We start from the raw sequence: 57671 nt of genomic DNA on the forward strand, positions 1-57671 counted from the left end.
GTTCGGTTCAGCTCGGAAGAGATGAACCGGGTGAGGCGTGCGGCGCGAGCCCGTGGACTCCCGGTATCGGGATATGTGCGTGGTGCCGCCTGCGAAGTAGCCGACACCACGACCTCCCGGGAGTCCACCACGGGGACGGGGCTGGTCAAACCGGCCCTGTCCCCGGAGCAGGTCGCTGTGATCGATGCCGCCCGCGTCGATCACAAGCGACTGAGTGTGAACCTGAATCAGTTCATGCGCCTGGCGCACCGAGGGCAGGTGGACCTGGGGAAGCTGGCTCCGGTGGTGGTTGAGCTGAATCTGCGTACCGAGTGGCTGGTGGATGTGCTCTCGGGGCGGCGATCGTTATGACGGCGATTACGAACGTGAAGCCGGTCTACGAGCTGGGTGAGCGCAGCGATTACCTCACAGTCGGGGTCGGTGAGAAGAAGCACCAACACCGGGCAGCGGGAACAGACAGGGTGGCGTACTTCTATTGTGATGAGCCTGACGTGGAAGCATTCATTGCCCGGGGCAATAAGCTGGCGGCCCAGCACGGTCGTAGGGTAAAGGCGCATTCTTACGTAGTCTCGTTCTCTCCTGATGTGCTGGATGTGAACCGCCCGGAGGACGTGCAACGCGGCGGTGACCTCGCCTTCCTACTGGCCAAGAAGATGCGCCCTCGATCCTCGGCGCTGGTGATCGGGCATGTGGACGGGTCCTGCGTCCACGCCCATGTTGTGACGCTGAACCACGACGAGCAGACCGGCGCAGCACCTAAGGACTACCGGATGCACTGGCAAGTTCGGCAGGCCAATGATGAGTTGCTGCGGGAACAGGGCATGGAGGCCCTGCAACCTCAGCACACCAGTTCTCAGGCCGGATACTGGGCTCAACGACGCGGGGAGCTGGACGGGTTCGACCAGATGCTCGGTGATGCCGTGGCCGGTGCTCTTGCTGACCCTGATGCAGTGGACATGGTCTCCTTTCGTGCCGCTTGCGCTGACCGTGGCGTGCAAGTTGAGGAGAAGCGCCACCCGGTGAAGAAGGACGGCTACCGGGGGCTCAGAGCAGGCGATCAGGCTGTCGGCCTGGTGTACAAGATGCGCGACACCACTGGTTCCGGTGACGGACGAAAGCCTCGACTGCGGCGTCGTGCTGCCGGGAAACTCTCCCCGGAGTTCACCACTGATGGTCTGACCGAGGCGTTCACCGCAAAGACGAAATCCACGCAGAATTCGCAGCCAACGACCAAGCCCGACGCCGCCGAGCCTGACGTGCAGGTCGAGGAGGACTTCGACCTCATAGCTGCACGATTCCGTCGGTCGCTGGCCGCCCGGCAGCCGAAGTCTCCGGCTCGGCAACGACACCTGGACGCCAAGCTGGGACAGCCCACCCAGCAGCGTGATCGAACTTATGGCGATTGATATTTCCCAACAATGAAGGAGCCGTGATGGACACCAACGAAGCAGCGCGTGAACTGGTCTATGAGTATGTACAGGCGGTACTAGATGAGGCTCGCCTGGTACATGACCCGGTGAGCATTGCCCGTACTTTGGCCAGGCTCAAAGTGCAAGCGATGGAGCCCACGAGTACTCAGGGTGCCGGGTACGTGGTGCTGGATAACTCGGGGGCTCCGCTGGATATTTTTATCCATGAGGGTGACCTTGATGAGCAATACACCATGAAGGCGATTCGGCAGTGCGTGAAAGACAACAACAGCCCGTTCTTCAGTGCACACACTGATCTGCTGGACCTAGTAGAGGTGCCCGACGGCGGAGCCGACGTGGAGTTCACTCGGGCTTCGGCGGAACCAGCCTCGGCCCGCTACCAGGGAGGAGGCGAACCTGAACCAGAGATGAGCTACCGCGAAAAGATGAAACAGCTGCCTTCCCACGAGGAGATTAAGGCTGATACGGACAGACTCGTGGAGACATTATTCGGACCAGAGCGGGGAAACGACGCGCCTTCCCGCACCAAGCGCATGCCGGAGTCAGTTCGCCGCAAGTTCATCGAAGAGGAAGAGGACCAGCAGCGAGCCGATGAGCCTGAGCTGGATTAAGAGGTAATCATCCGGCGGAAGCCCCAAATGACGGACACAGACCATCCTCCCAGACTTTCCCTCGGCAGGGCCGAGCATCGCATTCACAGGTGAGCTCGTGCGCAAGGGTGGCGGGCCGATTGCGGTTTAACAGCTTCGCCTTGCAGTGACGTGAGTGACGCTTTGACCCCAAAGTCTCAGACTGGGTGCCCGGGCGACCTGGCTAGCAGATTGTCACAGACTTTCCCGTCAGGGCTGCACTCCACTCGTAGTCGGGCTCAGGGGAAAGACACCTAAGTGCGCAGCCGTGCCGCTGTGACGGTAGTGACGAATCTGTCCCAACTTTTCACAAATCGAGCCACTGTGGTCACAGTGAGAAATTTGGGACCTAAGCGTCACATCTGTCACTACACCACCGACGCTCACTTCCCCCTGAGCCCAGCCCTGGTGAACAGGCAAAGTCCCGGCCCAGAACGTCACTGGCGTCACCAGGAATTAGGGCAGCAGGCCCTCACACTCTGCCCCGCCCCACCCTGAGCCCCGAAGAGAAGAGTCCTGACCCGAGGGACTGGCCTACCTGCTAAGAGACAGAGCAAAAAAGAAAACCCCGCAGGTAGCAGCAAAAAGCTGCACCCACGGGGTTTCTAGGTGTTGCGATCAGCCCAAGGGCTCGGAGCCGGTACTCAGCCCTCCACTCTCACCTCAGCGATCAGCAGTCGGCACCAGCGTCGCCGACATCGTCACCAGCGCCGTCCTGCTCGTCGGGGTCCTCGATCCAGTTGCCCTGGGCATCGACCTGGTAGCCGTGGATGTTGTAGTCCACGACCTCCAGCTCACCGGAGGCGTTGACGTTGAATTCTGCGTAGGCGAACTCGCCGATCTCGGCACCGTCGACGTCGTAGGTCTGGCACTGGGCTTCACCGCCTCCGTCGCCGGCGGGCAGGTCCCGGCCGGTGTTCTCGCCGGCTTCGAACCACTCGATGGTGTTGAAGTACACCGTGCGAGTGGAGCTGTCGTCCCCCGGGGCTGCGGCGCAGTCGATGTCGTGGGTGACGTTGGAGACATCGCCGCCGTCGAAGAGGTTGCCGCTGTCACCGTTGAATACGCCAACGTTGCCTTCACCATCGCGAACCATGTCGAAGTATTCAGGATTGTCGACGGCGATGCTGAACTTGGTCTCTTCGGAGAGCTCCTCGGCGGAGCCCGAGCTGGCGCTGCCGTCCTCCTGCATCTCGCCGGCGCCCTCGAGACGGTTCCAGCTGTTCAGCGACAGCTGCTCTTCGGCCCCCTGGTTGTACTCGTAGGCGACGTCGATGGTGCAGTTGTCGCCGGCGGTCACAGTGGCCGAGCGCAGGATCTCGTTGGTCTCGGGGTCGTAGTCCTCGTCCATCTCCATGACCTCGTCAGGGATCTCGATGGTGAGCTCCTCGACCGGGCCGGGGTCTTCATCGAAGGTGAAGGTCGGGGCACCGGCGGTCTCTTCGCCGCCCTCCTCTTCACCATTGACCTCGTCGTTGGTCTGGTCCTCGCCGTTGGAGGTGTCGGCGTCGTCGCCGTCACCGCAGGCGGTCAGCGCCAGCAGCAGAGCTGCGCTGAGTGCGGTGGTCTTGGTCAGTGCGCTTTTGTTGGTCATGTCCGTCTCCATTCCGTTACGTGTTTGCTGAGAGGCAGGGCACAGCTTCCTGTACTTTCTAGCACAGCATCCTGTGCTGTTTTACGAGCGTTTCTCGGCTGGTCTTATATGTGTGCAGAATCCGCCCGAACCCGACCTTGACCAGTTGCGCCTTGCCATAGGCCAGGCCCGGGTGAATGCAGAGCTCACTCTGGAGGAGCTCGCTGAGCGGTCTGGGGTCTCCCGCCAGACGATCCTCAACTTGGGATCGGGGAAGTATTACGGAGACATGCGCACCTGGCTGAAGTTGTCGCGCGCCCTCGGCATCAGCCTGGACGAGCTCACAGCCCCGGTGTGGCGCGACAGTCACCGCGACGACTCATAGGTCGCCAGCATCGCAAGCGCCTGCCGGCCATTGACCAGTGCAGACTTGGCGGCAACCTCTGCCTCGTACCAGCACCGCCTCGCCTCCCTGAGCTTGGTGGGCACAGGGCCGATCAGCGGGGCAGTGGCATGGAGCTGCTGCAGCTGAGCCTGCACCGTGGTGAGCTCGCTCTTCAGCCGGCACATCGTGGCCTCGGCATCCTGAACGGTCGGCCTGGTCAGCGTCTGCATCACAGCCCGAGCCCCTCGGTGAAGTAGGTCAGCGCCCGGTGAGCAGCCTCATCGGATGCGATGGGTCGCTCGACCTTCTCTCCGCCCCAGTAGGCCACCCAGCGGGGCTGGGTAATGTCGCCGTCCTCGTCGATGGTGGCCTCGATCTCCACATGCGGCCCGCCGGTGGTGAGCACCACGGAGACCTGCCGGCGCATCACGACCTCCAGCGGCTCCTCATGCAGGGAGTCGATGGGGTCGTAGTCGTTGTGGGAGACGCCGGCGTCGAGGGCTTCGAAGATCTCGGAGAAGGTCCTCTCGTTCGCGGTGATCTGGTCAGCCAGCTTGTCGTGCATTCCGGGCATAGGGCAGCTCCTTCATTGGAAACAACAGATTCACGTCATTCCCGGTGCGCCGCCCTCGGCGCTCATGCCCTGCGGCTAGAAGAAGGGTTCAAGTGGAGTTACGCATACCCAGCGGTTCATCCTTCAGACACTTATGGCCCTAGAAACTTAAGAGAGTTGAGACTTTGGATTATCGGCTTGAGAGGGCACTTCTCGCGTCCTCAGCTCTCCTCGTGAAAATCAGCGAAGGGGACGTCGAGCTTGTCGGCAGCTTTGCGGCGAGCAGCGCGACCTCGACGGTCGTACCCAGCAGTCGTGGCGGGATTCTGGTGTCCCAAGATCTTCGACACCACGGACAGGTCGGCACCGGAGTCCAGCAGGTCACCGGTGAAGGTGCGCCGCAGGTCATGCGGGGTGACGTCTTCGCCGTAGCGGCGGGCAACGACCTGGGCCACGGTGTTGGTAGACATACGATTGCCGGTCAGGGCATATCGAGGCTTCATCTTGGACATCGGATTGAACAGCGGGCCGGCGTCGTCACCGCGGGCCTTCAGCCATGTACGCACGGCGCGGCGAACACCGGGAGCCAGTGGCACATCGCGGACGACGCCACCCTTTCCCGTGACCACCATGGACTCCAAGTCAGTGTCGAGGTGGTCGAGATCCACATCCACAGCTTCCTCCCGCCTGAGCCCGGCGCCCCCGAGTACGGCGATCAGGGCGGCGTCTCTGCGTGCGGTGATCGTACCGTCGGCAGCGAGGTCCTGGAAGACCTGCTCTGTGCGGGTGGCAGAGATATGTCCGCGAGATTGCTTCTCCTCGTCGCGGGGCAGCTTCTCGGGACGCACTGCGTTGAGCATCGGGGTGGCCTCATTGTAGGTGAGCACCCCCGCATTGAGTGACTCCCGAATCACAGCACGCACAGCATCACGCATGGCGTTGCGAGTGGATGCTGAGTTCCAGGTGGAGGTGATTCCGCGATCCAGAGCTTCAAGGGCCTCGGTTGGCAGCGCAGACCAATCTGCGCTCCAGACATCCTTGGGATTGGTGATCCGGGAATCGGTGGACATCACCACTCGGGCCAGACGTTCTAGACGGAGCTTAGCGGTGCTCGGGGTGCTATGAGCCACGGCCAGTGCCACAGTGCGGTGCACAGTGGCCGGCGTGAGCGCCCGGGCATCATCGAGAGCAGCTTCTACGGCATGTGCGGGCACACGCGGGGGTGTGGCCGGAGGGTCGTAGAGCTCGATGTCCATATTTATACTCTACGGCTAACGTATAGCGATAATCTATCTTATCGCTTATACATCAAGATGGGGAGAGTCGCTTGCCTTAGAAGTGAACCTCCTACTGAGACTGGAAGGTCTATCCGGCAGTTACATCTGACATCACCCGGATTCAGAGGTGGCTTTGGGGCTTATGTTTCCCTCTTCGGTGGGGATCAGGGGCGTGGCTTTATCCCATCTCTCCTTGATCCACAAGGACATATGCTCGGCAGCTAAGGCAGGCATCGGAGTGAGCACCGTGAGAGATTTCCGCCGACTCACGGAGTTTAGCGAGGTCCCCAGCGTCCATACGCGCCCGTCCTCGGCAAGGATCATACGATCGTGTATGCCTGGTGACATTCGAACTTGAACCCGAGGGGTATCGGCTTGCTCCAGGTATTTTGAGATCGAAGCACGCTTCTTAGGAGAAGAGCCGCGCTCACTATTGGTGACGAGCATGCGCCGCACGCTTGTGTGCTTTTCTAGATCCTTTAGCTCATTGACCTGAAGATGCGGGTCAACCAGTACCGCCTGCCCCATATCCGACAACTCGCCAAGAAGTGTGGGATATGCCACGGGGTCATCCGAATCCAGCACCACCACCTGCGATGAATCAGAATCGTCACTCTGGTCACCCCTAAGCAATGCTTTACCGAGTGGAGTCAGAGTAAGGCCGCCATCGCGGGTGCTTCTCAGCCATCGCATTCCCATCAACATGCGAGACATGGAATGTGCACTCCAATGAAACGCTTCGCTGTATGTCCAGGTGTCAGCGAACAGAGGGAAGTCTTCAAGTCTGACCAGGTGTGTCTGCCCTCCATGTTCTACCCAATCATCTAGCTCTGAGGGCTTGATTTGATAACCGCCTTGGGCTGCGGCGTTTACTAGTTCTAAGGATCCCCGCTGGAGATCCGTCAGGATTGCCATAGAAGAATCCTTCCACACAAGAAAGGTAGGTAAGCATCTTTTTCTTTTTCTAGCCAGCAGTTAGGGAAGATCACGAGTGCACCGGCCTCATGATCTTCAAGTGTGTTAACCCACCCTGATTGATGCAGTCTTCGGCTAGTTCGCGCACTCGGAGGTGAAACTCAGTGTCTGTCGACCTAGCGTCCACGCTGCTTTCCACGGGTGTGTACTGGTTCATCGGTGTCGAATTTCCCTCATAGGGCGTGTCCCCAAGATTCGAGGTCGTCACCATCACCATCGGCTCATTACCCTGCCACTCAACTCCAACTCGGAGTTCGTATTCACTAAGGTGGAGATGCTCTGCCGTAGCTCGCAGCAAAGCCATGAAGTCAGCGACAGCGGCTTCCATGGTGGTGCCCCAAAATTTATGGGGCGGAAAAATGTCTCGACTGGAGGACTCACCACCGAGCGCGGTGGCATATGCAACGCTACCGTCGTGCAAAATGCTGCCCCACGTCTCGTACGCATCCCCCCTGGCACGAGGATTAGCAGCGGCCACCCATCTTCTTAAACCTGGTCGAGGATGCAAGGCGTCGGCCTCATTGATTAGACGCAACACATGATAGGGAACGAACTTTTGGCCTATTGCAAATGCTCGCTGGGCAATGTCGTGGGCGTCCTGACGAGAGACTGAAGCCCCTAGGCGCGGGACTCTGGGGCGAGCGACTGCCACGAACCACGTTCGGTCTGAGGCGTTGCCATACGCTGACATTTCGCCGTAGAGGCGGTCCATGGCTTGAGATGCCTCCCGCCGCTGCTCAAATCGGCTTCGATACGCTGTTTCAATCTGGCGCTCACCCATCCACGCAGTGTCGGCGCCATTACGAAATGGGGCAGAAAACTGATGCTTCTGCATCACTAGATGGGGGTTATCCAAACTCTCTGGAACTTCAACGACCACCGCCTTTGGGTGATCGTCGATGTAATGGATCGTCGCTCCCATCACGGGCGGCTGGATAGCGGAGAGCATAAGTTGCATCATGGTGCGCTCGTAGTGTTCGTCGAAGTTGCGGATACTCACTCTCCCAGTGGCTTTCTTCTGTGTCTCATCGACCCCATAGATGATGACGCCACCTCCGCTGTTGGCCATCGCAGCAACATCTTTAGGAAAGTCACTATTCTTGAGTTCACGAGCTTCGGGAAGTTGCTTCTTCCAATCGAGATCAGAGGATTCCTCAACGCCTTCGGAAACAGCCTGGTCGATGAGCTCTGTCGTTAGAGGAGCAGGTGGTTCGCCCAAAGCACGGTGCAAGGCTGTAAATGTCATGATGGATCAAATCCTCCCTATTTGCCCACGGCGTTGGTCAGTGTTTGGTAGGCCGGGAAGAGAAGCTCAAGGCGCTGCTTGTCGCCAGCAAGACGGCGACTTGCTCCGAATAGCTTGTCCACCTCCGCGTCGAGCGCGTCGTGAGCCTTCTGCAGCGACTTATGCCCACCCATGAGGTAAGGGTCGTACAAGTCCGCCAGAGATTGGTCAGGGCGTTCAGCCCGGGCTTCCAAGATCTTCTTCCCCGCGGCGATGAGCCGGCTCCGCGTCTGCTCGTCGAGCTCGGGCACCGGGAAAGTGTTCCAGGTCAGCTTGTTGGAGAAGCGAACGTCAGATTTGATACGTCCACCGATAGCTCTTTGCCAGGTGATGAACATCGAAGAGGAAACGAGAGCAAAGAGTAGTCCCTCTTTATCCGGAGCTAGGAAATTTGCATTACCGCAGATTACCTCGGGTCCGTATCGAGCGGTGAGCCAATATCGGTATTTGACACTGACGTGACTAGGAATACAGAGGTAGGGGACATCGGGTTGCCGATTTTCGGTGAATAGATGTGGAGTATTTGCCGCTTCTTGGGTCGGAATTTTTGGGCTCTTCAGACGCTCAGTACGTACTGCTTCTAGGCGCTCTTTGATTTCGGGAGAAGCTCTGAGGTCAGCGGGTGTGAGATCTTCAAGCCAGAGACACCAGCGATCAATATTGTGAAGCATCTCTTGAGCTCCGACGAATCGTCGAAGATATTTCGAAGCAATCGGGTCCTGCTCAAGTCCGTTTGTTCCATTTTTCGACTTGAAGACGAGATTTCCATCATCCGTGGGTTGTGAACCTTTGGTGACACTTGGCACAACTGGCGAGAGCGGCTGATTAGCCTTTCGTACCAGGATCCGAGGTCCGTCGATCAAGTATGCGTTGATGCCTTGGGTAACTTTTTGCAACTCTGGCTCGGAGTTTGGTTTTACGTAATTCCACATGCGTGGTTGGAATTCACTTTCCCGCGTGAACCCAACAATGACGCAATGAACACCTGCAGGTTGTCCCGGGGCCTCCGAATCCCACGTGAAGGAACGGTGTGCAAACTTAATGTCCCACCCTGTGTTGTACAAGGGCTGGAAGAGTGAAGGAACCGGGACCCCCTGCGTGATCGAGTTAGTAGCGACGAACGCGAATTCCCCGGGCCTCTCCTGAAGGAGCTGTTTTGATTTGGCGAACCATCCGGTCACGTAGTCGAAATACCCGTCATAGTCTGTTCCCCAGACTCGGCGCAGGTCCTCAATCTGGCTTTCGCTTCTGTCGTTCTGTGGCACGAAGGGCGGATTCCCGAACACGTATGTGTTGCCCTCCGGTATCGGAAGCTCGGCTTTCCAGTTCAACTCTAGGGCGTTTCCGTGGATGATCTTAGCTGTGATGTTGATAGGAAGTCGGTCAGGAGCTTGCCCGGTTCTTTTGGCCAATAGTCGATTGGCCTGGTGGTCCACCAGGAACATCGCAGTCTCGGCGATCTTTGCCGGCCACCAGTTCAGCTCGAAGCCGTAGAACTTATCGATGGTCAGCATCTGGTCCAGCGTCGCATCCAGGGCCCCTGTGGTGGTGCCCTCACGCTTGCGGCGCTCATCGATCAGGTCCGTCTCGACAGCCCGGAGATGGGCGTAGGCGACGTTGAGGAAGTTGCCTGCACCGCAAGCAGGGTCAATGTAGATATTGGAGGCGATCTCCTGTTGGAGTCTGCGTAGATCTGCCACGGAGGTGGACTTGTTCCGGATCAGCCGTGCAGCCCTGTCACGATAGTCGTCCAGAAAGAGCGGGTTGAGCGTTTTAAGGATGTTCTTCTCGCTGGTGTAATGCTCTCCATCTCCCCGGCGAGCTTCTCTCGACTTCACGAGCTGGAACATCGCGCCGAAGATCGCTGGGCTAATGTTTGTCCACCTGAATCTGGCAGCATCCAGCAGCGCCTCTTTGAACTCAGGCGGGACGCTGTACCCAACCTTGAAGGTACCGTCGAACACTCCACCGTTGACGTAGCGGAATCGGGATTCTAGATCCGGGAGATTGCGCCAGAACTTGTGATTCTTCTCCGGATCGGTGTTGAGTAGGTCAAATAGCGCATCCAGGGAGGGGCCGAGATTCTTGGAGTTGATGGTCTCCAGCCACCGGTAGAACAGGTCCTGCTCCCACAGACCAGCGTCATCACCATAGAGCAGGAAGAGCAGCCGCGTCATCAGCACCGAAGCCAGCTCGGTATCATCGTCCTCATCCTCGGGAGTCGTAGGCGCGTCGTCGCCGACCTCCTCGTCGGCGTCCTCTCCGGCGAGGGTGTTGAAGAGGTTGGCCATGAGCTTGGCAGCCTCGATGGAGGCGTTCTCCTGCTCACGCTTGGTGAGGGTCTCGACCCCGGCGAAGAAGAGCAGCTGCTCCAGGTGATCGGGCACCTCATCGACGGTGAACCGCAGGGTCCAGGACTCATCACCGAGGCGGTCGAGACGGAAGTTTTCGAAGTCGGTGGCGATGATGAACCGGGGCCACTCATGGGTGCCGACACTGCCACCGTTGAGGTAGTCGATGGCCTGGTCGTAGGCCGCGTCGAGGTCTTTGCCGAGACTCTTGGCCTCTCCGATGACCACGCCGGACCAGAAGAAGTCGATGAACCCAGCACCGCCGGTGGAGGCACGGTCAGCGTTGCGCTCGAAGACGTCAATGCGTTCGGGGTTGATGTCGAAGCAGCGCATGAGGGCAGACCAGAACTGCTGAGCATGGCGTTTCTCCGTGCCGGACTCGCTGCCATCCTCACGCCATGTGGCAATGCGCTCCTGCCAGTGTGCGGAAAAGTCGATCAGCCGGCGATGAATAGCCTCGCGGTCTACTACCTCATTCATATGTGTCCCTCAGCAGTCAGTCAGAGTCTTAGATTCACCCTATGCGAGAGGAGGGACATACCGGCGGAACCGTTTCCCTCCGCTGTGCCCCTGGAAAGGAAAACCCCCGCACCGAATGGGTGCGGGGGTTTCTCGACGCGGTGCTCAGCTCTGCAGGATCTGACACGCCTCGTAGAAGGCGAAGGATGTCTGCGGGTCCAGCCCAGGAAGCAACTTGCCCAGGGCGCTGTCGAAGTCGTCGACGAAGCCCAGCAGGTGGAACACCAGCATCGCCACACGACGGCCATCAGCCGACATACCCTCGGGCGGCGCGATACGCAGCTCTCCCTCCGCGAGATTGCCTGGGATGGCGAAGTCGGTGTGGTCTGGGTCATCGAGGTCGGTGTGGACCAGCACTCGTGCGACCTCCGGATAGTACGGAGAGTGCATGAGTAGGTGCGCTGCGGCATGGTGCCGCCGGGCCCGGTCCTTGTCTCCCCACCGGGGCTGCAGCAGTCGCTCAGCCTCGGTCTTCTCAGCCACCAACGGTGCTACCCGGGCACGGCGGAAGTTCTCTGCCTCCTCGGTCCCGAGAATCAGTTCCAGCAGGTCGGAGTTCATCGTCAGCAGGAACTCCAGGTGGAGCTTGACCTCCTGTAGGCGCTGGACGACAAAGTCGTGGTTGACCGGGGCAGGGTAGATGCCTTCGAGCCGGTTGATCTCAGTGCGGATGTACTGCTCAGCAGCACGGGACAGAACGATGGTCCTGGTGGTCATAGCTACCTCCATTAGTCGGAATATCCAGCGATGCCCCGCGCCGCCGGTGGCGGCTGCATCTGGGCACAGCAGGACACGCCCCATGTAGGGGGTGTCAGCGGAGGTAGTGCTTAGCAACGTATCAGAATCAGATGCAGATCGGTGGTGCTGTTGATGAGCCGCCTCCCAACAGATTCCCAACAAACGCCCCACATTTCGGCTGAATCTCACCAGATCTCACATCACCAAAAACCCCGGAATCACAGGCCAAACTGGATGCCCCCTTACCCGGCTATACCCTGATACGGCTTCGAGCTGTACTTCTCCGTGTGACCTCTGTGGTCTGATTCAGGCCCGGAATAACGCGGCGGTGGGTTCCACGAGCTAGAAATCTCCCACGGGATTCCCACCACGTGGATCCTCTGTGAACGAGGCCCTGCGAGCGGTAAGCAGTTTTTCTGCCTTGCCGCCCGCAGGGCCTCGTGTCGTCATTGTCGGTTCAATCGTCGGCTCAGGCGGCACGTTCTAACGAGGCGCCCTCGACATCGACATCGGGCAGGATTTTGTCCAGCCACTTCGGCAGCCACCAGGCAGCAGGCCCACAGAGGTGCAGCACTGCCGGGACCAGCAGGATGCGCACGACGAAGGCATCCAGCAGAACCCCCACCGCCAGGGCCAGACCTAAGGGCGCGATCATCGGGTCCGGCTGGAAGGCGAAGGCTCCGAAAACGGAGCTCATGATGAGGGCTGCCGCGGTGACCACTGCGCGTCCGGCGTGGAGGCCTTGCCGCACCGCCAGTTGAGGCGGTGAGCCATGGGCATAGGCTTCCCGCATCCCCGTGGCAGTGAACAGTTGGTAGTCCATGCCCAGGCCGAACAGGACTCCCACCATCAGGATCGGCAGAAAGGTGATGACCGGCCCCGGGTCGCCGGGGACGAAGAGACCGCCCAGCCAGCCCCACTGGAAGATCGCCACCACCACACCGATGGCAGCGGTGAAGGAGCCCACAAACCCGAGAGTGGCTATCACTGGCAGAAGGATGGAACGGAACACCATGACCATCAATACCAGGGACAGCAGCACCACCAGGGTGAGATAAAGAGGCAGGGCATCGGAGATGATCTCGGAGATCTCGATGTTTGCTGCCGTGGCGCCGGCCACCGAGAGTTCGACGTCGTCCATGTCGGTGCCTTCCAGCAAGGTGCCGGCGGCAAATTCCTCACTGAGGTGTTCAGTGGATTCCGCAGAGGGGCCCTCAACAGGGATGACCTGGAAGATGGCGGTGGTGTTGTCGTCATTGATGGCAGCCGGCACCACGGAGTCCACGTCCTGGTGGGCTCCGAGTTCTTCAGCGATGGTGATCTGATAGGTCTCTGCGGCCGCATCGTCCAGTTCGGTAGGTAGATCGGCCACAGCCAAGATGGGACCGTTCCACCCCTCACCGAAGTGTTCTGCGGTGGAGTGGAATGCCTCGTAAGCGGGGCTTCCCGTCTCCTCTGCGCTGGCATCTGGCATGCCCAGCCGCAGATCGGCAGTGGGGATAGAGAGCACACCCAGGCCGATCACGCTGACTACTGCGATCGCCACAGCCTTGGCGGTGGGCATAGGCGTGGTGATCGTACTGGTGGGCACAGGGGTGGGGGAGTGCTCTTTCTCCTTCTGGGAGCTTTGATTCCCGCGGGCCTGCAGAGCAGCTCGTTCCTTCTTGCTGAGGATGCGCTGGCCTACCAGGGAGAGCATTGCCGGGGTGAGGGACACTGCCATCATCACCGCAATGGTGACGAACATGGCTGCGACGGTGCCCATCAGTCCCAGGAACGGTAAGCCAGTCACATTCAATGCCAGCAAGGCGATCACCACGGTAGCTCCAGCGAAAACTACTGCGTTACCTGCAGTGCCATTGGCTAAGGCAATGGAATCCCTGACCCGCATTCCGGCCTTCAGCTGAGTGCGATGCCGGTGCAAGATGAACAACGCGTAGTCGATCCCCACAGCCAGCCCCAGCATGAGGCCCAGGGTCGGGGTGATGGTCATGACATCCAGGAACCCTGAGAGGGAGAGTGCAATGAACATGCTGATTCCCACACCCACCAGGGCATTGACCAGAGGTAGGCCTGCGCCGATCAGGGTCCCGAGCATGACCAGCAGCACTACTGCTGCGACCATGAGGCCCACGGCCTCCGCCGCGCTCACCAGATGAGCATCTTAGAACTCGAAGCCGCTGCCGGGAAGAACTTCGACACCTTCAATGTCAGCCTCGGCGAGAATTTGGTTGATCTCTGCGAAGTCCTCCGGACTGATGGTGGTGATCTCGTCTTCGAAGTCCGCCATGAGGATGGCAGCGCTGCCGTCCTCCGATACCGGTACCGCCCCAGTAGTCAGCTCAAAGAGCTGCTCCGAGCGTTCAAGTTCCTCGAAACCTTCTGAGATCTCTTCTTCAGCTTCATCGAGCTCATCTTCGGCCGCGGCAAGCTCGGAATATGCTGCATCGAGTTCAGCCTGCTGGGCCTCGAACTCCTCAGCAGCCAGCTCATAGACGCCCTGAGCCTCGGCTTCTTCCGTGGCGGCATCGAGCTCTTCCTGCCCGGCGTCGAGTTCCTCACGAGCTTCGGAGAGGTCAGCACGGTTCTGATGAACCTCTTCTTCGGCGGAGTTCAGCTCATCGCGGGCCTGTGCCAACTCCTCTTCACCGTCGAGGAGGTCATCGCGGGTTGTGAAAGGGTTATGTGCGGCAGCGATCTGGGGGTGTTCTTCCATGTCCTCGACCAGATCGCCGACAGCATCGCGTTGTTCAGTCGTGAACGATTCCCCATCCTCGGTCTGGAGAAGAGCCTGGCCGCCGTCTCCGCTGCCTTCGGAGGCGTCTGGAATCTCTTCTTCAATTCGGTCCTGAACCTGAAGAGTTTCCATGTCCGGAAGCGTGATGTCAGTGCTGAGCTCTTCGCTGAACAACGCGAAAGCACCTATGGAGGCCAGTAGTAGGGCGAACCAGAAGGCGATGACAGTTTTGATACGGGTGGCGGCAAAGCGTCCCAGACGAAAAAGGAGTGTGGCCATGCCCACGACACTAGAACGCTACGTAGCGTAGCGCAACGATCTGTTAGGCCTTTGCGCCCGCTATCACCAGATCCACCAGCTCTTCGCACCATGACCAATCCGGTCGCGTGCCCACCAGAATGCGGATGGCGAGTGTATGGCTCAGTGCAGAAGCCAGAACATCCACACTGTGGTTGTGAGAAATCTCACCATCCTGGATGGCTTTCTCGAGACGCCTCTCCAGGTGGTCGTTCGTCCAGATATTGGCTCGAGAACCGCCGCCTTCCTCGCTGTGAGCGATGGCCTCCATGCTGTAGGTCAGCAGGCCGCGGACCAGGTTGATGTTCTCGGGACGGAATGCCTGCTCGCGGACTTCCTGCATCCATCCGAGGAGGTCGGCCCGCAAGTCCTCAGTGAAGTCAACGTCCCGGTGTGGCAGTTCCAGGTGTCCCTCGATGATGGCATCGAGAGCAATCTCAGCCTTGGAGCGCCATCGGCGGTAGATGGTGGTTTTGGCTACACCAGATGCGGCAGCGATGCCTTCTACGGTGAGTTCGTCATACGGTCGGGTTCGAACGAGCTCCGCCGCCGCGGCCAAGACGGCTTGCCGTGTTTTAGTGCTCCTCGGGCTGTCCTGTGGCACGGGTACCCCATTCATGAATTGACGTTTGGCCTTCTATTCTGCCTGGCGGCAGAGGTCATGCCCTTCATTGTCGCCTGAGGTGATCTGCCGAAATCCTCTGTGGGGATGAAGGGTGCTCAAGAGAAATACGCTACGCTACGTATCGTTCTACTATTAATGTCCTTCGCCCTCGTCTCTAGGAGCCCCCATGTCTCTGCGTACTTACCTCATCACCGGTTCAGCCAGTGGTATCGGTCGAGCAACGGCCGAACTGCTGAAGGCGCAGGGCCACCGCGTCATTGGTGTTGATATCCACGACGCCGACATTACGGTGGATCTCGCCACGCATCAGGGGCGTGAGACATTGGTGGAGCAGGCCCGTGCACTCTCTGGTGGCACCGTGGATGCCGTCATAGCCAATGCAGGAGTCACGATGCCGCCACACGTGAGCGTCTCGGTCAATTACTTCGGAGCTCTTGCCACAGTTAACGGGCTGCGCCCTTTGCTGAACCAGTCAGATTCACCCCGTGCGGTGACGACACTATCCGGTGCACTGCTCTCCCCACCGGATCCTGAACTTCTGGAGCATCTCGCCGCCGAAGATGAGGAATCCGCTTCTGTGCGGATCGATGAGATGTGCGAAGAGATGGATCAGATGGCTGCCATTTCGGCTGTTTATGCCACGAGTAAACGGGCTCTAGCACAGTGGCTGCGCAGGGTGGCGCCGACGGCGGAATGGGCGGGAGAGGGGATCGCGCTCAATGCCGTCGCCCCTGGCTGGGTGGATACGCCCTTGGTCAAGGACGCACTCACCGAGGATGTGCAGGACTCCCTGAAGACGCTGGCGCCACTGAACGGTCTCGCTCAGCCAAAGAATCTGGCCCATACCTTCGCCTGGCTGACCAGCCCTGAGTGTACTCACGTCTGCGGGCAGATCCTCTACGTGGACGGCGGGGCTGAAGTGGTCACCCGCGGTGACCGCGCCTGGTGAGGGTGGAAACGCTCCTTCTAGTGAGCTAATGAGCTCGTGAGGCCCGAGGCGACCAGGCCGGGAGCCTACGCAGGGACTGCAGGAGGTGTCGACGTCGTCGGCTGCTCCGCTGGGGTGCCCAAGCCCCGGGTGCGGTAGGTGGCCCGGTGCCGGTCATAGACCATCGTGGCGGCCACCACTGTCAGTGCTGAGCCGAGCATGTGCACCCACACCAGGCCGATCGGTAGGCCTGTCCAGTGCTGCCAGTAGCCGATGATCCCCTGCGCCACGATGACCGCCACCAGGAACCACGCGGCCCGCTGCTGTGCCGGTGAGGAGCCGATCATCCGCTGTCGGGCGATGATCGCGATCGTCGCTGCGCAGAGGATGTACACCGGAATCACGTGGAGTCGGGTGACGAACTCGGCGTCGAACTCGTGCCGCGGTGACCCGGGATCCCCGGCGTGAGGACCGGTGCCGGTGACCACTGTTCCCACCACCACCGCGGCCCAGGCGGAGACGATGACCACTGAGGCCATGGTCCGGGCAAACCCGTCGGAGGGGCCATCCACCAGGGGCCGGCCGGTTTCTCCGTTGTGCTTGAGCTCCACCTTCACCCGCAACAGCAGCATGGTCGCGGCCATGACCAGTGCCGCTGAGGCGAGGAAGTGCAGGGCCACCACCCACGGGTTGAGGTTGGTCCACACGGTGATCCCGCCGATCACCGCTTGCAGTGGAATCCCGCACAGGATGAAGATGCTCAGACCCACCAGGCTGCGGTGGGTTTCCCACAGCCGCACTAGCGCTAAGAACATGGCCGCGCAGATCGCCACGAGCACGTAGGTCAGCATGCGGTTGCCGAACTCGATGGCGCCGTGCATCCCCATCTCCGGGGTGGAGATCCAGGAGTCGGCAGTACAGCGCGGCCACTCCGGACAGCCCAGCCCAGAGGCGGTCAGCCGCACGGCCCCACCAGTGAGGATGATACCCACGTTGCTGATGAGCGTCGCCCAGGCGAGCCACTTGGTGCCTCGGCTGATCTGAGTGGGAAGCCGACGTCGAATGGGGTCCACCGCAGGGCTTAACACCCGGGCCAGGAACCGCAGGGGCATGGTCAGGATCTCCATTGGAACCACCTTCGTGCAGCGAGAACGGCGAGCACACTCCAGCCCGCCAGGACAAGACAAGGGATGACGGCGAGGTTTCCCTCCCCGGCAGCGCGCATTCCTTCACCCAGGGCAGCAGACGGCAACAGCAGCAACAAGGCGCCAGTGCCCTCGTGGTTCAGAGGCAGTACCGTGCCGCCGGCTGCACCCATCAGGACCCAGGCCACATTGGTCACCGCCAGCGTTGCCTCAGCACGCACGGTTCCTGCAATGAGCAGTCCCAGGGCCGTGAACGCCGCCGCGCCCAGGACCACCACCACAGCCAGCCAGATCAGTCCGGAGGCATGGGGGGACCAGCCCAGGGCCAGTCCCGCAGCGCCGAGTGCCAGGATCTGGATCACCACCACGCAGAGCACCGCGCAGGCTTTGCCCAGAATGAGTCCGCCAGGACCGAGGGGAGTGGTGGCTAAGTAGGCCAGGGCTCCGTACTGGCGTTCGAACCCAGTGGCGATGCCCTGCCCGGTAAAGGCTGAAGCCATGACCGCTAGGGCGAGCACTCCGGGGACCACCACGTCGATTCCCGGCACCACATCGGTGACGGTGTGCACTCGGTGCAAACCAATCAGCACCAGGAGCGGAAGAATCAGGGAGACCAACAACTGCTCACCGTTGCGCAGCACATTGGCGGTTTCATACAACCCGTGGGCTAGGACGCGGCGCAGTGCGGGGGCCGGCCGAGAAGGGGAGATGGAAGTCACGGGGTGGACACCTCCCAGAACACGTCTTCCAGGGTACGGGCCTCGAAGCTCACCTCGGCGGGCATGACATCGATCTGCTCCCACCAGCGGCTCAGCCGTGTCAGGTCCTCGGGGGAGGTGATCCCGTAGACCGCCCAGTGGGCACCTGCTTTATTGGCGGCGTCGCCGTCCAGCTCCACAGGCAAGGGAGCGGCGCTGAGTTCTTCAGCGGTCAGAATGCGGGGGGAGGCGAAGACCAGTCGACGGGCAGGCAGGTGGCCGTTGCGTTCCCCGGTGGTCAGTTCCGCGACGGTTCCATGGCGCACGACGACGCCGTCTTTGAGGATAAAGACAGAGTCGGCTTGCTTCTGAGCTTCCTCCAGCAAGTGGGTGGTGAGGATGATGCCCAGGCCGAGCTCCTTTAAGTCCGCGATGAGGTCGACGACGAGGTGCCGGGATTGCGGGTCGAGGCCGGCGGTGGGTTCGTCGAGGAAGACGACTTCCGGCCGTCCGATGAGCGCAGCGGCCAGAGCAACCCGCTGTTTTTGCCCTCCCGAGAGGCGGCGGATCGAGGTGGTGAGGAAATCGGCCATATCAAGACGTTCGACCAGATCCTCTAAGGGCCAGGGGGATTCGTGCAGGCGCGCTACGTGCTGAAGCAGGGCGCGGGGGCGCACCGACTGGGGGAGTCCGCCGTCTTGGAGCATGACCCCAACCCGGGCGCGCAGGGCCGCCCCAGCGCCATAGGGGTTGTGACCGAGCAGTTGCACGGTGCCGGCCGAGGGGCGGATGAGACCTTGGGCGCACGCCAGGGTGGTGGTTTTGCCGGCCCCGTTGGGGCCGATGATGACGGTGACTTCGCCGCGCCGAGCGGTGACGTCCACCCCGGAAAGGATTTCCTTGACCCCAGAAGCTGATCGGGCTGAGCCGACGGCATACCGCACCTGGGACAGCGTCAGGCACGGTGCGGGCGTGGTCGGAGGCATCACTGCATTCTACGTCCTCACCACCATTTTTCTACAGTGCGTAGAAGAATGGGTGGGGTGCCCCTTGATTTTCAAGGCACATGGGACGCCGCAGCCGGGTGACGGGCTACAGGCAGAGTTAGGTGCGCCTTGCTGGATACCTTCTTCTGAGTAGGTCAGAATAGGGGCATGGCTTCAGACGTTGAGACCCGCCTTGCTGCTGACCTCAGCGGTGCGCGCGAGTCTGACGGATCAACCCGCGAGCGGGTGCTGCAGCTGGTGGTGGAAGAAGGGCCGATCTCCGCAGCAGCCCTGGGTAAGAAGCTCGGGCTGACCGCGGCCGCTGTGCGCCGTCACCTTGACGCGATGACCGAACAGGGCATCGTGGAGGTCCACAATGTCACCGGCAAGCGCAAGACCGCCGGGCGCCCCTCGCGGCGGTATGTCATCTCCTCCCGCGGGCAGGAAGTCCTCGGCGACGACTACCTCAACCTGGTGCGTTCCGCCCTGGAAATCCTTGAGAGCCACGCCAGCGAACACAACGAACCCGATACCGTCGACGACGCCGGCGTCGCCTCCGATGATGAAGGCTCCACAGACTCCAGTGGCGCCCGCCTCTTGGCCAAGGAATACTTCGGGCGCTTCGAGACCCGTTATCAAGACGAACTGAAGAAGATTGAGGACCTCGACGAGCGCACCGAACGCCTCGCCGAACTGTTCAACTCCGACGGGTTCGCCGGCTTCACCCGCCTGGTGGGCCGGGACAGCCCGCTGCTGGCCATGCAGTCCACCCAGCTGTGCCAAGGGCACTGCCCCATCCGGGAAATAGCAGAGGCTCATCCGGTGTTCTGCGAGGAAGAGACCGCTATGATCTCCCGCTTATTGGAGGTCGATGTGCGGCGGCTCTCCACGCAGGCCGCGGGAGCCCACGTGTGTACCACACACGTCCCGGTCGGGCGGGAGAAACTGGCAGCCGAACGGCGAGCCAGTGCCCAGGCCGGCACCAAGACCACCGCCGGACGGTCCACGCCGCGGCGGAAGCGAATCGTCATCTCCCCGCGTCAACAAGAGAGGTTGTCATGACCGAGATTCAGAAGGCCGAAGAGGCCCTGAAGAACACCGAGGACCCGGGTACCATCGCCGAGATCCTCGAAGCGAACCCCGAGCTTAAAGACCTCGGCACCGGTTACGAGTACGGCTGGTCCGACCCGGACACCGCCGGAGCCACCGCCAAGCGCGGACTCGACGAAGCCGTCGTCGAGGACATCTCCTCCAAGAAGTCCGAACCGGAGTGGATGCTTAAACTCCGCAAGAAGGGTCTGAAGTACTTCGAGCGCAAGCCGCTGCCCACCTGGGGTGCGGACCTCTCGGAAATCGACTTCGACAACATCAAGTACTTCGTGCGTTCCACCGAGAAGCAGGCCCAGACCTGGGAAGACCTGCCGGAGGACATCCGCAACACCTACGAAAAACTTGGCATCCCCGAGGCTGAGCGTGAGCGGCTGGTGGCCGGTGTCGCCGCCCAGTACGAATCCGAGGTCGTTTACCACCAGATCCGTGAGGACCTAGAGGCCCAGGGTGTCATCTTTATGGACACCGACACCGCACTGAAAGAGCACCCCGAGTTCTTCGAAGAGTACTTCGGCTCAGTGATCCCTGTCGGTGACAACAAGTTCGCCGCACTGAACACCGCGGTGTGGTCCGGTGGATCCTTCGTCTACGTCCCCAAGGGCGTGCACGTCGAGATCCCGCTTCAGGCCTACTTCCGGATCAACACCGAGAACATGGGCCAGTTCGAGCGGACCCTCATCATTGCGGACGAGGACTCCTACGTCCACTACATCGAAGGCTGCACCGCCCCGATCTACAACACCGACTCCCTGCACTCTGCGGTGGTGGAGATCGTGGTGAAGAAGAACGCCCGGGTGCGGTACACCACCATCCAAAACTGGTCCAACAATGTGTACAACCTGGTCACCAAGCGTGCTGTGGTCGACGCCGGCGGAACCATGGAGTGGATCGACGGCAACATCGGCTCCAAGGTCACCATGAAGTACCCCGCGGTCTACCTCACCGGTGAGCACGCCAAGGGCGAGACCCTCTCGGTGGCCTTCGCCGGAGAGGGGCAGCACCAGGACACCGGTTCGAAGATGGTGCACATGGCGCCGAACACCTCCAGTTCCATCGTTTCCAAGTCAGTGGCACGTTCCGGAGGTCGGGCCTCCTACCGCGGGTTGGTGCAGGTCAACCCGGAGGCGAAGAACTCCGCCAACTCGGTGGTGTGTGATGCCCTGCTGGTCGACACCATCTCCAAGACCGACACCTACCCCTACATCGATATCCGGGAAGACGATGTGACCCTCGGTCACGAGGCCACCGTCTCCAAGGTGTCTGAGGACCAGCTCTTCTACCTCATGGCACGCGGGCTCGCCGAGGACGAGGCCATGGCCATGATTGTGCGCGGGTTCATTGAGCCCATCGCCCGCGAGCTGCCCATGGAATACGCCCTGGAGCTCAACCGCCTCATTGAACTGCAGATGGAAGGCTCGGTCGGCTAAGACACCTCCGACGACGCCGCGTACCGGTACTGGTCCAGGTGGTGGGCTCTTCTCCCGCCGCCTGGACCGCTGCCTGCAGCGGCGCCGGCCTCCACGCCTGAAGACCATGTCACCTTGTGTCCAGCACGGCCCTTGACGGAAGAGAACTACACATGACGAATACCCCTGCAGAGCAGGTCGCCGGAGTCGAGGTCGGCGAACGCCGGATCTCCATCCCCGGCTTCACCGAAGAAGGCGAGAACCTCGCCGAACAGACCAATGCCGCCGCCGATCACAGCCACGGAGGCCTCGGCGAGTCCAAGCCCGTGACCTCTGGTGCGGGCTCCCGAGCCAAGCGGCAGACCGGCTTTGACGTTGCCGACTTCCCCGAACCCACCGGACGGGAAGAGGAATGGCGCTTCACCCCGCTGAAGAAACTGGCACCGGTCCTCAGCGACACGCCCTCCGACCCGGAAGCTGTCGACTACCAGATCAGTGCCACTGAAGACGTCACCGTCTCCTCGCTCTCCCACGGCACAGCCCCACGGAACAGCGTGCTGCAGCCGGCCGACCGCGCCGCCGTCGTCGCGTCGAAGAACGCCGCCGAAGCGCTCTACATCCAAGTGCCCGCTGACACCGAAGTCGCCGAACCTATTCGTGTGGACATCACCGGACTCAAGCCCGGCGGCCGCGCCAATAGTCACATCGTGCTGGAAGCGGGCACCCATGCCAAGGCGGTCTTCGTCCTGGAGCACCGCGGAAGCGCAGCCTTCAACGGCAACGTGGAGGTCAAAGTTGGCGACGGCGCCAGCGTCACCGTCATCTCCCTCCAGCGGTGGAACAAAGACGCCATCCACGCCGGGCAGCACGACGCTGAAGTCGGCAAGGACGCCACCTACAAGCATGTGGCTGTCTCCCTCGGTGGCGACGTCGTGCGGCTGAACACCAACTTCCGCTACGCCGCAGAAGGCGCCGAAGCGGAGATGTACGGACTCTACTTCTCCGACTCCGGTCAGCACATCGAACACCGGACCTTCGTGGACCACAACAGCCCCCGGAACACCTCCAACGTGCTCTACAAGGGCGCCTTGCAGGGAGAGACTGCCCGGACCGTCTGGGTGGGCGATGTGCTCATCCGCAAAGAGGCCGAAGGCACCGACTCCTACGAAAAGAACCAGAACCTCATCCTCACCGACGGGGCTCGCGCCGACTCGGTGCCGAACCTGGAGATCGAAACCGGAGTCATCGAAGGAGCCGGGCACGCCTCCTCCACGGGCCGGTTTGATGAGAACCACCTGTTCTATCTCATGGCACGCGGTATCCCGGAAAAGGAAGCCCGCCAGCTGGTGGTCCGCGGCTTCCTCAACGAGATCATCCAGAAGATCGAAGTCCCCGCCATCGAGGAATCCCTCCAGGAAGACCTGGAGAACGAGCTGGAGATCCACAGGAACTGACGCCCGGCGCCGGCAGCAACGAACCACACGTCTTCACGAACAGAAAAGGACCAGCACACCATGTCAACTCTCGAGATCAAGGACCTGCACGTCTCCATCGAGACCGAGCAGGGCAGCAAAGAGATCCTCAAGGGCGTGTCCCTGACCATCAATTCCGGTGAGATCCACGCCATTATGGGGCCCAACGGCTCCGGTAAATCCACCCTGGCGGCCACCATCGCCGGTCACCCGCGTTACGAGGTGACCTCCGGGTCCATCACCCTGGATGGCGAAGACGTCCTGGAGATGGAAGTCGACGAACGCGCCCAGGCGGGCCTGTTCCTGGCCATGCAATACCCGGTGGAGGTCCCCGGGGTGACCATGACCAACTTCCTGCGCACCGCCAAAACCGCGCTCGACGGCGAAGCCCCCAAGATCCGCACCTGGACCAAAGAAGTCAAGGACGCCATGGAGAAGCTGCGCATCGACGCCGACTTCGCCAACCGTAACGTCAACGAAGGCTTCTCCGGCGGTGAGAAGAAGCGCGTGGAGATCCTGCAGCTAGAACTGTTCAAACCCAAGTTCGCTGTGCTCGATGAAACCGACTCAGGTCTGGACATCGACGCGCTGCGCGTGGTCTCCGAAGGCGTGAACCGTGCTCACCAGGAGAACAACATGGGCACCCTGCTCATCACCCACTACACCCGAATCCTGAACTACATCAAGCCCGACTACGTTCACGTGTTCGTCGACGGCAAGGTCGCCGAACAGGGCGGACCCGAGTTGGCCGACGAACTGGAAGCCAACGGTTACGACCGGTTCCTGGCTCAGGTTTCCGCCTGAATCGATCCAGCGGGAATCATGCCTTCCCAATGGGCGTTGTGATCGTCCAGACTGGGAGCAGGAGAGGAGCACTACATGACTGAAACCACACAGCAAACTCCGCTTGAGGACATCGAAGAGGCCCTCAAGGAGGTCATCGACCCCGAGCTGGGCATCAACGTAGTCGACCTCGGCCTGCTCTACGGACTGCGCTACGAGGACGATGGCGCCCTGGTCATCGATATGACCTTGACCACCGCGGCCTGCCCGCTCACCGATGTGCTCGAAGAGCAGGTCGGACAGCACGTGGGCACCATGGTCGACGAATGGCGGCTCAACTGGGTCTGGATGCCACCGTGGGGTCCGGAGAAGATCACCGACGATGGCCGCGAGCAGATGCGTGCCCTCGGGTTCAACATCTAAGAACCTGCCTCACGCAGCGCCAGCCGGCGGTAGTGAGCGATCGCTGCCGCCGGCTCGTCATCTGCTACGACCTGCCCATTATCGAAGACCAGGACCCGTTCCGCACCGGCGGCGAAGTCCAGGTCATGGGTAGCGATCAGCAGGGGCACCTCCAGGCGCATCAGCCGCTGCTGGAACTCGGTGGCGGCGCGCAGATCCAGCAGTGTGGTGGGCTCATCGGCCAGTACGAGTTCCGGCTCAGCCGCCAGCACCCCCGCCAAGGCGACTTTCTGCCGCTCCCCAGAAGAAAGCTGATAGACCGAGGAATCCCTCCGGTCACCGAGCCCCACAGACTCCAGGATTACAGCAGCACGACGACGCCGCTCCGCGCGGTCTGTGACGGAATCCTTCAGCGAGAACTCAATATCCTCACCCACCACCGGCATGATGAGCTGGGCCTGAGGGTTGGCGAAAATGAAGCCTGTCCGCGGCACCTGTGGACTGAAGGTGACCTCCCCGGAGGTCGGTTCAACGAGTCCGGCGATCAGTCGCAGCAGAGTCGACTTGCCGGAACCGTTGGCGCCCACCACAGCGATAACACGCTCGGTGAGCTCTAAGGACACCGGCCCTAGAATTCGCCGTGGTGAGCCGGCGTCGTCGACCTGCACGCTGACCGCTTCGAGCCCGATCGTTACACTGGACCGGTTGCCCACCTGCACCCCCTGAACTGACCTGTACTGACGAAGGACGAATCAAGCATTGATCAGCGTATCCAACCTTGAGCTGCGCGCCGGCGCACGCCTGCTGATGGATGGGGTTTCCTTCCGCGTCGACGCTGGCGACAAGATCGGGCTGGTGGGGCGCAACGGGGCCGGTAAGACCACCATGACCAAAGTGCTGGCTGGCCAGGCCCAACCCGCCGCCGGTCACGTGGAGCGCCGGGGGTCCATTGGGTATCTGCCTCAGGACCCGCGAGTGGAGAACATGGAGCAGACCGCCCGGGATCGGATCCTTTCTGCACGCGAACTCGATGTGGTGACCACCAAGCTGCGTACCGCCGAAGAGGACATGGCCTCCAGTAATGACGCCGTCCGGGACAAGGCGATGCGCACCTATGACCGGCTCCAGGCGCGTTTCGACGCAGCCGGGGGGTACTCCGCCGAGGCCGAGGCCGCTACGATCTGCGCAAACCTGGACCTGCCCGAACGTATCCTCAGTCAGCCGCTGAAAACCCTCTCCGGTGGTCAGCGGCGCCGTGTGGAACTGGCCCGCATCTTATTCTCCGACGCCGACACGCTGCTGCTCGATGAACCGACCAACCACCTCGATGCTGACTCGATCGTCTGGCTGCGGGACTACCTCCAACACTTCTCCGGCGGGTTCATCGTCATCTCCCACGACGTGGAGCTCATCGAACGCACGGTCAATAAGGTGCTCTATCTGGACGCCAACCGCATGACCGTGGATGTGTACAACATGGGATGGAAGAACTACCTGGCTCAGCGGGAGCAGGACGAGGCCCGCCGTAAACGCGAGTTCGCTAACGCGGAGAAAAAAGCCACTGCCCTGCGCGCTCAGGCGGAGAAGATGCGGGCCAAGGCCACTAAGGCCGTGGCCGCGCAGAACATGCTCAAACGCGCCGACCGGATGATGGCCGGATTGGAAGGGGAACGGCAGACCGACCGGGTGGCCAATATTCGTTTTCCGCGACCGGCTCCTTGCGGCAAGACCCCCTTGATGGCCCGCGGGCTGAGTAAATCCTACGGGTCCTTAGAGATCTTCACCGGGTTGGATCTGGCGATCGATCGGGGATCTCGCGTGGTGATCCTCGGGTACAACGGGGCGGGGAAGACCACCTTGCTGCGGTTATTGGCTGGGGTCGACCAGCCGGATTCAGGGGAGATCCTCCCCGGTCACGGACTGAAACTGGGGTACTTCGCCCAAGAGCACGACACCCTCGACACCCAGCGCAGCGTCCTGGAGAACATGAAATCCGCTGCGCCGCAGCTGACCGATACCGATCAACGCAAGATCCTGGGGTCCTTCTTGTTCTCCGGGGACGACGTCGCCAAACCGGCTTCCGTCCTTTCCGGGGGTGAGAAGACGCGGCTGGCTCTGGCCACACTGGTGGCCTCCAGCGCCAATGTGCTGCTGCTCGACGAGCCCACGAACAACCTGGATCCGGCATCTCGTGAAGAGATCCTTGCGGCTCTGCGCACCTACGAAGGTGCGGTGGTGTTGGTGACTCATGATGAGGGAGCGGTCGAGGCGCTTAACCCCGAACGGGTCGTGCTGCTGCCCGACGGGGTCGAAGATCTCTACACCGCCGAATACGAAGATCTCATCACCCTCGCCTGAGATAGGTTCTTTCTCCAGGACACACGAGGTACATCACCGGGACTCGGTGAGGTGTTCATCCACCCAGGCGTCTTCGGCGTCCTCATCTGAGTAACGGCCACGCTGCTGCCGGTAGCGACGCTTGGCCTCCCGGATCCGTTCCTGCTTGGAAATCGTGGAGATCCCGGCCGGGGCGGGAGCCTCATCTGCGGCCTCATCCGCGGCATCGAGATCCCGGTTGCGGGCATGCAGCCGTGCTGCATACCCCCATCCGACAAACCCCAGCAGACCAAAGGCGATCCACTGCATCGAATACGACAGGTGCGGTCCCTCATCCAAGCTCGGGCGGGGGAGTGCCCGAGGGGCCTCCGCGGGTGCCGGATCCTCTGAAGCGAGTACTCCATAGCCGCCGTTGAGTAGGTCATACTCTAATTCGGCGTCGTACTCATTCAGATCGATCGAGGCGAGTTGCCCCTCCGGGGCGCCGCGGTCAATCGCCGGCTCCGCTGGTCGCAGCCGCACCACGACATCCACCTCACCACCAGGTGGCTCCGGATTATATGCCGGACGCGATCCATCAGTGCTGTCCAGTGGCAACCAGCCCCGGGAAATCGCGATGACATCACCGGTCTCACTGACCCGGAACGGCACCAACTGTTCATACCCCACATCCCCGGTGTGTGGGCGGTTCCGGACGAACCGGTGATCCTCACCCAGGTAACGACCGGTCACCTCCACCACGGTCCACTCATCAGCCTCATCTGGGTCAACGAACAGCTCCCGGGCCTCCGAGTAGCCAATGGGATCCTCGTCATAGTTCGCCACGACCGTGTTGATCTCATCCAGGGTCTGCTCACGCCGATCCCACTGCCACTGGCCCAAGAAGTAGCAGGCCACCGCGAACGCCGCACAGACCGCCAACCAGCCCAACCAGGTGGGGGTGAGTAAGAACGCATACCGCCGGCTCACCGCTGTACCTCCTGAGACTGCACATCCTGAGGCTCCAGAGGCTCCGTGGTCCGCCAGAACAGTCGCTGCTTGAGGAAATGCTCCAGCCAGTCCCGATGCTCATCACAGGCCAGCCACACCTTGCGGCGGTCCGGGGTGTGGATCTTCGGATTGTTCCACTTGATCTGCCACACCGCATCGGTTCGGCAGCCCTTACGGGAACACTGCGGCGACTCCGGACCGGGCTCAGCCGAGCCGAGCGATCCGAGTAGGTCCATCAGCGGTGACTCCTGTACCTGGGGTTGTCTTCGTTCTCCTGGTCGGTGAGCGCCTCTTCGGCCAGTTCGCCGGGGATGACCGAATCAGTATCCGACTGAGGTGGCTCAGCGGCGGCGTCGTCATCCTCATCTTCCCACCACTGGCGCGACTCTGCGGCCTGTTCATGCCCGGTACTCAACTGGCGCGGATCCACAGCGGCCGCCCGGCGATCATAGCGATCCGCCCCGGCATTGGCGCTGACCACCGCGGTATACGGCAACACCACCGCCCCGAGGACGAACACCCATGCCCACCAGCTCTCCCAGACCATGGCCACCACGCCGGCGAGGACAAAGCACACCATGCGCAGGCCCATCGACACCGAGTAGCTAATCATGCGTGAACGCTGCTCGACGCTGTGCCGAACAGGCGCATCAGTGATCGACTGGACCGACTCGGTCATCCATCTATTCTACGCGCGAGTACCGAGTTGTCTCACGTAGGGTGATTCAGGACAAAAAGGCCCGCCACGGGCAGCAGAACCCGCATACAGGAGGAACATGAGCCGCAGCGTTCTCATCACCGGAGGCAATCGAGGCATCGGCCGCGCCATCGCCGAAGAGTTCCTCGCCCAGGGTGACAAAGTTGCCGTGACCACCCGCAGTGGAGAGGCCCCCGAGGGTGCCCTCGGTGTCGCCGCTGACGTTACCGATGCCGCCTCCATTGACGAAGCGTTCAAGACCGTGGAAGAAGCCCACGGGCCGGTGGAGATCCTGGTGGCCAACGCCGGCATCACCCGAGACACGCTGCTACTGCGGATGAGTGAAGAGGACTTCTCCGACGTCGTCGACACGAACCTCACCGGAGCCTTCCGCGTCCTCAAACGCGCGTCCAAAGGGATGCTGCGGCTCAAGCGCGGCCGCGTGGTGCTGATCGGATCGGTGGTGGGTCTCTACGGCTCCCCGGGTCAGATCAACTACGCCTCATCCAAAGCGGCCCTGGTGGGCATGGCCCGTTCTCTGACCCGGGAACTGGGCGGGCGTGGCATCACCGCCAATGTGGTGGCGCCGGGCTTTGTGCGCTCGGATATGACCGACCAGCTCGACGAAGACACCCAGAAGAAGTACTTGGAGAACATCCCCGTCGGCCGGTTCGCCGAAGCCGAGGAAGTAGCCCGGGTGGTGCGCTGGGTCGCCAGCGCCGACGCCGGCTATATTTCCGGTGCGGTGATCCCCGTCGACGGAGGCCTCGGCATGGGGCACTGAACCCCACCAGCCATGTCCCAGCCATATTGCGATATCCCAGCGGAAGTCCGCTGTGAAGAGGGAATATCGCTGTGAACTTTGAAGGAGACACTATGACAACACAGGATCTGGCCGGCACAGGCGCGGTCATCACCGGCTCATCGCGTGGCATTGGCGCGGCCACAGCACAGCTGGTGGCCGCCCGGGGAGCCGGAGTGGTGGTGAACTATCGGGCCAAAGCCCCGCGGGCGAAGAAAGTCGTCGCAGGCATCGAAGAGGCCGGAGGACGCGCGGTAGCCGTCCAAGCCGATATCACCAGCGACGAGGGCGCACAGACCCTCGTTGACACCGCCGTGGAGAACTTCGGTTCCCTGAACCTGCTGATTCTCAACGCCTCCGGCGGCATGGAAGCAGATAAAGGCGAGGACTACGCTCTGAAACTCAACCGAGATGCGCAGGTCAACCTGGTCAAAACCGCACTGCAGGTGATGCCCTCAGGCTCTCAGATCGTCTTCGTGACCAGCCACCAGGCCCACTTCATCAACCAGGTCGCCACGATGGACGCCTATGAGCCGGTGGCCCGATCCAAACGCGCCGGTGAAGACGCCCTGCGCGAGCTCATCCCCGACCTCGATGCCAAGGGCGTAAAACTCACAGTGGTCTCCGGGGACATGATCGAAGGCACCATCACCGCTACACTGCTCGACCGAGCCCAGCCTGGCGCCATTGAGGCCCGTCGAGAAGCCGCCGGCAAGCTGTACACGGTCGAAGAGTTCGCGGAGGAAATCAACGCTCTGGTCGGACGCAGCGACCTCGAACAGGGGCACACAGAACTCGTCGGTGGGGCCGAAGATTTCCTCGCCGCTCATAGCTGATCAGCTGAACAGCAACAGCCCCGTCGGCACGGCCAGCAGCGCAGCGGAAAGCCCGAGCACCGCGGCCCGGGCCACGGGCCCTAGTGGTTCCGGCGGGGCGATGAGACGCTGCAGCCGGGCACCGGTGATGATCCCACCCTGGCCGGTGCTCAGCTGCTGCTCAGGATCCTCCCCGCCTGGCGTCGTCGTCGCAATCGACCGCAGCAGGTCGGTGCGGGAATGCTCCCCGAGAGCGCCGTCGTCGGCCAGCATCTCGGTGAGTTCCAGGACAGCTTCACGGCCATACCGGGTGGTGGGTAGCCACGGCAACGCCCGGTACCAGGCCTCGAACGCCAGAGTGAGGAAATGATGGCGCTGCCGCAGATGAGTCTTCTCATGGGCGATGACGGCACCGAGCTCCTCCGGACTCAGCTGGTCGAGCAAACCACGGGAGAGCACGGTGAGCGCCCCGGCGTTTGTCCGGCCAGGCAGGCAGTAGGCCAAGGGCGCTTCGTGCTCGATGACATGGGTATCCGTCAGCCGATCCGGTAGTGCCTGCGTGCCATCATCAGTCAGGGGAGTGGAGAGCAGATTCACCATCTCCCGGTGCCGCCGCCGCGCCGAACGCACACGGTAGAACGTGCGGGCCAAAGTCAACAGCAAGTGCGCGGCGAGCAGAGCCCCCAGACACAGGGCAAAGATGTGGCTGGGATGGACATCACGTTCCTCGAGTCCCGCGTAGTCCTCGTAACGGACCGCCTCAGCCAGGGTGACAAACGCTGAAGGCAGCGAGTTCCCGAAAGGGGAAAGACCATAAACGATCGGGGCACCGATGATCGCCAGACCACCGGCTAGCGCGATGGCCTGCCATAACACCATCGCCACCCAGGGGGAGCGCACACGGAAACGCGCAGTGTGTAACCACTTAGGGACAGGAATCGCCAGCACCACGGCGAGGGCTGCAAGCAGAAAGGCGAGGGTCTCCACTGCGGGCCGACGCGGGTGCTAGGGACTTACTCGGAGAGAATCCGGCGCAGCGTGGCAGCTTCCTCTTCGGAGACACTGCCGATGAAGCGGGCGAGCACCGCCTCCCGGTCGCCGGCGTTGCCGAGCACTTCGTTGAGCATTTCCACGGTGTGATCCTCGCGTAAGGCAGAGGCGGCGTACCGGTGAGGCCGAGAGCCGCGGTCCCGAGTGACCATGCCCTTTTTCTCCAGACGAGAGAGCACTGTGAGCACAGTGGTGACGGCCAGGGACTCATCGAGTTCGTCACGGACGTCGTTGGCCGAAAGCTTTTGCCCGCTGTCCCACAGCAGGGTCATAACCGACCGTTCGAGGTCTCCGAGACTTGCCATCGTGGTGATGCTCCTTTCGCGCGTTAGCACCAGGATACGCCGAAATCCGCGTTTCTTCTACATCATGTAGAAGCCTGCCGGTGCGTGTCGGCTCAGGACTCGGTTCAGGAGTGTTCCAACACCTTGCGGCTGAGTGCCTCGGGGCTGGAGGCCACCGCCTCCACCGGCTGTTCGGCCGGGACGCCGGAGGCATCCCGCCTGGCCATCTCAGCGGGCAGCACCCGGGCCGAACCGTTGCGAGCAGCAGCCAGCGGGGGAGCCAGTACTGCAGCGCCCAGACTCAAATGGTCCTCGCCCCGGAGGAAACGGTGGGCACGCACCCCACCGGTCGCTCGGCCTTTAGCCGGGAACTCCGCCAGCTCCGAGACCTTCACACTGCGCACATCAAGACCCTCCAGCTGACCGTCCCCGGCGGCGCAGGTGACCACGACGGCGGCACCGGGCTCCTCAGCCGAGGCAGCCGGCACCACAGAGAACCCAATGACCTCGTCTCCCTCGGTCAGCTTCATACCTGCCACACCGGAGCCGGTGCGGCCCTGCGGACGCACCAGCGAGGCCTCATAGCGCAGCAATTGCCCGCCGCGAGAGATGAAGACGAGCTGGTCGGCATCCTCAGCCACCGCCACGGCCACGGCACGGTCGCCGTCTTTGAGGCTGATGACCTCCCACTCGTGGCGGTTCAACGGATACTCCGGAGTCACCCGTTTGACCCGACCACCGGCGGTCCCCAGGGCGATCACCGCATCAAGCGGTACGAAGCCCAGCAGCTGCTCCTTCTTCTCCAGGGAGAGGAACTCAGAGACTTTGACCCCCTGGTTGAGGTTGAGACTGCCACCGGCAATCTCCACCGCCGGCATATCGACTACCGGGACCCGCAGCATTCGACCCGAGGAGGTCACTGCACCGATCTCCCCCCGGGCGGTGGCCGGCAGTAGTGATGCCAGGGCGTCGTGCCGCCTGCGGCGAGAGGGGTGGACGAGAGCGGAACGGTCCGTGGTCCGGGCGAGCATGCCGGAGGTCGACAGCGCCACCCAGCATGGGGAGTCCGGAATCTGTAGTGCGGAGCCGGCGTCGTCGGCTGCAGAAGCCTTCCCAGCCGGCACGGGAGCTGGTTCGGACTCAGCCTCCAGCAGTTGGGTGCGCCGATCATCCCCGTACTTCTCAGCCACTTCGTCGAGTTCCTCCGCGACCGTCCGGCGTAGCAGCTCGTCGGAGTCCAGAATCGCACTGAGTTGCTCGATCTCCTCTTCGAGCCGGCGTTTCTCCTGTTCCAACTCGATGGTCGAATACCGGGTCAGCTGGCGCAGCCGCAGCTCCAGAATATGCTCAGCCTGCGGTTCGGTGAGATCGAAGATGGTCATCAGCCGCTGCCGAGCAGCGGCGGTGTCCTCAGCGGCGCGGATGATCTGGATGACCTCGTCGATGTCGACAATGGCAATGAGCAGACCCTCCACCAGGTGGAGACGGTCTTTGCGCTTGCCCAGCCGGTGGGCAGTGCGCCGCCGCACTACCGTCAGCCGGTGGTCAACATAGACCTGTAGAAGCTCGAGTAACCCCATCGTCCGGGGCTGACCGTCCACCAAAGCCACGTTGTTGATCCCGAAGGAGTCCTCCAGCGGAGTGAGCTTGTACAGCTGAGCCAGTACCGCCTGCGGATTGAACCCGGCCTTCAGTTCGATGACCATCCGCAGCCCGTGCTTGCGGTCGGTGAGATCGAGCACATCGGAGACCCCGGTGAGCTTCTTCGACTGGGCGGCTTCTTTGGTCTTCTCGATGACCTTCTCCGGACCGACCATGTAGGGCAGTTCAGTCACCACAATGCCGGTTTTGCGGGCCGAGACCTGCTCGATGCTCACTTTGGCTCGGGTTTTGAAGCTGCCACGTCCGGTCCGGTAGGCCTCACGTATTCCTTCCAGGCCCACGATCCGTCCGCCCGAGGGCAGGTCCGGGCCAGGAATGTGCTCCATGATGTCTTCGAGAGTCGCCTCCGGGTTGAGAATGAGGTGTTTGGCCCCGGAGACCACCTCCCTCAGGTTGTGCGGGGCCATATTGGTGGCCATGCCCACGGCGATCCCGCTAGCCCCGTTGACCAGCAGGTTCGGCAGAGCGCTGGGCAGGACCGAAGGCTGGGTGAGCTGGTTGTCATAGTTCGGCTCAAAGTCGACGACGTCCTCATCGAGGTCAGCAGTCATCGCCATCGCAGCAGCGGTCATCCGCGCCTCGGTGTAGCGGGCGGCCGCGGGACCATCGTCGAGCGAGCCGAAGTTGCCGTGGCCATCAACCAGCGGTAGACGCAGCGCAAAGGACTGGCTCATCCGCACCAGAGCGTCATAAATGGCGGCATCCCCATGCGGGTGCAGCTTCCCCATCACCTCGCCGACCACACGGGCGGACTTCACATGACCCTTATCCGGACGGAGGCCCATCTGCGCCATCATGTACAGGATCCGGCGCTGCACCGGTTTGAGCCCGTCGCGGGCATCGGGCAAGGCCCGGGAGTAGATCACCGAGTAGGCGTACTCCAGGAAGGAGGTCTCCATCTCCGAGGCGACGTCGATATCGGTGATATTGCTCTCAGGGGTGGCCGGGGCAGCGGCGGTCTGGCGGCGGGCCATAGTTGGCGAGTACGGTCCTTGTCTCACGAGGCGGGCAGATGGTCGTTACCCTTGATCCTATGGGCCAGACACCACGCGGGCGTGGATATCCGGAACACTGGGAAGCCGATGTCGTGCTGCGTGACGGTGCGGCGGCGCATTTGCGGCCCATCACTCCCGACGACGCCGAGCGGCTCCAACGCATGCACGCCGGCCAGTCCGAATCCTCCATCTACCTGCGCTACTTCACCTATAAGGCCACCCTCAGTGACGAGGATCTCGAACGTTTTACCAACATCGACTACGTCAACCGGGTCTCCTTTGTGGTGCTGCTCGATGAAGAGATCATCGCCGTTGGCGGCTATGACCGGATCGAGGGAACCACCGAGGCTGAAGTCTCCTTCAACGTGTCCGATGACCACCAGGGGCGCGGTCTGGGGTCCATTCTGTTGGAGCACCTGGCCGCCGCCGGCCGGGAACGCGGCATTGAACTGTTTTCGGCTGAGGTGCTGCCCCAGAACCGCAAAATGATCGGGGTCTTCACCGAAGCCGGCTATGAAGTCAGCCGCAGTTTTGAAGATGACGTCATTCTGGTGAGGTTCCCCATCGACCCCACGGAGAAATCCCGGGCCGTTATGGAAGCCCGTGAACACCGGGCCGAGGCCCGCAGTGTTCGCGGGCTGCTCTCACCTGCGCAGGTGGCGATCATCGGTGCCTCTCGGGAATACGGGTCCGTGGGCTACCACCTGTTGGAGAACATCGTTGAAGGCCGTTTCACCGGCGGTGTGCACTCCGTGAATCCGGAGGCCTATGAACCCGAGTCGGCGGCGTCGGGCTCCACACTGGCCCATATCCGCCACAACGTAGATCTCGCAGTGGTGGCGGTCCCTCCAGAGCACCTCGACCGGGTGGTCAGCGACTGTGGTCGTGCCGGTGTGAAGGGCATCCTGGTGGTCACCGAATCCACCGGCCGCATCGACCAAGGTGAGCTCGTCCGCCAGGCACGGCGCTGGGGGATGCGGGTTATTGGTCCTGCTTCGGTCGGACTCATCAATACCGACCCGGAGGTGCGGCTCAACGCGTCGTTGACGCCGGTGATGCCGGTACGCGGAGGTATTGGGCTGTTCAGTCAGTCCGCCTCTGTGGGGGTGTCACTGACCGCCCAGGCGCACCGGCGCAGTGTGGGAATCACCGCCTCCATCTCCGCGGGTAACCGGGCCGATGTCTCCGGTAATGACGCTATGCAGTATTTCGAGGACGACGCCGCCACCCGGGCTCTGGGGGTCTACCTTGAGTCTTTCGGCAACCCTCGGAAGTTCTCCCGTATTGCCCGCCGGGTCTCCCGCAGTAAACCCGTGGTGGTGGCGAAATCCGATGTCATGGGACGCCGACTGCCCCCCGGCCACGAAGTGCGGACCACCCGGGCCCCGGCCGGCGCAGTCGATGCCATGCTGGAGAACTCCGGGGTCATCCAAACCGGTAACCACGACTCTCTGATGGATGTGCTCCAGGTGCTGGCTACCCAGCCGCTGCCCACGGGCAATCGGCTCGGTATTCTGACCAATTCCCCCTCGATTGGACGAATCCTCGCCGACGCTGCGGAAGGTCACGGACTGCGGCCGGTGCGGATCGACGCTGAACTTGACCTGGAGGTCCCGGAAGACCAGGCCCGAACCCGTCTGTCCCAGGCCCTGACGGACCAGTTCTACGATGACGAGATCGACGCCGTCGCCCTGTGTCTACAACCACGGATCACCGGGGAGCAGTACGACTTCTTCCGGTCGATCTCAGAGGTGGCTCGGCAGCAGACCAAACCGATGGTGATGTCGCTGATCGGAGTGCTCTCAGCCGAGGTGCCGCTAAATTTCATCGGCAATGCCGGTCCGGTCATGGAAGACGGTGCCCTGCAGCAGGGCGTGCCGGTGTTCAACTCCCCGGCGCGGTCGGTCACCGCACTGGGGAAGATCACCCGGTACGTCCAATGGCGGGCCGAAGGCATCGGGGAGAGCTTCGTGCCCGCTGGGCTTGAGGGCCCCAGGACCGCCAAACAGGGGGACGAGCTGCTCGATACCTGGCTGGAAGACCTCGACGGTGCCGAGCTGCACCGCCTGAGCCAGGAGCAGACCGCCGAACTACTGGAACTCTACGGATTGCACCTGTTGGAATCGGTCCGGTTCGACACCGCAGATGAAGCCGCTGAGGCGGCTCAGCGGATGGGCTATCCGGTGGCGGTGAAGTCCACGAACCCGTACCTGCGCCACCGCCTGGACCTCGGTGGAGTGCAGCTGAACATCGACGACGAGCATATGCTCCGCCGGGCGGTCACCGATATGCGCCGCCAGCTGGCACGGTACGGAAGTCCCGGCTTAGAGGTCCAGCCGATGGCTCCGACCGGACAGGGATGCATTGTGCGGGCCATCGAGGACCCCATGATGGGACCGGTAGTATCTTTCGGTGTCTCCGGGGATGCGGTAGATCTGCTGGGAGACTGGGCTCATGCTGTTCCGCCGATGACTGACCAGGACGTGCGTCGATTGGTTCGTGGGCCCAAGGCCGCCCGGAAGCTCTTCGGCTACCAAGGGTTGCCGGGGGTGGACGCCGCGGCCCTGGAGGACGCCGTACAGCGGGTCGCCATCCTGAAGGACAACCACCCCCAGGTGGCGGTGCTGCAACTGTCCCCGCTGCTGGCCTCATCCGAAGGGATCAGCCTGCTGCATGCCACCGTGGACATCGCCAACCCCCAGGAGCGCACTGACTCCGCCCGCCGAGCGATCTCGCGGTACTGAAGAGAGGAAGTATCACACCATGGAGACGATCCGCTGTGTCCTGCTGAAGCAGGGGGAGATCTTCCTCAAAGGGGAAAACCGCTCAGTCTTCCAGAAGAAACTGCGGCAGAACTTCGAACGCACCTTCCCCAGCGAATGCGGACAGATCCGTGTCCAACCCCGCGGGGGCGTCGTCGTGCTCTATCCACAGCGCAACGCCGACCACCTGGCGGCCCGGATGACTGAAGTCCCCGGAATCAATGTGGTCGATATCGCCGTGCACGTGCCCAAGGAAACCGGGGCCATCGTGGCCGCGGCCCTGGGGGAGCTGCGCCGGCGGTTCGGCGAAGACCTCAGCGCTGAGCAGCGAGCCTTCGCCGTGATCTCTCATCGGCGAGACAAGCAGTATCCACTGACCTCCGAGCAGCTCAACCGCGGTATTGGCGCGGAGATCCAAAAGGCCACTGGCTGGCCAGTGAACCTCAGCCGCCCCGAGGTCAGCATCCGGGTGGAGATCAACTTCGGGGAGGCGTTCGTCTCCGTGGAACGTCTACGGGGACTCGGCGGACTACCGGTGGGCAGTTCAGGCCGGGCCATGGTGCTGCTCTCCGGCGGGTTTGACTCCCCGGTGGCGGGCTTCCGGATGATGAAGCGGGGACTGGCCTGCGACTTCATCCACTTCTCCGGAGCTCCTTACACTGACCCCTCATCGACCTACAAGGCCTATGCCCTGGTCAAACAGCTCAGCCGATTCCAGCCTGCCTCCCGGTTGTGGGTGGCGCAGCTGGGCACAGCTCAGCGCACGCTGGCCTCATCGTCCGACCCGGCCCTGCGGACCGTGGCGCAGCGCCGGCTCATGCTACGCATCGCCGAGGAACTCGCCCACCGTCAGCGTGCAGCCGCCCTGGTCACCGGGGACAGTCTGGGGCAGGTGGCCAGCCAAACCCTGAGCAACATCGCCACAGTGGACCAGGCGACCACACTGCCGGTCCTGCGGCCGTTAGTCGGCTGGGACAAGGAAGAGATCATCGCGGAGGCGCGGCGTATCGGCACTGAGGAGATCTCCGTGCTGCCCGACCAAGACTGCTGCACTCTCCTGGCGCCGCCACGGCCTGCCACACATTCCGATGCTGAGACTCTGCTCAAGGTTGAAAAGCGTGCCGGGATTGACGACCTCGTTGCCGGGACCGTGGCCAATCTGCAGGAATTCCGGTTCGCTGGGGGGCACGACACCTCCCAGCGAACCGAGGAGCCGGTGGCCGCTGGCTGAGGTTACAGCACCCGCCCGGTGCGGCGGATGTGCTGTGCCAGTCGGCGGAGGCCTTCATCAATACTGACCGCTGGCTGCCAGTTCAGCGCCTGCCGGGTGGTGCGTTGGTCGAACCAGTGTGCGGTTGAGAGCTGTTCGGCGAGGAACTTGGTCATCGGCGGTTCGTCCTCGTGCGGACCGGTCAGCTCCCAGAGCTTTTCGATCGCCAGGCCTGCCCCCTTGGCCAGGCTGGGGGGTACTCGCAGCCGCGGTGGCTTGGCTCCACCTGCTTGCGCGATCCCGGCGAGCAGTTCACCAATGGGACGCGGTTCCCCATTAGTGAGCACCAGCCGCTGCCCAGCAATCATCGGCAAGCGGCGCAGTCCCGCGGCGAAAGCGTCGACGGCGTTGTCGATGTAGAGAGTATCCACCAGGGCCGCGCCGGTACCTAACAGTGGAAGCCGCCCGGAGCGGGCCCGCTGGACGATCCGGGCTGTCAACTGCCCGTCCCCGGGGCCCCACACCAGGTGCGGGCGAATAATGAGCACCTTCGTGCCGGCTGAAGCCCGGGCCTGGGCGATCTGCTCGGCCTCGGCTTTGGTCTGGGCGTAGTGGCCTTCGGCGTGGAGTGGGTCGGCCGGCCCTGCTTCCGCTGCGATGAGTGACTCACCGGCGTGAGCCACCGAAGGGGAGGAGACATGAAGAACGTGCTCGACGTCGGCGAGCCACGCCTCATCGAACAGCAGCTCCGTGCCCCCGATATTGACCCGTTCGAACTCGTCCCGACGCCCACTGACGGAGACCTTCGCCGCGAAGTGGACAATAGCGTCCTGCCCCTTCACCGCCCGAGCCACATCAGCGGGGTCGGTGAGCGAGCCGCGAACATCCCGAGCGCCGCTCACCCCGCTGGGTCGACGCTGGAAGGTCGTCACCTCATAGCCGGTGTCGACCAGGCGTTGGGCGACACTGCGTCCCAACAGCCCGGAGGCCCCTGTCACCAGCACCTTGGAGCCGGGGAGGATCTCAGTGCTCACGGAGCACCTGACCTCTCTCCGGCGAGCACTGTCTGGGCCCACTGGGCCAGCCGGGTCCGGTCAATCTTCGAGTTATGCCGAATATCGGTGGGCAGCTCATCGACCACCAATACCGCGGCGACGGGGATCTCTGTGGCGGCCCGCACCCGGGCCGCGAAGTCGGGGCTAGCCAGGGGGGAGGAGCCGTAACGCAGCCTCAGGCCCGGCTCCGGCTCGATGATCGAGACCACCGCCTGAGTACCTACCGGCCCCACTCCGACCGCCGCACTGCGGGCCACCTCGGGTAGAGCATCCACAGGTGTTTCAATGACACCGGGGCCAAGCGGACCTTCAGGGGAGGTGATGACATGCTGCAGGCGCCCCTGGATCCACAGCCTGCCGGCGTCGTCGATATGTCCCACATCACCGGTGCGATGCCACAGCAGCCCCTGGTCGGTATCGCGTGCGGCCAGTCGGTCGGTGAACCATAGCCGGTCGTAGCCGGCCTTCAGATGTGCTGCTGAGACCACCAGTTCCCCGAGGACACCGGGAACATCGGTCGGCTCGGCCAGTTCCTCGGCCGGACGGCCGGTTTCATCCAACGGCGCGACAGCGAAACGCACCCCCGGGACTGGCTGCCCCACACACACCCCGGGTTGACCGGTACGCATCGCCTGGTGGATGCCTTCCCGGTCGATATCGGCCTGCAGCAGACCCTCGGTCATGCCGTAGGGAGTGTGCAGCTCAGCGGCGGGGAAGATCTCCTGGACCTCATCGAGTAACCGGGGATGTACCGGTGCCCCGGCAGAGAGCACCAACCGGATCTTTCGCAGCGCTTTGGTCTGTTCAGCGGAGAGGTCTGCAGCGGTGGCGACCACATTGCGTAGCGCGGCCGGAGAGCCGAAGAACATGGTGGCACCTCCGGCCAGGGCAGCCTCGGCCACCGCAGCGGCGGTGAGCGTGGAAGGTTTCGTCACTGACATATCCGGGGTGACCGAGGTGGCTCCGATCGCCGGCCCCAGCAGCGCGAAGGGTGCGAAACCAGCAATGAGCGAGGCCCCCGGTTTGACGTCGAATGTCTCTTTCAGCAGGGCCACGAGAGCGCCGAGCCGAGCGTGGGTGTAGACCACGCCCTTGGCGGGCCCGGTGGAGCCGGAGGTGAAGAGGATCGCGGCGGCGTCGTCGGGCTCTGGAGCGGGGACTTGCTGCAACAGGGCCCCGGCGTGACGTCGCAGCAGCCGGGTCACCGAAGCTTCCACGTGCAATGCACGAGCCTGACGGGTGCTCAGCGCATCGACACTGATGCGACGCCCCGGCCAGCCAAAGGTCCGGGCTACGGTCAACCCCGGAACCGCACCAATGATCCAGTCTGGCCACGCTGAGCGCACCGCACGGGTCATCCCACGTAGTCCCAGGCCGGCGTCGGCGACGACAACTACCGCCCCCAGCCGCAGGCAGGCGTAGAGAATGACTGTGAGCGTATTCCCCGGCTGGACGAGCAAGGAGACCCGGTCGCCGCGGCGTACCCCTAGCTCGTGGAGCCCTACGGCCAAGGCATCGACCTGTTCACGCAGTTGCCCCCATGTCAGCGTGCGGTCACCCTGCTCGGCAGTCATATCCACGGCCGCCGGGGCGGTACGCCGCCAACTGATGGTCAGTTCTTCCAAGGCATCGTGCAGGCGTGCGATGGGTGCTGCCGGTGGGGGAGAGGCCAAAGCCCTGCGGTCAGAGGCCTCAGGGTTGAAGGTGTCCTCCAGCCAAAGGAACAGCGGTGCGGCGATGTCACGTTCCTCGATGAGCAGATGTCCCGCCCCTTCGAACCGGTGTAGATCGGCATGGGGGAGTCGCTGCAGCAGGTCGGCCAGGTACCGGTCCCGGAATACCGGGTCCTTAGGCCCCCAGAGCAGCAGGGCAGGTTTTTGCCAGGACCGCAGTGCCTCTGAGGTCTCATCAAGGACCGTGCGGGAGGTGTGCTGGGCTAGGGCCGGGATATCCGCCACAAATCCGCCGATCCCGCCCCGACCCAGTCGGGAGACATACGGGGCCCGGTAGGCGGCCCGGACATCAGGGTCGAGCCCTCCTTCAGGCAAGGACAGTGTTACCTTCAGGAACGCATCAGTGAGCACCGTGGAGCTCGGCAGCACACCGGGAGCCATAGCCGCCCGCAACGCTGGGGGCACCGGTTCACCGGCCGGCTGATCCACTGCGGTGTTGAGGCTGACCACTGCGTCCACCGCTTCCCGGTGCCGGGTAGCCCAGGCCAGCGAGATGATCCCACCCCAGTCGTGCCCCAGGGTGACCAGGGGGGCTTCAATGTCGATCTCCAAAGCGTCCATCAGTCCGTCCAGGTCGCCCAGGCGGTCTTCGAGCCGGCGGTAGCCATCTGCGTGCACACTGGGCGCCTCGAGGTGCTCTAGCCGTTCGGAGAAACCCATGTCCAGCTGGTCCGGTGCGATGACCCGCCAGGCGTGGCCCGGGCGAGCCAGCTCCACTGATGCCGCCAGCACCGATCGCCACATATAGGACCAGGTCGGGTTGCCGTGCACGGCGAGAATGGTGCCGGTGGGCGTGATGCCGCGATCTGCAAGGGCGTCTGCGGTGTCCAGCACGTGGAAGCCCCGCGGCCCGTCAGGGGTCTTGGCGGTCACCAGGCGGGACCACTGCGCATCCAGTCCGGGCAGCGGGGTTTGCGTCAGAGTGTGGAACGGTAGGCGGGCAGAGGCGGCAGGGATTGGCGGGAAGAGGCGGGGCACGGTGCTCAGCCGGTTCACCATTCGATCTCCACCATCGCGGTGTTCAGCCCGGAGCCCACACCCATGCACAGCACCCTGGATCCGGTCACCAGGTTCTTCGCCTCACGGGCCAGGGTGATCGGCAGAGAGGCCGGCCCCACATTGCCCAGCTCCGGATACGTCACCGGAACTTTCTTCTTATCCAGCTTGGCGGCCTTAATGATGGAGGAGGTATGCAGCTGGGAGACCTGATGGGTGACGTAAGCATCCATGGACTGCCAGGAGAAATGTTTCTTCGCGTCCTCCCAGGCGTTCATCACCAGTTCCAGTCCACCGTCGAGCAATCCACGCGCATCGGTGAACATCCCGCGGTGGTCTCCCACACACAGTTCGTGGTGCTGGGTCGCCGCCCGCGTCACCCCACCGACGATCCGGTGCCCTTCTGGGTGCTCATCGGCCGGGCCAATGACCGCCGCAGCCGCTCCGCATCCCAGGGTCAAGGAGGCGAACTCCGTCATGAAGTCCTGGCGGGAGACTTCCTCCAAGGCGTTAATCCGCTCAACGGTGGCGTCCTGGACCTTGCGGGCATCCTCCCCGTTGACGATGAGCACATATCTGGCCTGCCCGGCGTCGATCATGGTGGCCGCCAGGGTCATCGCGTTGACGAAACCCAGACAGGCGTTGGTGATGTCAAAGTTCATGGCCGAACTCGGTAGACCCAGCTCGTGGTGGACCCCCACCGCCACTGACGGCTCCAGGTGCTCGCGGGTCACTGAGGTGTTGATCATCACCGAGATGTCCTCGGTGCTGACCCCGGCGGCTTCGAGGGCTCGGCGCCCTGCCTCTACGGTGCCGGCGCGTACTTCGTCATCGCTGCGCCAGTTCCGCCGGGCTTTGACCCCGGCTACCCGCTGCAGCAGTCCGGAAGGGAGCTTGAGTCGCTTGAGCGCATCGGCCAGACGCTTATCGAGGTCTTTGGAGGTCAGCACCAGGGGGGCCTCGACCTCGGCCACCGACAACAGCGCAGCGTTGCGGTGGTGGAAGGTCGTGTTTCCCTCAGACCGTTTCTGCAGCACCGGACCATTATGTCGAATGACACCAGGCCGGGCTAATCGGCACTGGCCACGGGCAGCTGGCCGTTTACTTTTACTATGGAGCCCATGACGCTTCAGCAGGCCATTGAGCGCGGTGGCTTCTATCCCGCCCTCGTACACCACACCGTCACCGATGCGCTCGACGGACGGGAGGCCACCCACCAAATCGTGCACGTCGATACGCACTTCGATATGGAGGAAGTCCATCGGCACATTACGGTGCTGGCCCTGGCCGAGGATGTCGTCGTCGTCGCTCACCTGGATGACCATGACGCCGACGATCAACCGGGGACCTACCCTCACGACGACGCCGGCCCCTCCGCCTCTGGGGATGTCGTCGCCCGGATCTCCACTGAAGTGGTGCCGGTGCGGCGTCTGGGCTCGGTCATCCTCTCGGAGGTGCACCGCCGTCCGGAGCAGTTTGACCCGCAGCGCGGACTGGCCGAGGTCACCCTGACGATGAACTGGTCCGGCGGAGCCCGGTTCGATTCGATGCCCGCTGACTGCGGCAACCCCGAGTGCGTGGCTGACCACGGTGATACCGGCACCGTTTCACCGGAGGACATCGTGTTACGCATCGCCGCTACTGCTGAAGGCGACACCGCTGTGGAGGAGGCGCGCAGCTTCGTCAAAGCCTTGCGGCGCGCCTGTCTGAAATACGCCTGAGGCGGAATCGCATGAGTCGTTTGCCCCCATGGCCCGCACCGCCGGACTACGACGGCGCCCACTTGCGTCACGTGCTGCCCTCAACCTGCGCTGCGCTGGGACTTGAGGGATTCACCAACCGGCTCGGTGTGCCCCAGAGCAATATTGCCGTCGTCGTGCTCGCCGACGGACTGGGAGAGCGCAATCTCGCTGCTCATACCGGCCACGCACGTCACTTGGGGGCCGCCTGGCGCAGCCTGCAGACGGCCCGCACCCTGGACTGCGGAGTGCCGGCCACTACGGCCACCTCGTTGAGTTCCTTCGGCACCGGAGCCACCCCCGGGGAGCACGGCATGCTCGGCTATGACCTCTACGCTGAGCACCTTGACCGCGTGGTCAATATGCTCGGCGGCTGGGATGACGACGTCGACCCCGCCACTTGGCAGCCGGTACCGAGCCTGTTGCGCCAGGCGCAGCAGGCCGGAGCCGAGGTGCTGACGGTCTCCCGCAGCCAATTCCGAGATTCCCAGTTGACCCGGGCTGCCCTCCAGGGCGGGGAGTTCGCCGGTGCCGACCGGATCGAACACCGTTTCCGGGCCGCCGCAGAGTGGATCACCGCCCAGCGGCAGGCCTGCGGTGGGGTGCGCCGCGGCCCGCCCACCCCACTGCTGGTGTACCTCTACGTTGACGAGCTGGACAAAGCCGGTCACGAATACGGTGTCGCCTCCGCGCAGTGGCGACACCGTCTGGAGAGCCTTGATGAAGCAGCCCGCCGGTTCTGCCACAGCATGCGGGAACGATTCGGGGACCAGATCACGGTGTTGCTGACGGCGGACCATGGAATGATCGACTTACCGAAGACCGCTCGGACCGATATCAGCGCCCGGGAGGATTTACTCACCGGGGTGGTGCACACTGCCGGTGATCCGCGTCTGGTCTACCTGCACACCGCCGCCGGCGCCGCTGGGGAGGTGGCCGACCGCTGGCAGGAGGCCTTCGGGGACCAAGCCTGGGTCCTGCAGCGTGAGGAGGCCATCGCCGCCGGATGGTTCGGTCCCGTCACCGAGGCTGCCGCCGAGCGGATCGGAGACGTGGTGGTCGCCATGTACGACGACGCCGGCATTTTCCACACCGCACGCACCGGCCGAGAGATCGCCTCGCTCGTGGGATTCCATGGCTCCCTGACGGAGACCGAACGGAAGGTGCCACTGCTGGAGCTCACCGGGCGTGCCCTCGGGTGAGGTTCAATCGTCCTTGGAGCCGAAGAGGATGTCATCCCAGCTGGGCATCGTGGGCCGACGGGACTTTCGCGTGGAGGACCGGCGCTTAGGCGGAGCCGGTTGGTGGGCCTCATCTGCTGGTGAATCGGTTGTTGAATCCTCGCTGCGGGATTGGTCTTGGGCGTGCTGGTGAGGCCCCTGGTCAGCGGTGGCGGGTTCGGTGTCTGAGGGGCCACCCCCGCCGGTGTCGGAACCAGACTCGGCGGGGTCCTCGTCCCCGTCCTGGTAGCTGAATCCCCACGCGTCGGTGGCAGAGTCGGTCTCGGTTTCCTCGCTGAACTGCTCCATCCCCGGCAATGCTCCGGTGGTGTGTTCTTCACCGGATGCGGTCTCTTCGGCAGAGGCGATCTTCTCGGAGGGCTCTTCGTCGGTGTCGTCTGGGCCCACCGCGCGCAACGGGGAGACCGTGGCAGGAGCTGACTCGTCCCGGGTGAGCATCGTGGCGAGCTTGTCTTCGGCCTCGTGGTCGGTGCCCAGGCGCTGGCCGCGGCGGGCCCGCAGAATCTCCAACAGATCCTCGGCGTCGTGACCGGTGGAGGGGCCACCACCGGGTGCGGTCTGCCCGGCCGGGTGCGGTTCGGTGGCCGGCTGTGGTGGTGCGGATCCGGCGGAGGAGTCGACGTCGAAGGGCTCGTCCACCGGAGCCAGACGACGGCGCCGGGAGGATGGTGTTGTGGTGGCCGCCGGTAGTTTCATCAGCGTTTCGGCCCACTTGTTCTCCGGACGTAGTGACCGTGCTGAGGGGTTGAAGACCCAGCGGGCGGGGGGACGCTCACCCACAGTGCCGGCGTCGGAATCTTCGGCCAATGTGAAGTCGCAGACCACAGTCCAGGTTCCGTCTTCGCGCCGCCAGGCGTCCCAGGAGGCCTCCTCAGAGGAGACTCCCAGCTGACGCAGCCGCACTGAGGTCATCGCCTCCAGGGTGGCCGGGGCATCGCCGAAAGCTAATCGGTGTGTCTGCCCGGAGGAGGCCCGAGCGACCACGGTTTCCCGTGCGCGGGCGGCGTAGAAGGCACGTTCATCAGCGATCGGTCCGGCGAAACGCAGCACATACTCCCGGGCCTGCCCGCTGGAGGCGACGACGTCGTCCACGCTGGCCCCGGCGCGCAGCTTCGCCTGGATCTGCCGTGGCGACATCGGCTGGCGCTGGTCCGCCTCTGCGGTGCGGGTGGGGGAGTTGACCTGGGCAATCGCGGCACGCAGGGCCTCGTCGACGGCCACGCGGTACTCGCCGCCCTCGTTGTCTGAGAGCACCAGCGCCGGTGTGCCGCCTTCGGCATCTACCCCGACGATGCGCAGCTGAAGCATGACCTTGGTCTGTCCTCCGCGTGGAAACACTTGTCTTGTCGGGCAACCTTACCGCGCAGTCCTGCCGGACCATTAGGCTCGCTCAACCTGCGGTTCAAACACGCCCGCGTCGACGGGATTGGACGAATAGGGGGAGAGTCGGACACAATCTGTGCGACCTGTTGCGTCCAGCAGGCGGGCCCGACCTGCACGGATGCTGCCAGACCCCAGGAGTGGAGCACCAGATATGGCTACCGACTACGATGCGCCCCGTAAGAACGAGGACGAAGTCAATGAGGACTCGATTGAGGAGCTGAAGAACCGCTCGACCAACCGCCAGTCCGCGGTGGTGGACGAGGACGAGGCTGAGGCTGCTGAAGGTTTCGAACTGCCCGGTGCGGACCTCTCCGACGAGGAGTTGCAGGTGCGGGTGTTGCCGGCTCAGAATGACGAATTCACCTGCGGGGAATGCTTCCTGGTGCGCCACCGGTCACAGGCGATCGACCGCGGTGACGGCACCCTCATCTGCGCTGACTGCGAAGGCTGAGCGGTGGACACCGAGCGCGTCCTCTACACTGAGCGGCTCTGGCCCGCCTGGTGGCTGTGGACTGCCCTGGTCATCGCCGGGGCTGCGCTGTCGGTCATCTTCTTTCCGATCGATGTGATGTACGGGGTGCTGGCGATGATCGTCGGCATCGCTTTAGTGGTCTTCGCCCTGTGGATCACCACTCCCCGTCTTGAGATCACTGAGGCGGTGCTGCGGGTCGGGCGTGCACAGATCGAACGGCAGTACCTGGGCCGGGTGGTGGCCCACACCGGGGATGCCGCTACCGAGCAGCTGGGACCGGGCTTTGATGCTCGCAGTTACCAGTGCATCCGCGGGTGGATTCCCACCGTGGTCACCGCACAGATCACCGATCCTGAGGACCCCACGCCGTACTGGATCTTCTCCACCCGCAATCCGCAGGCGGTCCTCGCCGCCCTGGACTCGGAGGAGCCGGTCCGCACCACTGGTGTCTCCCGCCTCTAAAGTGCCTGCCGGCCTGCTGCCGGGCATACCGGATGGTGGGATGGACCCCGCTGCCGGGGTGCCAGGATCTCAGGCAGCATCTGTAGACTCAGTGACCGTGAAACCCCTGGACGTCCCGATTCAGCTGCTCGACCCCGATCTCCCCCTGCCCCGCTATGCGCGTAGCGATGACGCCGGAGCCGATCTACTCAGCGCAGAAGACTTCACTCTGCAGCCCGGGGAGCGGCGACTGGTACCCACTGGCATTGCCATCGCCATCCCTGCCGGTTGGGTGGGCCTGGTGCATCCGCGCAGCGGCCTGGCCGTCCGGCATGGGGTGACACTGGTCAACAGCCCCGGCACTATCGACGCCGGATACCGCGGGGAAGTCAAAGTTCCCCTGGTCAACACCGATCGTCACCAACCGGTGAGTTTCGCCCGCGGGGACCGCATCGCCCAACTGGTCATCCAGCGTGTGGAGCATGCCGCCTTCCGCCCGGTGGAGAAGCTGCCGGATTCCGAACGGGGTGAGTCCGGATTCGGCTCCACTGGGGGTCACGCCGCAGCCGCACCCACTACACCCCAGACCCGCTGACGCCCCGCCTGATTGAGCTGATGTAAGGAGACCGATGCTGTTCGGCAAGAAGAAAAAAGACCAGCCCGCCAAGCCCGCTACGATCAAAGAGGCGCTGGCTCAACAGGAGGCTGAGCCGGAGGTCGAGATCACCGAGGGCTCCGCCGGTGACGATGACGACGTCGTCTCTGAGGAAGGCGCTGACACCACCTCCGCAGCGGACACCTCTGAGGTGACTTCCGACGGTGACGAAGACCAGCGCGCCCAACCCTTCGCCGTGGCCAAAGCTCCCCGGGACATCAGCGAACTCGAGTCCACCCGCGGATACCTGAACTTTGGGTCGGTGCTCATCCCTGCGTTGAAGAACCAGAAAGTCCGGCTCGACGTGGACCAGAAGACCAAGCGCGTGGTGTCCCTGACCATCGGGCTGGGTCAGGCCAGTCTGCAGTTGCAGGCTTTCTCCGCGCCTAAGTCTGGCGGTATTTGGGATGACGTGCGGAGTCAGATCGAGGAATCTGTGCTCAAGCAGAAAGGCCGTGCCCGGCACGTAGAAGGCCGTTTCGGCACTGAACTGCACGCCCGAGTCCCCACCACTCTCAAAGACGGGCGGCAGGGGTGGCGAGCTGCTCGCTTCATCGGCTATGAAGGCCAACGCTGGTTCCTGCGCGGGGTCATCGGCGGCCGCGGCGCCATCGACCGTAAAGCCTCCCAGGCGGTGGAGAATCTCTTCGCCCACATTGTGGTCAACCGCGGGGAAGACCCCTTGCCACCACGTGAGCTACTGCCTTTGAAACCCCCTCCGGGTACTAAGCGGGTCCGCGTGCCGCGCCAGGGCAGTGCCGCCGAGGCGCAGAACTCCCGGGCAGCTGAGTCTTCCCAGCCCCGGTCCCGGGACAACAGCGGGGAGTGACGACCACCGCATGAGCAACGGGTCCAACGCTGACCAGGTCGGGCGCCAGCTGTCCGATTCGGCGGCGAAGAAACTCTCCACCCGCGACGACGGTTCCCTGGACATCAAAGCCTCCGTGGGCGGGTGGCGCGGAGTGGCCGAGGCAGCCCTGCCGGCAGCTGCCTTCCTCACCGCTTACCTCATCACCGAGGACTTGGTGCCCGCTCTCATCGGTGCGATCGTCATGGGTGCGGTCTTTACCGCCATCCGACTAGCTCAGCGTGGCAGCCTCATCCAGTCCTTCTCTGGGCTCATCGGGGTGCTCATCTGTGCGGCCTTCGCCTACTTCTCCGGCGATGCGCGGGGTTACTACGAGCCGGGCTTCTTCATCAACGCTGGTTACATCCTGCTGTTCGTGGTTTCCATCGCAGTGAAGTGGCCGGCCATGGGTGTGCTCTTCGGCCTGGTCCGCGGAGAGGGCTTCGAGTGGCGGCACGACCCCATTCGCCGACGTCGCTACGCCCTGGCCACCTGGATCATTACTGCGGTGCTCTCCACCCGCCTGGTGGTGCAGCTTCCCCTCTACTGGGCGGATCACGTCGCCGCACTCGGGGTGGCGCGGGTGGTCATGGGCGTGCCGCTCTACGCCTTCGGCCTGTGGCTGGGGTGGATGATAACCCGCCCCCAGGCCCACCACCAGGCAGCCGAGAAAGCCGCGCAGAAAGGTGATGCCGAGCACGCGGCGCGGGAGGAGGAGACCGCCGAGGCCACTCCCCCCTCCCCGGACGGTGCTCAACGGTGAGTACCGCAGCAGACACTCTGGAACTGACTACCGGGCCCATGGTCCACGGCGGCCACTGCATTGCCCGCCACGAAGGTCGTGTGGTGTTCGTCCGTCACGCCGTGCCGGGGGAGACCGTCCGAGTCGCGCTCACCGAGTCCGCTCCCGGGGCGAAATTCTGGCGTGCCGACGTCGTCGAGGTCCTTGAGGCATCCGACCACCGCCGGCGTCACCCGTGGCGTGCGGCTGACTCTCTGGCCGCCTACGAACGCAACCTGCGGCCGGTGGGCGGCGCGGAGTACGGCCACATCACCGAAGCGCACCAGCGCCGGCTCAAAGCCCAAGTCTTCCGGGACACTCTGGCCCGCATCGGAGACATCACCCTGGCCGATTGTGACCTCCCCTCCATCGGGGCGGATGGGGAACTGCACGTCACCGCCCTACACAACCCCGACGGCGGATTGCACTGGCGCACGCGGGTCAGCTTCGATGTTGACGAGACCGGCCATCTGGCGATGAAACCGCACCGCTCGCACGACCTCATCGGTGTGACCCGGATGCCACTGGCCGTTGAAGCCATCGACACCAGCGGCATTTTCAGCTGGGATTTCAGCGGTGCCCAGCGAGTCGACGTCGTCGCCCCCGCGGGGGAGCAGCCGCTCACCCTGGTTATCCACGCCGAAGAACGTCAGGGACTGGGGGAAGCCGGCAGTGCTGCACTGCGTCAACAGGCTCAGGCGGAGTCCACGATTGGCTCGATCATCCTGGCCCACCGCCACACCGAAGGTGTCGCGACCAGCGGTGCGGGGCGTCGTCGTCGTTCCCAGCTGCGGCCGACCCGGGTCAGGTACGAGGTCCTCACCGGTGAACGCACCATCACTGAGCCGCTACCGGTCTGCGTTCCACCTCCCGGTGGGGCGCCCTCCTTGGCAGCCGTCGAACTACCCCCCGAGGCCTTTTGGCAGATTCACCGGGCAGCACCGCAGACTCTCACCGAAGCCGCGCAGGCGATGAGCGGGCTGGAGACCGGGGCTAGGGCTGTGGACCTCTACGCCGGGGCGGGACTGTTCACCGCCTGGGCTGCAGCCACCGTCGGAACGAGTGGACGGGTGCTCTCCGTGGAAGCCGCTGAAGGAGCCAGTGCGGCAGCCGAGCGGCTCTTTACCTCCTGCGAGACGGTCGAGGTCGTCCGCTCACCGGTGGAGAAGATCGCAGCGGATCTGCCCGAAGCCGATCTCATCATCCTCGATCCACCGCGGGCCGGGGCCGGTCGGGGCGTCATCGAAGGAATCGACGCTGCAGCGCCGCAGCAGATCCTCTACATCTCGTGTGATCCGGCCTCTTTCGCCCGCGACGCCAAGCAGCTCACGGCCCTGGGATGGCGGCTGGCCGATATCCGCGTGTTCGACATGTACCCCAACACCCACCACATGGAATCGGCAGCGATCTTTACCTCCCCGCGGTGAGGCCCACCTGGCCGCTGATAACTGACAGATGTGAGTAGGATGGAGGCGATACAGCCCTCGGGCGCTCACGATGTCGTGAGCAGAGGTCTGGGTCGCGCCACTGACCCGGCTCCTGACCCGCCGCGCGCACCGCGGTGCCAGGGACCGGGGCGACTCGGCTGAACGCCCGTGGGCGGGCAAGGCCCGCGTGGGCCGTGTCAGTCTGGCAACGAGACAAGGAGTCGAAGCGTGAGCACAGTCGACAGCTTCGGAGCAAAAGGCGTTCTCAACGTCAATGGCGCCGATTACGAGATCTACCGGCTCGACACCGTCGAGGGGTACGAATCCCTTCCCTACAGCCTCAAAGTGCTGCTGGAGAACCTGCTTCGCACCGAGGACGGTGCGAACGTCACCGCCGATCACATCACCGCTCTGGGTAGTTGGGATGAGACCGCACAGCCCAGCACCGAGATCCAGTTCACCCCCGGACGTGTGCTGATGCAGGACTTCACCGGCGTGCCCTGTGTGGTCGACCTGGCCACCATGCGTGAGGCCGTGGCCGATCTGGGCGGTGACCCCAACCAGATCAACCCGCTGGCACCGGCAGAGATGGTCATCGACCACTCCGTGCAGATCGACGCCTTCGGTTCCGCCGATGCCATCGAGCGCAATATGGACATCGAATACCAGCGCAACGGCGAGCGGTACCAGTTCCTGCGGTGGGGACAGACTGCCTTTGAGAACTTCCGTGTGGTGCCCCCGGGCATGGGGATCGTCCACCAGGTCAACATCGAGTCCCTGGCCCGGGTGGTCATGACCAAGCAGACCGACGGCGCTCTGCAGGCCTACCCGGACACCTGCGTAGGGACTGACTCGCACACCACCATGGAGAATGGCCTCGGCGTGCTCGGCTGGGGTGTGGGTGGTATCGAGGCCGAGGCCGCGATGCTTGGTCAGCCGATCTCCATGCTCATTCCTCGCGTGGTGGGCTTCAAGCTCACCGGTGAGATCCCCGCCGGTGCCACCGCTACCGACGTGGTGCTCACAATCACCCAGATGCTGCGTGAGCACGGCGTGGTCGGCAAGTTCGTCGAGTTCTACGGCGAAGGTGTGGCCGAAGTGCCCCTGGCCAACCGTGCCACGATCGGGAACATGAGCCCCGAGTTCGGCTCCACGGCTGCGATGTTCCCCATCGACGAGGTCACCATCGACTACTTGCGACTCACCGGCCGGACCGAGGAGCAGATCGCCCTGGTGGAGGCTTACGCCAAAGAGCAGGGCATGTGGCATGACCCATCCCGTGAACTGCGCTTCTCCGAGCACCTCGAGCTGGATCTTTCCACGGTGGTGCCTTCGATCTCCGGGCCGAAGCGTCCTCAGGATCGCATCGCGCTCAGTGACGCCAAGGAACAGTTCCGCAAGGACATCCACAACTACGTCACCGAGGAAACCGCTCGGGTCACCGAGGCGGTCAACGGCAAGGCCGATGAGGCTGTCTCCGAGACCTTCCCCGGCTCCGACGCCCCAGCACACAGTGCGGACGAAACCCAGGACCCGGCGGATAAACCCCGCCCGGCAGATCCAGACGCCGAGCCCGTCATCGGTCGGCCGTCAAAGCCAGTGCCGGTGAAGATGGAAGACGGCCGTGAATTCCACATCGACCACGGTGCGGTCTCCATTGCTTCCATCACCTCCTGCACCAACACCTCCAACCCCAATGTGATGCTGGCCGCAGGAGTCCTGGCTCGCAATGCGGTGGAGAAGGGCCTGGTGCAGAAGCCATGGGTGAAGACCTCAATCGCCCCCGGGTCCAAGGTCGTCACCGATTACTACGAGAAGTCCGGGCTCATTGAGTACCTGGAGAAGATTGGGTTCTTCGTGGTCGGCTACGGCTGCACCACCTGCATTGGTAACTCCGGTCCGCTTCCCGAGGAGATTTCCCAAAAGGTTCAGGAAGAGGACCTCGCGGTGACCTCGGTGCTCTCCGGTAACCGGAACTTCGAAGGCCGGATTAACCCGGACGTGAAGATGAACTACCTGGCCTCCCCGCCGCTGGTGGTTGCCTACGCCCTGGCTGGGTCCATGGACTTCGACTTCGAAAACGATCCCCTGGGGCAGGACGCCGACGGCAACGATGTCTACCTGCGGGACATCTGGCCAGACCCTCAGGAAGTCCAGAAGATCATCGACGAGTCCATCGACACGGACATGTTCACCTCCAAGTACGCTACTGTCTTCGACGGTGACGAGCGCTGGCAGTCCTTGGACACTCCAGAAGGTGCGACCTTCTCCTGGGATGAGAACTCCACCTACATCCGCAAGGCCCCGTACTTCGACGGTATGGAGCTGGAGCCCGAGCCGGTCAGCGATGTCACCGGCGCCCGAGTGCTGCTGAAGCTCGGTGACTCGGTGACCACGGACCACATCTCCCCGGCCGGTGCCTTCAAATCCGATACACCGGCTGGCCGGTACCTGCTGGAGAACGGTGTGGAGCGCAAGGACTTCAACTCCTACGGCTCCCGGCGCGGTAACCACGAAGTCATGATCCGCGGCACCTTCGCCAATATCCGCATCAAGAACCAACTGCTGGCCGATGAGAACGGCGGGGCCGGTGTCGAAGGCGGGTTCACCCGTGATTTCACCCAGGAGGGTGCACCGCAGGCCTACGTTTATGACGCCGCGATGAACTACCAGAAGGAAAACATTCCGCTGGTGGTGCTGGGCGGCAAAGAGTACGGTTCCGGTTCTTCCCGTGACTGGGCGGCCAAGGGAACCCGCCTGCTGGGCGTGCGTGCGGTGATCGCCGAATCCTTCGAGCGTATTCACCGTTCCAACCTCATCGGCATGGGTGTGCTGCCGCTGCAGTTCCCCGAGGGGGAATCAGCCGACACCCTCGGACTGACCGGCTTCGAGATCTTCGATATCGAAGGAATTGAGAAGCTTAATGACGGGCAGACACCCTCGACGGTCAAGGTCACCGCAACCAAGGAGGACGGCGGAAAAGTCGAGTTCGACGCCGTGGTTCGCATCGACACCCCGGGTGAGGCCGAGTACTACCGCAACGGCGGCATCCTGCAGTACGTGCTGCGCCAGCTGGTCAAGAAGTAACCGGACACCTGTTGATGAGGTGACAGCGACCAGCTGAGAGCATCGGAGACGGTACGCCTTCACGTGTCAGGCCCCGGCGCCGGGAACAATCCCGGGCCGGGGCCTGACACTGTCCACGGGACGTTTAGAACGTGCGTCGAGTGAGATCTTGAATATCGTTGGTGCCTTCAACCAAGGTCCGATAGATGCGTTCATAACCGGATCCCATGACCGGTAAGTCGAACTTCGCCTCTGCATGGGCCCGGATCGCTGCCGGGTCCAAATGCATCGCTTGGTGGATTGCTGCTGGAAGATCCTCGATACGATCCACAATGATCCCGGAGGTACCATCGGCGACGACTTCCGGGACGCTGCCGCGGCGTGTGGCGACCACCGGAGTCCCGCAGGCCATGGCCTCGGCCATCACCATGCCGAAGGGCTCCTCCCATTGGATAGGGAAGAGCAGTGCGGAAGCTTTCGTGAACAGCTCGCGTTTGAGCACCGCGTCGGCTTCCCCCAGGTATTCCACACCGTCGCCGAGCCGTGGCTGGATGTGCGCGGCAAAGTACTCCTTTTCCGGATCTTCATTGAGCTTGCCGGCCAAGACGATGCGTCGGCCGGCAGCTTTCGCTGCCTCAATGGCCACATGAGCTCCTTTGTCCGGATTAAACCGGCCGATCCACAGCAGAAAGTCATCCTTGGCTGCGGTGAAGGGGAAGCTGGCGACGTCGACCGCATTGTGCACGGTGCCGATCCAGTTGAGGTCCGGCGCCTGTCGTCGCTGGGCCTCGGAGATCGCGATGATATCCACGCGGCTGCCTAGGCTGCGGTAGTACTCCCCATTCAGGCCGCTTACCGGTCCGTGCATCGTGGTGACGGTGGGAATACTCCGGCTGCCGGCCAGCAGCGGACCGGCTAGGGAGTGATCGTGGACGATGTCCAGCTCCAGATCCTCCAGGGCCCGGGCGGTTCGGGCTGCGGAGATCACCTCGGGCATCGGACTGGAGCCCAGCAGCTGGGAGGGCGGCTGGTCGAAGGTTGTGATGTGCTGCCTGGCACGGGTGCCGTTACCACCGGCGGAGACGAGGACTACCTCGTGGCCGCGGGCGACGAGCTGATCGGTCAGGGCTGCGACGACCGCTTCAGTGCCTCCGTATCCCTTGGGTGGAAGCTCGAACCAGGGCGGGGCGACCATCCCGATGCGCAGAGGACGATCCTGTGTTGGTGCCGAAGCGGCGTCATCGGGAATCTCTGGGGCAATGGACATGGGTTCCTCCAGATTGAACGTGAGGGAAGCAACCAGTGATCCTTCAGTGCAAGATGAAGAATACTTGCAATCAGAGTTGTAACTAATATCCTAGTGAACCGCAAGAGACGTGTGTGATGGAAGGTGAGAAGAGTTCCATGACCGAGCAGTCTGTCCGCCCGCTGATGCCCTCGGAGGATGTCCGGCCTGCCGGTTTACCGGCAGTCTCTCTGCCACAGACTCAGGTGACCCAGGTCGAAGGATCTACCTTCTGTGTCTCTGGGATCCATGGGGATATTCGGCCCGGTCGTGCTGAGGGGCTCTTCGTCCGGGACACTCGAGTGCTCTCGCGGTGGGAACTGCGCGTTGACGGCGAATTGCTCGAACCTCTGACTGTTATCCCAGCTGAGCCCTTCGAGCAGCGGTTCGTGGCCCGCGCTCCGGTGCGTGAAGGTCTCGTTGAGCCGACGCTCATCGTCGAGCGACGCCGGCTGGTTGGTCAGGGAATGCGCGAAGACATCACCGTGCATAATTATGGACCCGAGGCGGCAGGTATCCACCTCAGCCTGACCGTTGAGGCGGATTTCGCTGACCTGTTCCAGGTCAAGGAGGGGCGGAGCGCATCGCTGGCCTCAGTGGCCCACCACCAGTCCGGAAACGATCTCATCTTCACCTCTGAGCGTGGAGACCAGAACCGGGGGGTCCGGGTGAGTTCAGCCGGTGCGGTGACTGCCCCACACACTTTGACCCATCGGGTGGTGGTCCCCGCACACGGGCAGTGGTCGGCCAGTGTCACGGTCCACCCCTCGGCCTCGGGGGAAGAGTTCGACGCCGTCTTCCCCACAGAGCAGGACATCGAAACGACTGAACCAGCCCAGCGTATGCACAGCTGGAGGGAGACCACGCCCCGCATTGAGGTGGAGAACACAGTTCTGGCTGGGGCGCTGGCCACCAGTGAACAGGACCTCGGTGCGCTGCGCATCACCGATCCTGAGCATCCCGAGGACGATGTCGTTGCCGCTGGGGCGCCGTGGTTCATGGCTCTGTTCGGCCGCGACTCACTGCTGACCAGCTGGATGTTGCTCCCCTTTGCGCCGTCACTGGTGCTCGGCACACTCACCACACTGGCCCGGTTACAGGGCTCTGGGGTGGACCTCATGACAGAGGAAGAGCCCGGCAAGATCCTTCACGAGGTCCGCCATGGGGCTGATCTTTCCCTCGCCCTGGGCGGTGACAGTGTGTACTACGGTTCTATCGACTCCACTCCACTGTTTGTCATGCTCGCCGGACGAGCCCTGCAGTGGGGCGCATCAGCTGAACAGCTCGAACCAGTCAAAGACGCTGTGCGGGCTGCAGCAGCGTGGATCCGCGACTACGGTGATCGCGACGGCGATGGATTCGTGGAGTATCAGCGGTACTCCGATAAGGGGCTGGCCAACCAGGGGTGGAAAGACAGTCACGACTCCATTGCCACAGCAGAGGGCGTCCAGGCCGTGGCCCCGATCGCATTGGCCGAGGTGCAAGGATATGCGTATGCCGCTTACAGGGCCGTAGCCGACTTAGAGGACTTCTGGGGCCGGCCAGAGGTCGCCGAACGGTGGCGAAGCGAAGCCGCCGCTTTGAAGGCTCGGTTCCACGAGGTTTTCTGGATGCCCGAGCGCAGGTTTTACGCCATGGCCCTCGACGGGCACAAACAGCAGGTGGATGCGTTGAGTTCGAATATTGGCCACTGCTTGTGGACTGGCATCGTGGCAGAAAAGTACGTCGACGACGTCGTCGATACCCTCATCAGCGAGGACCTCTTCACCGGATTCGGCATCCGGACGCGGTCGGCCTCCTCCCAGGCTTTCAACCCGGCCAGCTACCACAACGGCTCGGTGTGGCCACACGATACGGTCATTACCGCCGCTGGTATGCAGCGGGTCGGGCGCCGCGATGCTGCACTGCGAGTTCTCTCCGGACTCACTGACGCCCTTGAGGCATTCGGTGGTCGACTGCCGGAGTTGTTCTGTGGTTTCTCCCGCCAGGACATGCCGGTCCCGGTGCCGTATCCCACCTCGTGTTCGCCGCAGGCATGGGCGGCGGCCGTGCCCTATGAGATGCTGCGCATCGGGCTGGGGCTGGACGTGGATCTCACCCGCGGGCGGGTCTGCGCTGAGGCGGCACCGAAATTCTTCGGTGCCGTGTCGGTCCGAGGAATCAGTCTGGGCCAGAAAGGGAGCCTGGACGTCGTCGCCGATGAACACCAGGCCCAGCTCAGTGGCATTCCGGAAGGGGTCCAGCCCCGGTAGACTGTGTCCCCAGATATGCTCCACGAGACCACTCCCTTCTATACGATCGGCCAGGTTGCCGAGATCCTGGGTGTCCAGCCGGCTGCGCTGCGCAGACTCGACGAGCAGGAGATCGTCTCCCCAGAGCGTTCCGAAGGTGGTCAACGGCGGTATTCCCAACGTGAGGTCGAACAGCTGCGCCAGATCGTTCAGCTCACCGAAGAGGGGGTGACCCTGCCGGGTGTGAAGAAGGTCATGGAGCTGCAGCGCCGGGTTGATGAGCTGGAAGAAGAAGTCGCCGAACTGCGCTCCGAATAGGGACTTCGGCGCGCCAGGCCGATACAATCGCAAAGATGAGCATCCTGAAGACGATCCAGTCGCCGGCGGATCTGTCCAAGCTCAGCGCCGAGC

The 57671-nt window shown here is 63.1% G+C and carries 53 protein-coding genes (2 of these 53 cut by a window edge); 27 read left to right on the top strand and 26 right to left on the bottom strand.

Going from position 1 to position 57671, the window contains the following annotated elements; genetic code table 11:
• The 3 genes in view from H578_RS0104345 to H578_RS0104355 are tightly spaced (at most 26 nt apart) and all read left to right on the top strand, a layout consistent with a single transcriptional unit that may run on beyond the window.
• On the top strand, positions 1 to 351 hold the 3' portion of the coding sequence (locus H578_RS0104345) for a plasmid mobilization protein (protein WP_169558499.1). 54 nt of this gene lie to the left of the window's left edge; the window shows 351 of its 405 coding nt (coding positions 55–405); its start codon lies beyond the left edge, outside the window; it ends in the stop codon at positions 349 to 351.
• Positions 348 to 1406 carry a relaxase/mobilization nuclease domain-containing protein gene (locus tag H578_RS15455; protein ID WP_022872480.1) on the top strand — a complete coding sequence of 353 codons (1059 nt, stop codon included), beginning with the start codon at positions 348 to 350 and terminating at the stop codon, positions 1404 to 1406. Before H578_RS0104345 ends, H578_RS15455 begins: the two co-directional genes overlap by 4 nt.
• A 26-nt stretch (positions 1407 to 1432) precedes the next feature.
• On the top strand, positions 1433 to 2041 hold the full coding sequence (locus H578_RS0104355) for a hypothetical protein (RefSeq protein ID WP_022872481.1): 609 nt from the start codon (positions 1433 to 1435) through the stop codon (positions 2039 to 2041).
• Positions 2042 to 2729: 688 nt separating this feature from the next.
• Here H578_RS0104355 and H578_RS0104360 read toward each other — a convergent pair.
• On the bottom strand, positions 2730 to 3653 hold the full coding sequence (locus H578_RS0104360) for a hypothetical protein (protein WP_022872482.1): 924 nt from the start codon (positions 3651 to 3653) through the stop codon (positions 2730 to 2732).
• Positions 3654 to 3765: 112 nt separating this feature from the next.
• Between H578_RS0104360 and H578_RS0104365 the strand changes: the two genes are divergently transcribed.
• Positions 3766 to 4017, top strand: coding sequence for a helix-turn-helix transcriptional regulator (locus tag H578_RS0104365; RefSeq protein ID WP_033420286.1), 252 nt, complete (start codon positions 3766 to 3768; stop codon positions 4015 to 4017).
• On the opposite strand, the gene H578_RS0104370 is transcribed toward H578_RS0104365, so the two are convergent.
• The 10 genes from H578_RS0104370 to H578_RS15460 form a co-directional block, all read right to left on the bottom strand.
• Complete coding sequence (locus tag H578_RS0104370; protein WP_156837209.1) at positions 3999 to 4250, bottom strand: hypothetical protein; 252 nt, start codon at positions 4248 to 4250, stop codon at positions 3999 to 4001. The genes H578_RS0104365 and H578_RS0104370 overlap by 19 nt on opposite strands.
• A complete protein-coding gene (locus H578_RS0104375) occupies positions 4247 to 4591 on the bottom strand; it encodes a hypothetical protein (protein WP_022872485.1) in 345 nt (114 codons plus the stop codon). The genes H578_RS0104370 and H578_RS0104375 overlap by 4 nt, the downstream gene beginning before the upstream one ends.
• 200 nt (positions 4592 to 4791) lie before the next feature.
• Positions 4792 to 5826, bottom strand: coding sequence for a tyrosine-type recombinase/integrase (locus tag H578_RS13260; RefSeq protein ID WP_022872486.1), 1035 nt, complete (start codon positions 5824 to 5826; stop codon positions 4792 to 4794).
• Positions 5827 to 5958: 132 nt separating this feature from the next.
• On the bottom strand, positions 5959 to 6762 hold the full coding sequence (locus H578_RS0104385) for a hypothetical protein (protein ID WP_022872487.1): 804 nt from the start codon (positions 6760 to 6762) through the stop codon (positions 5959 to 5961).
• Between the two features lie 70 nt (positions 6763 to 6832).
• Complete coding sequence (locus H578_RS0104390) at positions 6833 to 8068, bottom strand: AlbA family DNA-binding domain-containing protein (protein ID WP_022872488.1); 1236 nt, start codon at positions 8066 to 8068, stop codon at positions 6833 to 6835.
• Positions 8069 to 8085: 17 nt separating this feature from the next.
• Positions 8086 to 10938, bottom strand: coding sequence for a DNA methyltransferase (locus tag H578_RS0104395; RefSeq protein WP_022872489.1), 2853 nt, complete (start codon positions 10936 to 10938; stop codon positions 8086 to 8088).
• A 144-nt stretch (positions 10939 to 11082) separates the two neighbouring features.
• Positions 11083 to 11694, bottom strand: a complete 612-nt coding sequence (locus H578_RS0104400) for a hypothetical protein (protein ID WP_022872490.1) — start codon at positions 11692 to 11694, stop codon at positions 11083 to 11085.
• A 490-nt stretch (positions 11695 to 12184) separates the two neighbouring features.
• Positions 12185 to 13867, bottom strand: a complete 1683-nt coding sequence (locus H578_RS15210) for an MMPL family transporter (RefSeq protein ID WP_156837210.1) — start codon at positions 13865 to 13867, stop codon at positions 12185 to 12187.
• A gap of 12 nt (positions 13868 to 13879) precedes the next feature.
• Complete coding sequence (locus tag H578_RS16570; RefSeq protein WP_084709914.1) at positions 13880 to 14731, bottom strand: MMPL family transporter; 852 nt, start codon at positions 14729 to 14731, stop codon at positions 13880 to 13882.
• A gap of 43 nt (positions 14732 to 14774) precedes the next feature.
• Positions 14775 to 15353: a TetR/AcrR family transcriptional regulator gene (locus H578_RS15460; protein WP_022872491.1), complete on the bottom strand. Its 579-nt coding sequence runs from the start codon at positions 15351 to 15353 to the stop codon at positions 14775 to 14777.
• Positions 15354 to 15540: 187 nt separating this feature from the next.
• Between H578_RS15460 and H578_RS0104415 the strand changes: the two genes are divergently transcribed.
• Positions 15541 to 16323 carry an SDR family oxidoreductase gene (locus H578_RS0104415; protein ID WP_022872492.1) on the top strand — a complete coding sequence of 261 codons (783 nt, stop codon included), beginning with the start codon at positions 15541 to 15543 and terminating at the stop codon, positions 16321 to 16323.
• Positions 16324 to 16388: 65 nt separating this feature from the next.
• Here H578_RS0104415 and H578_RS13275 read toward each other — a convergent pair whose 3' ends face one another.
• From H578_RS13275 to H578_RS0104430, 3 genes are read right to left on the bottom strand one after another with little or no spacing between them, the layout of a single operon-like run.
• Entirely contained in the window at positions 16389 to 17429 is a 1041-nt protein-coding gene (locus tag H578_RS13275) for a COX15/CtaA family protein (RefSeq protein ID WP_022872493.1), read from the bottom strand.
• The gene (locus tag H578_RS0104425) at positions 17417 to 18166 is read right to left on the bottom strand and encodes an ABC transporter permease (RefSeq protein ID WP_022872494.1); all 750 of its coding nucleotides are present in this window, start codon (positions 18164 to 18166) and stop codon (positions 17417 to 17419) included. Before H578_RS0104425 ends, H578_RS13275 begins: the two co-directional genes overlap by 13 nt.
• Positions 18163 to 19131, bottom strand: coding sequence for an ABC transporter ATP-binding protein (locus H578_RS0104430; protein WP_022872495.1), 969 nt, complete (start codon positions 19129 to 19131; stop codon positions 18163 to 18165). The genes H578_RS0104425 and H578_RS0104430 overlap by 4 nt, the downstream gene beginning before the upstream one ends.
• A 168-nt stretch (positions 19132 to 19299) precedes the next feature.
• Here H578_RS0104430 and H578_RS13280 point away from each other — a divergent pair, with 168 nt between their 5' ends.
• The 5 genes from H578_RS13280 to H578_RS0104455 all read left to right on the top strand — a co-directional run bounded on the left by H578_RS13280 (position 19300) and on the right by H578_RS0104455 (position 24325).
• Positions 19300 to 20193, top strand: a complete 894-nt coding sequence (locus H578_RS13280) for a helix-turn-helix transcriptional regulator (protein WP_022872496.1) — start codon at positions 19300 to 19302, stop codon at positions 20191 to 20193.
• Positions 20190 to 21668, top strand: coding sequence for a Fe-S cluster assembly protein SufB (sufB, locus tag H578_RS0104440; RefSeq protein ID WP_022872497.1), 1479 nt, complete (start codon positions 20190 to 20192; stop codon positions 21666 to 21668). The genes H578_RS13280 and sufB overlap by 4 nt, the downstream gene beginning before the upstream one ends.
• A gap of 152 nt (positions 21669 to 21820) precedes the next feature.
• A complete protein-coding gene (gene sufD / locus H578_RS0104445; protein ID WP_022872498.1) occupies positions 21821 to 23101 on the top strand; it encodes a Fe-S cluster assembly protein SufD in 1281 nt (426 codons plus the stop codon).
• A 60-nt stretch (positions 23102 to 23161) separates the two neighbouring features.
• Positions 23162 to 23923 carry a Fe-S cluster assembly ATPase SufC gene (sufC, locus tag H578_RS0104450; protein ID WP_022872499.1) on the top strand — a complete coding sequence of 254 codons (762 nt, stop codon included), beginning with the start codon at positions 23162 to 23164 and terminating at the stop codon, positions 23921 to 23923.
• 75 nt (positions 23924 to 23998) lie between these two features.
• Positions 23999 to 24325: a metal-sulfur cluster assembly factor gene (locus H578_RS0104455; protein ID WP_022872500.1), complete on the top strand. Its 327-nt coding sequence runs from the start codon at positions 23999 to 24001 to the stop codon at positions 24323 to 24325.
• On the opposite strand, the gene H578_RS0104460 is transcribed toward H578_RS0104455, so the two are convergent.
• Positions 24322 to 25017 carry an energy-coupling factor ABC transporter ATP-binding protein gene (locus H578_RS0104460; protein WP_245554899.1) on the bottom strand — a complete coding sequence of 232 codons (696 nt, stop codon included), beginning with the start codon at positions 25015 to 25017 and terminating at the stop codon, positions 24322 to 24324. The two genes, H578_RS0104455 and H578_RS0104460, sit on opposite strands and share 4 nt — an antisense overlap.
• Positions 25018 to 25063: 46 nt before the next feature.
• On the opposite strand from H578_RS0104460, the gene H578_RS0104465 reads away from it, so the two are divergent.
• The gene (locus H578_RS0104465) at positions 25064 to 26662 is read left to right on the top strand and encodes an ABC-F family ATP-binding cassette domain-containing protein (RefSeq protein WP_022872502.1); all 1599 of its coding nucleotides are present in this window, start codon (positions 25064 to 25066) and stop codon (positions 26660 to 26662) included.
• Between the two features lie 33 nt (positions 26663 to 26695).
• On the opposite strand, the gene H578_RS0104470 is transcribed toward H578_RS0104465, so the two are convergent.
• Genes H578_RS0104470 through H578_RS15465 form a run of 3 tightly spaced genes read right to left on the bottom strand, consistent with a single transcriptional unit; the run spans position 26696 to position 28310 of the window.
• The gene (locus tag H578_RS0104470; protein WP_022872503.1) at positions 26696 to 27610 is read right to left on the bottom strand and encodes an SURF1 family cytochrome oxidase biogenesis protein; all 915 of its coding nucleotides are present in this window, start codon (positions 27608 to 27610) and stop codon (positions 26696 to 26698) included.
• Entirely contained in the window at positions 27607 to 27867 is a 261-nt protein-coding gene (locus tag H578_RS0104475; RefSeq protein WP_022872504.1) for a hypothetical protein, read from the bottom strand. Before H578_RS0104475 ends, H578_RS0104470 begins: the two co-directional genes overlap by 4 nt.
• A complete protein-coding gene (locus tag H578_RS15465; protein WP_022872505.1) occupies positions 27867 to 28310 on the bottom strand; it encodes a DUF3099 domain-containing protein in 444 nt (147 codons plus the stop codon). Before H578_RS15465 ends, H578_RS0104475 begins: the two co-directional genes overlap by 1 nt.
• A 97-nt stretch (positions 28311 to 28407) precedes the next feature.
• On the opposite strand from H578_RS15465, the gene fabG reads away from it, so the two are divergent.
• A complete protein-coding gene (fabG, locus tag H578_RS0104485) occupies positions 28408 to 29112 on the top strand; it encodes a 3-oxoacyl-ACP reductase FabG (protein ID WP_022872506.1) in 705 nt (234 codons plus the stop codon).
• A 92-nt stretch (positions 29113 to 29204) separates the two neighbouring features.
• Entirely contained in the window at positions 29205 to 29966 is a 762-nt protein-coding gene (locus tag H578_RS0104490; RefSeq protein ID WP_022872507.1) for an SDR family oxidoreductase, read from the top strand.
• Here the strand turns inward: H578_RS0104490 and H578_RS0104495 are convergent, their stop codons facing one another.
• The 3 genes from H578_RS0104495 to H578_RS13290 form a co-directional block, all read right to left on the bottom strand.
• On the bottom strand, positions 29967 to 30932 hold the full coding sequence (locus H578_RS0104495) for a M56 family metallopeptidase (protein ID WP_022872508.1): 966 nt from the start codon (positions 30930 to 30932) through the stop codon (positions 29967 to 29969).
• A gap of 26 nt (positions 30933 to 30958) precedes the next feature.
• Positions 30959 to 31300: a BlaI/MecI/CopY family transcriptional regulator gene (locus H578_RS0104500; protein ID WP_022872509.1), complete on the bottom strand. Its 342-nt coding sequence runs from the start codon at positions 31298 to 31300 to the stop codon at positions 30959 to 30961.
• A 104-nt stretch (positions 31301 to 31404) separates the two neighbouring features.
• A complete protein-coding gene (locus H578_RS13290; RefSeq protein ID WP_022872510.1) occupies positions 31405 to 33915 on the bottom strand; it encodes a DNA gyrase/topoisomerase IV subunit A in 2511 nt (836 codons plus the stop codon).
• A 59-nt stretch (positions 33916 to 33974) separates the two neighbouring features.
• Here H578_RS13290 and H578_RS0104510 point away from each other — a divergent pair, with 59 nt between their 5' ends.
• Both H578_RS0104510 and thiI read left to right on the top strand, forming a co-directional pair.
• Positions 33975 to 36680 carry a bifunctional acetate--CoA ligase family protein/GNAT family N-acetyltransferase gene (locus H578_RS0104510; protein WP_022872511.1) on the top strand — a complete coding sequence of 902 codons (2706 nt, stop codon included), beginning with the start codon at positions 33975 to 33977 and terminating at the stop codon, positions 36678 to 36680.
• A gap of 19 nt (positions 36681 to 36699) precedes the next feature.
• Positions 36700 to 37929: a tRNA uracil 4-sulfurtransferase ThiI gene (gene thiI / locus H578_RS0104515; RefSeq protein ID WP_022872512.1), complete on the top strand. Its 1230-nt coding sequence runs from the start codon at positions 36700 to 36702 to the stop codon at positions 37927 to 37929.
• Between the two features lie 2 nt (positions 37930 to 37931).
• Here the strand turns inward: thiI and H578_RS0104520 are convergent, their stop codons facing one another.
• From H578_RS0104520 to H578_RS0104530, 3 genes are read right to left on the bottom strand one after another with little or no spacing between them, the layout of a single operon-like run.
• On the bottom strand, positions 37932 to 38942 hold the full coding sequence (locus tag H578_RS0104520) for an NAD-dependent epimerase/dehydratase family protein (protein WP_022872513.1): 1011 nt from the start codon (positions 38940 to 38942) through the stop codon (positions 37932 to 37934).
• Entirely contained in the window at positions 38939 to 41695 is a 2757-nt protein-coding gene (locus H578_RS0104525) for an alpha/beta fold hydrolase (RefSeq protein ID WP_022872514.1), read from the bottom strand. The genes H578_RS0104520 and H578_RS0104525 overlap by 4 nt, the downstream gene beginning before the upstream one ends.
• Entirely contained in the window at positions 41689 to 42729 is a 1041-nt protein-coding gene (locus H578_RS0104530; protein ID WP_022872515.1) for a 3-oxoacyl-ACP synthase III, read from the bottom strand. Before H578_RS0104530 ends, H578_RS0104525 begins: the two co-directional genes overlap by 7 nt.
• An 84-nt stretch (positions 42730 to 42813) precedes the next feature.
• Between H578_RS0104530 and H578_RS13295 the strand changes: the two genes are divergently transcribed.
• Complete coding sequence (locus H578_RS13295; protein WP_051130779.1) at positions 42814 to 43413, top strand: DUF5998 family protein; 600 nt, start codon at positions 42814 to 42816, stop codon at positions 43411 to 43413.
• A gap of 11 nt (positions 43414 to 43424) precedes the next feature.
• Positions 43425 to 44633 carry an alkaline phosphatase family protein gene (locus H578_RS0104540; RefSeq protein WP_033420269.1) on the top strand — a complete coding sequence of 403 codons (1209 nt, stop codon included), beginning with the start codon at positions 43425 to 43427 and terminating at the stop codon, positions 44631 to 44633.
• A gap of 3 nt (positions 44634 to 44636) precedes the next feature.
• Here H578_RS0104540 and sepH read toward each other — a convergent pair whose 3' ends face one another.
• Positions 44637 to 45980, bottom strand: coding sequence for a septation protein SepH (sepH, locus tag H578_RS13300; protein WP_022872518.1), 1344 nt, complete (start codon positions 45978 to 45980; stop codon positions 44637 to 44639).
• A gap of 226 nt (positions 45981 to 46206) precedes the next feature.
• Here sepH and H578_RS0104550 point away from each other — a divergent pair, with 226 nt between their 5' ends.
• From H578_RS0104550 to H578_RS0104580, 7 genes are all read left to right on the top strand, one after another.
• Positions 46207 to 46506, top strand: a complete 300-nt coding sequence (locus H578_RS0104550) for a DUF4193 domain-containing protein (RefSeq protein ID WP_022872519.1) — start codon at positions 46207 to 46209, stop codon at positions 46504 to 46506.
• 3 nt (positions 46507 to 46509) lie between these two features.
• Positions 46510 to 46989 carry a DUF3093 domain-containing protein gene (locus tag H578_RS0104555; protein WP_022872520.1) on the top strand — a complete coding sequence of 160 codons (480 nt, stop codon included), beginning with the start codon at positions 46510 to 46512 and terminating at the stop codon, positions 46987 to 46989.
• A 91-nt stretch (positions 46990 to 47080) separates the two neighbouring features.
• Positions 47081 to 47563, top strand: coding sequence for a dUTP diphosphatase (dut, locus tag H578_RS0104560; RefSeq protein ID WP_028463938.1), 483 nt, complete (start codon positions 47081 to 47083; stop codon positions 47561 to 47563).
• A gap of 34 nt (positions 47564 to 47597) precedes the next feature.
• Positions 47598 to 48452 (top strand): DUF3710 domain-containing protein, encoded by an 855-nt coding sequence (locus H578_RS13305; RefSeq protein WP_022872522.1) that lies wholly within the window; start codon positions 47598 to 47600, stop codon positions 48450 to 48452.
• A 10-nt stretch (positions 48453 to 48462) separates the two neighbouring features.
• Complete coding sequence (locus H578_RS13310; protein ID WP_022872523.1) at positions 48463 to 49233, top strand: DUF3159 domain-containing protein; 771 nt, start codon at positions 48463 to 48465, stop codon at positions 49231 to 49233.
• Positions 49230 to 50678, top strand: a complete 1449-nt coding sequence (locus H578_RS0104575) for a class I SAM-dependent RNA methyltransferase (protein WP_022872524.1) — start codon at positions 49230 to 49232, stop codon at positions 50676 to 50678. The genes H578_RS13310 and H578_RS0104575 overlap by 4 nt, the downstream gene beginning before the upstream one ends.
• 228 nt (positions 50679 to 50906) lie before the next feature.
• Positions 50907 to 53765: an aconitate hydratase gene (locus tag H578_RS0104580; RefSeq protein WP_022872525.1), complete on the top strand. Its 2859-nt coding sequence runs from the start codon at positions 50907 to 50909 to the stop codon at positions 53763 to 53765.
• A 124-nt stretch (positions 53766 to 53889) separates the two neighbouring features.
• Here the strand turns inward: H578_RS0104580 and H578_RS13315 are convergent, their stop codons facing one another.
• A complete protein-coding gene (locus H578_RS13315) occupies positions 53890 to 55011 on the bottom strand; it encodes a glycosyltransferase family 4 protein (RefSeq protein ID WP_022872526.1) in 1122 nt (373 codons plus the stop codon).
• A gap of 137 nt (positions 55012 to 55148) precedes the next feature.
• Here H578_RS13315 and H578_RS0104590 point away from each other — a divergent pair, with 137 nt between their 5' ends.
• The 3 genes in view from H578_RS0104590 to dxs are tightly spaced (at most 35 nt apart) and all read left to right on the top strand, a layout consistent with a single transcriptional unit that may run on beyond the window.
• Positions 55149 to 57281: an amylo-alpha-1,6-glucosidase gene (locus tag H578_RS0104590; protein WP_028463939.1), complete on the top strand. Its 2133-nt coding sequence runs from the start codon at positions 55149 to 55151 to the stop codon at positions 57279 to 57281.
• Between the two features lie 15 nt (positions 57282 to 57296).
• Positions 57297 to 57578, top strand: a complete 282-nt coding sequence (locus tag H578_RS13320; protein WP_022872528.1) for a MerR family transcriptional regulator — start codon at positions 57297 to 57299, stop codon at positions 57576 to 57578.
• A 35-nt stretch (positions 57579 to 57613) separates the two neighbouring features.
• Positions 57614 to 57671, top strand: the 5' end (the start) of a protein-coding gene (dxs, locus tag H578_RS0104600) for a 1-deoxy-D-xylulose-5-phosphate synthase (protein WP_022872529.1). It continues 1925 nt past the right edge of the window; only the first 58 of its 1983 coding nucleotides appear in the window; the start codon lies at positions 57614 to 57616; the stop codon falls past the right edge of the window.

The sequence above is a fragment of the Nesterenkonia alba DSM 19423 genome (assembly GCF_000421745.1).
Taxonomy (GTDB): domain Bacteria; phylum Actinomycetota; class Actinomycetes; order Actinomycetales; family Micrococcaceae; genus Nesterenkonia; species Nesterenkonia alba.

What these genes read in the sequence shown, in the direction of transcription:
- H578_RS0104500 (WP_022872509.1), bottom strand. Translation starts at nt 31,300, where the DNA reads ATGGCAAGTCTCGGAGACCTCGAACGGTCGGTTATGACCCTGCTGTGG.
- H578_RS15455 (WP_022872480.1), top strand. Translation starts at nt 348, where the DNA reads ATGACGGCGATTACGAACGTGAAGCCGGTCTACGAGCTGGGTGAGCGC.
- H578_RS0104375 (WP_022872485.1), bottom strand. Translation starts at nt 4,591, where the DNA reads ATGCCCGGAATGCACGACAAGCTGGCTGACCAGATCACCGCGAACGAG.
- H578_RS0104455 (WP_022872500.1), top strand. Translation starts at nt 23,999, where the DNA reads ATGACTGAAACCACACAGCAAACTCCGCTTGAGGACATCGAAGAGGCC.
- H578_RS0104525 (WP_022872514.1), bottom strand. Translation starts at nt 41,695, where the DNA reads ATGGTGAACCGGCTGAGCACCGTGCCCCGCCTCTTCCCGCCAATCCCT.
- H578_RS13320 (WP_022872528.1), top strand. Translation starts at nt 57,297, where the DNA reads ATGCTCCACGAGACCACTCCCTTCTATACGATCGGCCAGGTTGCCGAG.
- H578_RS13310 (WP_022872523.1), top strand. Translation starts at nt 48,463, where the DNA reads ATGAGCAACGGGTCCAACGCTGACCAGGTCGGGCGCCAGCTGTCCGAT.
- H578_RS0104475 (WP_022872504.1), bottom strand. Translation starts at nt 27,867, where the DNA reads ATGGACCTACTCGGATCGCTCGGCTCGGCTGAGCCCGGTCCGGAGTCG.
- H578_RS13295 (WP_051130779.1), top strand. Translation starts at nt 42,814, where the DNA reads ATGACGCTTCAGCAGGCCATTGAGCGCGGTGGCTTCTATCCCGCCCTC.
- H578_RS0104355 (WP_022872481.1), top strand. Translation starts at nt 1,433, where the DNA reads ATGGACACCAACGAAGCAGCGCGTGAACTGGTCTATGAGTATGTACAG.
- fabG (WP_022872506.1), top strand. Translation starts at nt 28,408, where the DNA reads ATGAGCCGCAGCGTTCTCATCACCGGAGGCAATCGAGGCATCGGCCGC.
- H578_RS13275 (WP_022872493.1), bottom strand. Translation starts at nt 17,429, where the DNA reads ATGGAGATCCTGACCATGCCCCTGCGGTTCCTGGCCCGGGTGTTAAGC.
- H578_RS0104385 (WP_022872487.1), bottom strand. Translation starts at nt 6,762, where the DNA reads ATGGCAATCCTGACGGATCTCCAGCGGGGATCCTTAGAACTAGTAAAC.
- H578_RS0104550 (WP_022872519.1), top strand. Translation starts at nt 46,207, where the DNA reads ATGGCTACCGACTACGATGCGCCCCGTAAGAACGAGGACGAAGTCAAT.
- H578_RS0104395 (WP_022872489.1), bottom strand. Translation starts at nt 10,938, where the DNA reads ATGAATGAGGTAGTAGACCGCGAGGCTATTCATCGCCGGCTGATCGAC.
- sepH (WP_022872518.1), bottom strand. Translation starts at nt 45,980, where the DNA reads ATGCTTCAGCTGCGCATCGTCGGGGTAGATGCCGAAGGCGGCACACCG.
- H578_RS0104510 (WP_022872511.1), top strand. Translation starts at nt 33,975, where the DNA reads ATGGGCCAGACACCACGCGGGCGTGGATATCCGGAACACTGGGAAGCC.
- H578_RS0104590 (WP_028463939.1), top strand. Translation starts at nt 55,149, where the DNA reads ATGACCGAGCAGTCTGTCCGCCCGCTGATGCCCTCGGAGGATGTCCGG.
- H578_RS0104400 (WP_022872490.1), bottom strand. Translation starts at nt 11,694, where the DNA reads ATGACCACCAGGACCATCGTTCTGTCCCGTGCTGCTGAGCAGTACATC.
- H578_RS0104430 (WP_022872495.1), bottom strand. Translation starts at nt 19,131, where the DNA reads ATGCCTCCGACCACGCCCGCACCGTGCCTGACGCTGTCCCAGGTGCGG.
- thiI (WP_022872512.1), top strand. Translation starts at nt 36,700, where the DNA reads ATGGAGACGATCCGCTGTGTCCTGCTGAAGCAGGGGGAGATCTTCCTC.
- sufB (WP_022872497.1), top strand. Translation starts at nt 20,190, where the DNA reads ATGACCGAGATTCAGAAGGCCGAAGAGGCCCTGAAGAACACCGAGGAC.
- H578_RS0104360 (WP_022872482.1), bottom strand. Translation starts at nt 3,653, where the DNA reads ATGACCAACAAAAGCGCACTGACCAAGACCACCGCACTCAGCGCAGCT.
- H578_RS0104415 (WP_022872492.1), top strand. Translation starts at nt 15,541, where the DNA reads ATGTCTCTGCGTACTTACCTCATCACCGGTTCAGCCAGTGGTATCGGT.
- sufD (WP_022872498.1), top strand. Translation starts at nt 21,821, where the DNA reads ATGACGAATACCCCTGCAGAGCAGGTCGCCGGAGTCGAGGTCGGCGAA.
- H578_RS0104490 (WP_022872507.1), top strand. Translation starts at nt 29,205, where the DNA reads ATGACAACACAGGATCTGGCCGGCACAGGCGCGGTCATCACCGGCTCA.
- sufC (WP_022872499.1), top strand. Translation starts at nt 23,162, where the DNA reads ATGTCAACTCTCGAGATCAAGGACCTGCACGTCTCCATCGAGACCGAG.
- H578_RS13260 (WP_022872486.1), bottom strand. Translation starts at nt 5,826, where the DNA reads ATGGACATCGAGCTCTACGACCCTCCGGCCACACCCCCGCGTGTGCCC.
- H578_RS13290 (WP_022872510.1), bottom strand. Translation starts at nt 33,915, where the DNA reads ATGGCCCGCCGCCAGACCGCCGCTGCCCCGGCCACCCCTGAGAGCAAT.
- H578_RS13315 (WP_022872526.1), bottom strand. Translation starts at nt 55,011, where the DNA reads ATGTCCATTGCCCCAGAGATTCCCGATGACGCCGCTTCGGCACCAACA.
- H578_RS13305 (WP_022872522.1), top strand. Translation starts at nt 47,598, where the DNA reads ATGCTGTTCGGCAAGAAGAAAAAAGACCAGCCCGCCAAGCCCGCTACG.
- H578_RS0104540 (WP_033420269.1), top strand. Translation starts at nt 43,425, where the DNA reads ATGAGTCGTTTGCCCCCATGGCCCGCACCGCCGGACTACGACGGCGCC.
- H578_RS0104390 (WP_022872488.1), bottom strand. Translation starts at nt 8,068, where the DNA reads ATGACATTTACAGCCTTGCACCGTGCTTTGGGCGAACCACCTGCTCCT.
- H578_RS15465 (WP_022872505.1), bottom strand. Translation starts at nt 28,310, where the DNA reads ATGACCGAGTCGGTCCAGTCGATCACTGATGCGCCTGTTCGGCACAGC.
- H578_RS16570 (WP_084709914.1), bottom strand. Translation starts at nt 14,731, where the DNA reads ATGGCCACACTCCTTTTTCGTCTGGGACGCTTTGCCGCCACCCGTATC.
- H578_RS13280 (WP_022872496.1), top strand. Translation starts at nt 19,300, where the DNA reads ATGGCTTCAGACGTTGAGACCCGCCTTGCTGCTGACCTCAGCGGTGCG.